Here is a 56,125-nt window from a genome sequence, read left to right on the forward strand (position 1 = left end):
CTTTTAGCGCCCCGTAAAAGAGTTGATAGCTGTTGATCAGCGCCTCATCTTCAGGCGGGTTGAGCGCCAGCCACGCTCGCCAGGCTTTTTGCGAGGTCTCCAGCGCTTTATGGGTTTCATCCATCAGGCTGTGCCAGCTCCCTTCTGAACCGGTCTCTTTATCCTGCATAAAGTAGACGCCCGCCCGGTTGAGCAGATCGCTTGCCGTCAGGAGCGCAATGCGCGCTTCATCGACCTTGACCTGTTGCAGGTGCGCTTGCTGATTGCGTTGTTCATTATGCTGTGCGTTACGTAACGACGCGGAAAGGAGAAACGAGGAGGCGATTTGCAGGGCCGAAAACAAGCCAATAATACAGAAAATCCCGGCGAGCAAACCAAACTGTCGTGGGAGAACACGCCGCAAAATACGGCGGAAAATTTGCTTTAAGTTCATGATATTCTTCTATAACCACAAAGTTGCCGTGAGTCTACAAAAGGATCATGACAGGTCCATGACAGCCAGCCGTGACGCGCCCCGCCGGGGCGCGTTTAGCTTACAGACGATCTTTCCACACCGTCTGGATATTGCAAAATTCATGCAGACCGAAGTGTGAAAGCTCGCGGCCAAAACCACTCTTTTTCACGCCACCAAAGGCCACGCGGGCATCGCTGGCGCTGTAACCGTTGATAAACACGCCACCGCACTCAAGCTGTTCGGCAAAATGTTGCGCCTGCGCAGGATCGGCGGTAAAGACGGTAGCCGACAAACCGAAATCACTGTTGTTCGCCATCGCCAGCGCATGCTGTGTATCACGTGCAGTCGCGATAGCCGCGACCGGGCCAAACAGCTCCTGGCGAAACGCGGTCATCTCTGGTGTCACACCACTCAGTACGGTGGCCGGGTAGTAATTCCCCTCGCCCGTGAGTTTCTCACCGCCAAGCAGCAACGTTGCCCCCTCGTTGATGCTGGCTTCGACCTGCGCATGCAGTTCGTCACGCAGATCAAAGCGCGCCATCGGCCCGAGATAATTCTCTTCTTCGTCCGGCGCGCCCTGTTTTAACGCGGCGGCGGCAGCCACAAATTTCTCGGTAAAAGCCTCGGCAATGCCCGCTTCAACGATAAAGCGTTTCGCGGCGGCGCAGACTTGTCCGGTATTCTGGTAACGCCCTGCGACTGCAGCTTTCACCGCCAGATCAAGATCCGCATCGTTGAGCACAATAAAGGGATCGGAACCACCCAGCTCAAGGACGCATTTTTTCAGCGCCGCCCCGGCCTGTGCGCCGATTGCCGCCCCCGCGCGAACACTGCCGGTGACGGTAATGGCGGCGATGCGCGGATCGTTAATCGCCTGGCTCACGCCGTCATTGGTGGCGTTCACCCAACCAAAAACGCCTTGCGGGACGCCAGCGTCAGCGAAGATCTCGCCCATTAACGCCGCGCAACCGAGCACGTTTGGCGCATGTTTTAGCAGATAACTATTGCCCGCCAGCAGGATCGGCACCGCACCGCGCAGCACCTGCCAGAGCGGGAAGTTCCATGGCATCACCGCCAGAATCGGCCCCAGCGGGCGGTACTCAATGGTGGCACGCTGCTGCTCAACCTGTGTCGGTTCGCTTGCCAGCATCGCCGGACCATGATCCGCGTACCAGTCACACAGCGCGGCAGATTTATTCACTTCCGCGCGCGCCTGCAAAATCGGTTTGCCCATCTCCTGGCAAATCATCTGCGCCATCGCTTCCCCGCGTTTGCGCAGTGCATCGCCAAGGCGACGTAACGTTTGTGCGCGTTCGTTGACGGCCAACAGCCTCCACTGGCGGTAACCGCTGGCGGCCAGTTCAATTGCCGTATCAACCTCTTCACGGCTGGCCCACGGGGTTGCGCGCAGGGTTTCACCGGTGGCCGGGTTGATGGAAAGCGCGTGCGTCGTTGAGGAAACAGGCATAAATACTCCGCTAAATGTGTTCAGGACTTGCGCAAGGATGGCGCAATTTGCTATTTCTTAAAACTGAATAATATTAACCACTCTGTTCACAAAGAGAGAATGGCATGGACTTAACCCAGCTTGAGATGTTTAACGCCGTGGCGCAGACCGGCAGCATTACCCAGGCGGCGCAAAAAGTGCACCGCGTGCCGTCAAACCTGACGACGCGCATTCGCCAGCTGGAGTCCGATCTCGGCGTGGATCTGTTTATCCGCGAAAACCAGCGCCTGCGCCTCTCTCCCGCCGGACACAGTTTTTTGCGCTACAGCCAGCAAATCCTCGCCCTGGTCGATGAAGCGCGCATGGTGGTCGCCGGTGACGAACCGCAAGGGCTGTTCTCGCTCGGCGCGCTGGAAAGTACCGCCGCGGTGCGTATTCCGGCGACGCTGGCACAGTACAACCAGCGCTATCCGCGTATTCAGTTCGATCTCGCCACCGGCCCTTCCGGCACCATGATCGATGGCGTGCTGGAGGGGCGGCTAAGCGCGGCGTTTGTTGACGGCCCGATTATGCACCCCGGTCTGGAAGGCATTCCGGTTTACCGCGAAGAGATGATGATCGTCGCGCCTGTCGGTCATGAGGTGATTACCCATGCGGCGCAGGTGAATGGCGCCAGCATTTACGCGTTCCGTGCCAATTGTTCCTACCGCCGCCATTTTGAAAGCTGGTTTCACGCCGATCGCGCCACACCCGGTAAAATTCACGAGATGGAGTCTTATCACGGCATGCTGGCCTGCGTGATTGCCGGGGCGGGTCTGGCGCTGATGCCACGCAGCATGCTGGAAAGCATGCCCGGTCATCACCAGGTGCAAGCCTGGCCGCTGGCGGAGAACTGGCGCTGGCTCACCACCTGGCTGGTATGGCGGCGCGGCGCGAAAACCCGCCATCTGGAGGCGTTTATTGCTCTGCTGAATACCGATCCACAACCAGCGCCTTGTGCATAAAAATACTCAGCGGATCGGCGCTGTACGGTGCGAAAGCCTCACAAATTTGATACCCGCAGCGCTGATACAGTTTCACCGCGGCATGCTGTTCAATGCCGGTTTCCAGCCGCAAGGTATGACACGATTTCCGGGCGGCCGCCTGCTCCAGCGCCGCCAGCAATTTTTCCCCCAGCCGCTGGCCGCGATGGCGGGGATCGATAAACACCCGCTTCATCTCGCCGCTGCCGTCGCGATTGAGCACCACCGCGCCGCAACCGACGGCCTCATCGTGATGCACAATTTTGCGCAAAATCAGCGTTTCGGCGGGTAATGCCGCGAGATCAAGCAGATGGTTACTCTCTGCCGGGTAAAGTGCGCTCTGGTAGGCGTCCAGGGCGGCAATTAACGCAATCAGATCCGGTTGCGTAGCCGTGGCATCAACAATGCGGTACATAGCGGGCTCCTTGTTATTAGCCTGTTAAAAATAAACAAGAATTTGCTACCTATGTCATATGAATAACCTATAGCTACGCCTGCTGAGATTGCGCTCCTGAGAACAGAGGTTGTACCTTACGCAACATACGATGCAGAAAATGGAATATTCATGAACACCAAAGCCCGGAAAGTGATGATTATCGGCACAGGCAATGTCGGCGCATCTGCTGCTTATGCCCTGCTGAACCAGAACATTTGTGAAGAGTTAATTCTGGTGGATTTAGACCAGCAACGGGTGGAAGGCCACGCCCAGGATCTGGCGGATGCCGCCGCGTATATGCCCGGTATGATGGTCATTTCCACCCGCCCGGTAGAAGATTGCGCAGATGTGGATATTGCGGTGATCACCGTTTCCGGCGGCGCGTTAAAACCGGGACAAACACGTCTGGATGAGCTGACCAACACCGCGCGTATCGTTAAAAACATTGTGCCGTCCATGATGGCAAACGGTTTTAACGGCATTTTCCTGGTGGCGACCAACCCGTGTGACATCATCACCTGGCAGGTGTGGAAACTTTCCGGACTTCCGCGCAATCAGGTGATTGGCACTGGCGTCTGGCTGGATACCACCCGCTTGCGTCGCGCGCTGGCACAGACGCTGGATATTGGCGCGCAGAGTATCGATGCGTTTATCCTTGGCGAGCATGGCGACACCCAGTTTCCGGTGTGGTCGCACTCGTCCGTGTACGGTTCGCCGATTGCTGATGTTTACCGGCGCAAAACCGGTCAGCGGCTGGATGTCGACGCGCTGGCGGACAAAGTGCGCCGCCACGGTTTTGAGATTTACGCCCGTAAAGGTTGTACGGAGTACGGCATTGCCGGCACCATCGCCGAGATCTGCCGCAATATCTTTACCGGTAGCCACCGCGCGCTGGCGATCTCCTGCATTCTTGACGGGGAATATGGCGTCAGCGATGTGGCGATTGGCGTACCGGCCGTGCTGGCGCAAAACGGTGTACAACAGATTATTGAACTGCAACTGGAAGGTGACGAAGTGGCGAAATTCAACCACTCCGCAGACGTTATCAAAGCGAATATTGCCCGCTTGCCCTGACTGACACCGTTAACCGGCAAAGGTTAACCGGCCAGGTAATGTTGTAAGCTGCTGGCGGATCCCGGGGCTACGCTGCGTATCGGTAATGATATCGGTCAGCGAATCGGGATCCGCCACGTTAAATAGCGACCGCGCCCCCTATTTCCCGCTGTTCGCCAGCACCACCCGGCGTCTGGCGTTCACGATCAAATCGTGTTTCAGCGCCGCTTTCTCCTCGGTCGGCGCGGTGATGCCGCGCTGTAAATCCCAACCGTTACAGCTGACAAATGCCAGATCCGGCCAGATATTTTCCAGCAGTTTACGCCCTGCAGGACTGGCGGGGATCATCAATGCGCTCGCCGATTGGCCGTTTAATTACGCCACAGGAAGTGGCGGCGCGGGTGAATTTTGTCTTCTCGCCGGAGGCCGCCGCTATCACCGGGCAGGGGCTGGTGATACGCGGCGGTGCGTCGCTGAAGTGATGTCTGCGCTATGCAGGAAGAAACCCACCCGGCGTTACAGGCCTGGCGGCTTTTAACGTAAGAACACTTTGCCCAGCAAATAGAGCGTTGCCTGGCCGCCAATCAGAACGCGATCGCCGCGCCATTCACAGCGTAAATCCCCGCCGCGCGCGGAAACCTGCCGCGCCTGCAGGCTGTTTTTACCCAGTTTTTCGCCCCAGTACGGAATCAACATGCTGTGCGCCGAACCGGTCACCGGATCTTCCGCCACCGCTTCGCCAGGGCAGAAGAAGCGGCTGACAAAATCGACATTCTCGCCGGGCGCGGTTACGCAGACCATCTTGCCAAGCGGTTTCATTGCCGCGATATCCGGCGTTAAGGCTTCTACCTGCGCCTGGTTTTCCAGCACCACCAGATAATCCCGCGCCACGCGCACTTCTTTCGCGCGTTCAATACCCAGCGTTTTCATCAGCAGCGCCGGAACCTGGCTTACCGTTTCCGTCGCCCAGGCCGGGAAATCCAGCGTCAGCCAGTCGCCGTTGCGACTCACTCTGAGATCACCCACAAAGCGGGTGGTGAAGAGGATTTCGGTATCCGGGTAATCGAGATATTCAAAGATCACATGCGCGGCGGCGAGCGTCGCGTGGCCGCAGAGATTGATCTCAGCTTGCGTGGTGAACCAGCGCAGCTCAAAACCGCTGTCGTTACGCACGAAGAAGGCGGTTTCGGACTGGTTATGCTGCTGTGCCATGCGAAGCAAGACATCATCCGCTAACCATTCGGTCAAGGGGCAGACGGCGGCGGCATTACCGCCAAACGTGCGGTCGCTGAAGGCGTCGACCATATAGAAATCGATGGTTTGCATAGCATTTCCTCTTTTTTGTCTTACGTTTTTGAGCGCTATTCGGAAACGTTGCAACTGGTATTTTTCACACGAATAGAAAATGAGATCTACATCACAAAATGTTTGTATTTTCGCCAGCAAAGGCAGTAAGATCGTGACCTCTTCTTTTCGCCAACCAACCCCAAAATACCCTTATGACTACGAATACCGTTTCACGAAAAGTCGCGTGGCTGCGGGTAGTGACACTTGCTGTCGCCGCCTTTATTTTCAATACCACCGAATTCGTGCCTGTGGGTTTGCTGTCGGATATCGCGCAGAGCTTCGACATGGAAACCGCGCAGGTGGGGATCATGCTGACCATTTATGCCTGGGTTGTGGCGCTAATGTCACTGCCCTTTATGTTGCTGACCAGCCAGATTGAGCGCCGTAAGTTATTGATTGCGCTCTTTGTGCTGTTTATCGCCAGCCATGTGTTGTCGTTTCTCGCCTGGAGTTTTGAGGTGCTGGTCATCAGCCGCATCGGCATTGCCTTCGCCCACGCGATTTTCTGGTCGATTACCGCCTCGCTGGCTATTCGCCTGGCACCTGCCGGGAAACGTGCGCAGGCATTGAGTCTGATCGCCACCGGCACCGCACTGGCGATGGTGCTCGGGCTGCCGATCGGTCGTATTGTCGGACAATATTTCGGCTGGCGTACCACCTTTTTCACCATCGGTATGGGCGCGCTGGTCACGCTGGTGTGCCTGGTGAAATTGCTGCCGGCGCTGCCGAGCGAACATTCAGGTTCGCTGAAAAGCCTGCCGGTGCTGTTCCGTCGCCCGGCGCTGATGTGCATCTATTTGCTCACCGTGGTAGTGGTTACCGCGCATTACACGGCTTACAGCTACATTGAGCCGTTCGTGCAAAATGTGGCGGGCTTTAGCGCCAATTTCGCCACCCTGCTGCTGTTAGTGCTTGGCGGGGCCGGGATTATCGGCAGTGTGCTGTTTGGCAAGCTGGGGAATCAGCACGCCTCTGGCCTGGTGTGCAGCGCAATTGGTCTGCTGGTGATTTCGCTGGTGATGATGCTGCCCGCTTCCGGAAGCGAAATGCATCTGACGGTGCTGAGCGTGGTATGGGGCATCGCGATTATGATTATCGGCCTGGGCATGCAGGTCAAAGTGCTGGCGCTGGCCCCGGATGCTACCGATGTGGCGATGTCGCTGTTTTCCGGCATTTTTAACATTGGTATCGGCGCGGGTGCGCTGGTCGGCAACCAGATAAGCCTGCACTGGTCAATGAACGTCATCGGTTACGCCGGAGCGATCCCGGCGATTGCCGCACTGGTGTGGGCGGTGGTGATTTTCCGCCGCTGGCCGGTGAAACTGGAAGAGCAAACTCACGCCAGCCACGTTTAAACGTGGTTATTGCGCGTCAGAGATAACCTCATCCATCACCGTGGTTTGCCAGTCAAACCACGGATTCCACGTCAGGCGAGCATGAATTTTGTTCGCCTCGACCAGCCCCCAGTCTGAATACCACACCTCTTCCCCGGCCAGACAGCGTTTTGCCGCCTCTTCAGATTGCCCATTCGCACAAAGCAACACGCTGCCTTTGCGTCCGTACAGCGGATTACGGGGCGAAAAGAGCACCGACATATGGGAAAACTGGCTGATGCGATCCTGCGGCAGATAATCCGTTTTCACCCGTAAGCGGGGCATTTTTGCCGCTTCCGGCGGTGGAGTGCCGTACCAAATCACGCGGCTGGCCGGGTGGGTGAAGCGGCAATCGAATTGATCAAGGATCCAGCGCGTGTTGAGCACCGAATCGTGCGAGGTTAATACCAGTAGCGCCGGTTTGGTCCACGGTTTACGCGCCAGCAGCCGCTGCGCACTGGCGCTGGTGCGCCAGAACTGGGCGAAACCGTTGGTCGGTACACGTAAGTAACGAGTGGCGATTTGCTGCGGGAAAACGGCGCTCGGCGGGCGCAACCAGTCGCGAAACAGTGCTACCGTCGGGGCGAGAAAATCGTAACCGGTGCTGGATTTGAACGCCGGAGAAAACAGCAACAGCCCTTGCACGTTGTCATGCGCCATCGCATATTCCAGCGCCAGATTCCCGCCAGTCGAAAAACCGCCGAGCCACAGGGAATCAACGTCTTTAGCCAGAATATCAGCCTGCTCGCGCACCACTTGCCGCCACTGAGAAACATCGACATCCAGCAGATCCGCTGGCCGCGTGCCGTGACCGGGTAACAAAACGGTGCGCACCAGAAAGCCCTGATTTGCCAGTTCGGGGGCAATATCCACAAACGATCCTGGCCCGTCGCCCAGGCCGTGGATCAGCAAAATGCCTTTGCGCGCGTGCTGCGCCGGGCGCCACTCCTGCGGCGTGTTGAGCCGCAACTCGCTCGCTTTATCCAGCGTCTGAAACGCCCGGTGCGCGGCAACAAAATCACGCGTTTGCTGTTGATATTCAGCAAAGCTTTTTTGTGCCAGCGGCGGTTGTTCGCCGGGGCGTTGCTGACAGCCGGTTAGCGCCACCATCACTACGACCAGGCAGGAGAAAAATTTGCGCATCAGGCTCCGGCATGAAAAGTGGTGATAATTTCCAGCACGCCATTGATGATAAATTGCACGCCCATACAGACCAGCAGAAAGCCCATCAGCCGCGAAATGGCTTCTATACCGCCCTTGCCCACCAGCCGCATGATTGCCCCGGAGCTGCGCAGGCTTACCCATAATATCAGCGCTACAATGGCGAAAATCAGCGTTGGTGCAACGGTGATGACCCACTCGGGAAACTCGGCCCCGTGGCGAATGGTCGAGGCGGAACTGATGATCATGGCGATGGTGCCTGGCCCGGCGGTACTCGGCATGGCCAGCGGCACAAAGGCGATATTGGCGCCGGGCTCCTCTTCCAGCTCTTCTGACTTGGTTTTCACTTCTGGCGCCTGATGCGGTTTTTGCGCCGGGAACAGCATGCGAAAACCAATAAAAGCCACGATCAACCCACCGGCAATGCGCAACCCAGGAATGGAGATACCGAAGGTGTTCATCACCACCTGACCGGCATAGTACGCCACCATCATAATAATGAAGACGTAGATCGAGGCCATCCGCGCCTGCTGGTTACGCTGGGCGCTATTCATATTCCCCGCCAGCCCTAAAAACAGCGCCACGGTGGTTAGCGGGTTTGCCAGCGGTAGCAACACCACCAGCCCAAGGCCAATGGCTTTAAAAAGTTCCAGCATCTGATGGTCACTCCTTGCAAGGTCAAAACCCCGCCAGTATAGCCATAACGCGGCGGCAATGGCATGCCCGCCCGCAGCCCGCGTCCTGATTAAATGATTACTTTCAGTGCGTTACGAATGGATTTTTTTCCTGACATGAAACGTTTTAGCAAATAGTGGCATCGTGGATTCATTCGGTTGACTTATATTTGCCTGAGCAATAATATCTGCCGTGACTAATCTACTTGCCGGGGCAACCATTGTGAAAAGCACGAATGATCTATTTAACGACATCATTCCTTTAGGCCGCTTGATCCACATGGTTAACCAGAAAAAAGATCGTTTACTCAACGACTACCTGTCGCCGCTGGATATCACTGCCACCCAGTTTAAGGTGCTCTGCTCTATCCGCTGCGAAGTGTGTATCACCCCGGTAGAACTGAAAAAAGTGCTTTCAGTCGATCTCGGCGCCCTGACCCGCATGCTGGACAGACTGGTGTGCAAAGGCTGGATCGAACGTAACCCGAATCCGAATGACAAGCGCGGCGTGCTGGTGCGGTTAACCGCCGAAGGCGCGGCGCTGTGTGAGCAATGTCATCAATTAGTAGGGCATAACCTGCACCAGGAATTAACCAAAAACTTAACGACAGAAGAAGTGGCAACCCTTGAGTATTTACTCAAGAAAATTTTGCCGTAAAAAAACAAAGAGGTATGACGATGTCCAGACGCAATACTGACGCTATCACTATTCATAGCATTTTGGACTGGATCGAGGACAACCTGGAATCGCCGCTGTCGCTGGAAAAAGTGTCAGAGCGTTCTGGTTACTCCAAGTGGCACCTGCAACGGATGTTTAAAAAAGAGACTGGTCATTCGCTGGGCCAGTACATTCGCAGCCGCAAGCTGACGGAAATTGCGCAAAAGCTCAAGGGAAGTAATGAGCCGATCCTGTATCTGGCAGAGCGTTACGGGTTTGAATCGCAACAAACCTTAACGCGCACGTTTAAGAACTATTTCGACGTGCCGCCGCATAAATTCCGCGTGACGGATATTCCGGCAGAGTCCCGGTATCTGTTCCCGCTGAATCACGCTTGTTAATTTAATCGCCTGCAGTAAAAAGACGTATCGAGGAAAGTATGAAACGTATCGCCTGTGCCGCTGTCACCCTGATGGTGCTGTTATCCGGCCAGAGTTATGCGGAGCAAGTTAATCATCCCGCACAGCAGAACAACCGTGACGTGATGATTTTACCCACCGCCCAGCAAACATCGCCTTTTGATTTTAACCATATGGGCGTGGGTAGCGACAAATCCGACGCGTTAGGTGTGCCGTATTACCATCAGCGCAGCTAAACGTCTTGCCCCGCATCCTGCGGGGCTTTTTTATGCTTATGCCCGCGCCAGGCGGCGCAGACGAAAACCAAACACATTGATATACAGCCCCGCCATCACCAGCACGGCTCCGACCAGTTGTAACGCGGAGAGCGTCTCACCCAGCAGTAACGCGGCACTCGCCATGCCGACCACCGGCACCAACAGCGACAGCGGCGCCACACGCCAGGTTTCGTAACGACCCAGCAGCGTGCCCCAGATGCCATATCCCAGAATGGTGGCGATAAACGCCAGATAGACCAGCGACAGCAGCGTGGTTAAATCAATACTGACTACGCTTTGCAGCATCAGCGCCGGGCCATCGAAAACCAGCGAGGCGACCATAAACGGCACAATCGGGATCAGCGCGCTCCATACCACCAGCGACATGATCGCCGGGCGCGAGCTGTGCTGCATGATTTTTTTATTGAAGATATTGCCGCAGGCCCAGCTAAACGCGCCCGCCAGCGTCAACAGGAACCCCAGCAGCGGAACATGCTGGCCGTTCAGGCTGGACTCGATCAGCACCAGCACGCCCAGCACCGCAAGCGTGATGCCAACCAGTTGTTTTATCTGTAAACGTTCGCCAAACACGCCGGCGCCGAGAATAATGGTGAAAAACGCCTGCGCCTGTAACACCAGCGACGCCAGCCCTGCGGGCATGCCAAACTTGATTGCGCAAAACAGAAAAGCGAACTGCCCGAAACTGATCGTCAGGCCGTAACCCAACAACAAACGCAGCGGCACTTTGGGGCGAGCAACGAACAGAATGGCCGGAAAAGCCACCAGCACAAAGCGTAACCCGGCCAGCATCAATGGCGGCATATTGTGCAGACCCACTTTAATCACCACAAAATTCAGCCCCCACGCTACAACTACCAGCATCGCCAGCAGGACATCTTTACGCGTCATTCTTCGCCCTTTCTTTTTTAAACTTTTGTAAAAAATTTACGTTAACGCAAAAAATTGTACAGCGACAGATCATTAATTCAGGTAGGTCAGTTTGGGCATTTCCCGACAAAACTGCGGTTGTACATCACACTTTATGCATGTTAAAGCTGTATACATCACAAAAAAATATAACAACAGCATGTCGGGAAGGAACATGACCACCAGGCAAACACGCTCCACCGCCGCTTTACTGGCGTCTTCACTTTTATTAACCATTGGACGCGGCGCCACGCTGCCGTTTATGACCATCTACCTGAATCGCCAGTACGGGATGGCGGTCGATCAGGTCGGTTACGCCATGTCTATTGCGCTCACGATTGGCGTGGTGTTCAGCCTCGGCTTCGGCATGCTGGCGGATAAGTTCGATAAAAAGCGCTATATGCTGCTGGCGATTGTCGCCTTTATTGCCGGTTTTGCCGCCATTCCGCTATCGCATCATGCCGGGCTGGTAGTGCTGTTTTTTGCCCTGATTAACTGCGCTTATTCAGTGTTTTCCACCGTGCTGAAGGCTTACTTTGCCGACACACTCGCGCCGACGGCGAAAGCGAAAATTTTCTCCCTTAACTACACCGTACTGAATGTCGGCTGGACCGTCGGCCCGCCGCTCGGCACGCTGCTGGTCATGCAGAGCATTAACTTGCCGTTCTGGCTGGCGGCAATCTGTGCGGCCTTTCCGCTGGTATTTATTCAGCTGTTTGTTCGCCGCGTCGCGGTTAGCGAAAGTTCCGACAGCCCTGTGGCGTGGGATCCTTCCGTGTTGCTGAAAGATAAAGCGCTCGGCTGGTTTACCTTATCGAACTTTCTCGCGTCGTTTGTCGCCGGCTCTTTTGCTTCCTGCCTCTCACAATATGTGATGACGGTGACCAGCAGTGATTTTGCAGAGCGCGTGGTGGCCGTGGTGCTGCCGGTCAACGCCGCGATTGTGGTCACCTTGCAGTATGCGGTTGGCCGTAAACTCACCGCCTCCAACCTGCGCCCGGCAATGGCAATTGGCACCTTCAGTTTCGTTATCGGCCTTATCGGTTTTATGTTATCCGGCGATAACTTGTGGTTTTGGGGGCTTTCCGCTGCGGTGTTTACGCTGGGAGAAGTGATCTACGCCCCTGGTGAATATATGTTGATCGATAACATCGCCCCGCCGGGAATGAAAGCGACTTACTTCTCCGCGCAGGCGCTGGGCTGGCTGGGCGCGGCCATGAACCCGTTACTCACCGGGGTTATCCTGACCACGCTGCCTGCGGCGTCGCTGTTTGTCATCCTGATGGTGACCATCATTGTGGCCTGGCTGATGATGCTCAAAGGCATGCAGGCCCGCCCCATGGGCAGCTTGCAGGCGCAATAGTAAAAACCGGTTGCTGAACACCTCCAAAGGAGGGGGTGTTCATTCAGGGATAAAAGCGGCGCACCAGGCGCCGTTTTTTCTTTACCATACCTGGTCGGCGATTTTCGTTACCAGCCGCACTTTGTCCCACTGCTGGTCCGCCGTGAGCGTGTTGCCCTCTTCGGTGGAAGCAAAACCGCACTGCGGACTGAGGCAAATCTGGTTGATATCGACAAACTTTGCCGCTTCCTGAATACGCGCTTTTACCCCTTCCGGGTTTTCCAGCTCGCCATTTTTGGTGGTGATAAGCCCCAGCACCACCTGCTGTTTGCCCGGACGGACAAAACGCAGCGGAGCGAAATCGCCGGAACGATCGTTGTCATATTCAAGGAAGAACGCGTCAACATTCACGCTACCGAACAGCACTTCTGCCACCGGTTCGTAACCGCCTTCGGCGATCCAGGTGGAGCGGAAATTACCGCGGCAGACATGCAGACCAATGGTTAAATCGTCCGGTTTACCTTCCAGCGCCTTATTAATCACGCGGGCATAAATGCGCGCCAGTTCATCGGGATCGTCGCCACGTTCGCGGATTTGTCGGCGCTGGTCGTCAGAGCAGAGATAGGCCCAAACCGTATCATCCAGTTGCAGATAGCGGCAGCCTGCGTCGTAGAACGCATGGATCGCATCGCGCCAGGTAGTCGCCAGATCGTCAAAATAGGCGTCAAGCTGCGGATAAACCGTGGCGTCAATGTCTTTGCGCCCGCCGCGAAAGTGCAGCACGCTTGGGCTGGGAATGGTCATCTTCGGTTGCGCGGTGCCGCTGATGCTTTTCAGATAGCGGAAATCTTCCAGCATCGGGTGATTGCCAAAGCGTAATTTACCGGTGACGCGCACGCCGTGGGCTTTAGTTTGCACACCGTTAAACTGAATGCCTTTATCAGAATCGTAGCGCTCCACACCGTCGAGACCGTCGAAGAAGTCAAAATGCCACCATGCGCGGCGAAACTCGCCGTCGGTAACGACATGCAGACCGCAGGCACATTGCTGCTCGACCACCTGGCGAATCGCGTCATCTTCCACACTGCGCAACTGCTGAGCGCTAATTTCACCCTGCGCAAACTGCAAACGCGCCTGCTTGATGGCGTCCGGGCGCAAGAAACTGCCAACTACGTCTGCACGGAATGGGGCCTGATGTCGCTGCATATTACTCTCCTCTGCGCCGGGGAATGATTTCCCGACGTGATAATTCATTATTTGAACTTTAGACTTCTGGATGTCTAAATGTCCAAACAAAATGTCACAGCGCAGGAAAAGCGGCAACCGAGAAAATTTCACGGCACATGAAGAAATTTCAACATGCGCCGTGAAGGAGAAAGGATACTTAGTGAGGTGTTTCAGTGGTGTTGCTGGCGAAGGTATATCCTTCATCTTCCCAGCCGGTGATGCCGCCAATCATGATTTTCACCGCCAGCCCCAGGCGCGCCAGCTTCAGCGCGGCGCGATCGGCACCATTGCAGTGTGGCCCGGCGCAATAGACGACAAACAGCGTATCCGCCGGCCAGCGGGCCATGTATTCAGCGGTCATCATGCTATGCGGCAAATGCAATGCCCCCGGCAGGTGACGGCGGGCAAAAGCCTGCGGGCTGCCCACCACATGCAACAGGACAAAATCCTGTTCATTATTGGTGATCGCGTGATGGACATCGGCGCAGTCGGTTTCGACGCTCAGACGGTGCTGGAAATGGCTCGCGGCCTCTTCCGGCGATGCGGCGGGGATATCAGTTACATAGCTCATCGTCTTTTCTCCTTGTTTGTGTTAACACTAATCTAACTAACACCGGACAACCTCACTGCCCCCTTCTATGCCAGATAACACCAGGATAATGACAACTTCACGACACGCCCCTGCCCGCCACCGTGTGGTCGCGCTTGCCTATGATGGGCTGTGCACCTTTGAATTTGGCGTCGCCACGGAAATTTTCGGTTTGCCGCGCCCGGAGCTTGGCGATAACTGGTACACCTTTACCGTTGCCGCCGTGGATGAGGGGGAATTACGGGCCACGGGCGGTATTCGCGTGATGGCGGAAGGCGGGCTGGCGCTACTCGAAGACGCGGACACCATTGTGGTTCCCGGCTGGCGCGGCGCGCAGACTCCCGTACCGGCCGCATTATGCAGCGCGCTGTATCAAGCCTGGCAGCGCGGCTGCCGCGTCATTTCTATTTGTTCGGGGGTATTTGTCCTGGCGGCAGCCGGGTTGCTTAATGGCCGTAAAGCCACCACGCACTGGCGCTATACAGATATGCTGCGGGAAGCCTATCCGGCGATTATCGTGCTGGATGACGCCCTCTATTACGATGAAGGAAACGTGATGACCTCGGCGGGCAGCGCGGCGGGGATCGATTTGTGCCTGCACGTCGTGCGCGAAGATTTTGGTATTGACGTCGCGAATAATGTCGCCCGACGGCTGGTGGTGCAGCCGCACCGGGATGGCTCACAAACCCAGCAGCTTCAACGCCCGGTAGCGCGCACGCGTGAAAGCCGCCAGTTAGGACAGTTATTCGATTATCTCCATCAACACTTAGCAGGCAGCCACACAGTAGCCTCGCTGGCGAAACAAACGGGTATGAGCCCGCGTACGTTTTTGCGCCGTTTCGAAGAATCGACCGGAACCACCCCCGCACGCTGGATTTTGCAGGAACGATTACGGCGGGCTGAAGATTTACTGATTCATTCACGAATGAGCATTGAGTTGATTGCCGGGCACAGCGGATTCGCGACGGCGGCTTCACTGCGCCACCATTTTCAGCAGCAGCGTGGAATATCTCCGGCGGCATTCCGCAAAAAATTTACCGCTGCGACGAAATAATTCACGCTATTCATCTTTTATTGAGGTTTACCTGGCTACTCTTTCTCCATCGCGGCAACCAATTAAGGTAAGAGAGGCACGTTGGTTAATTAAATGGAGAATTGACACCATGGCAAATATGCATGTTTTTATCGCAGTACTGGGCGTGATTGTTTTTTCCGGGTTCCTTGCTGCTTATTTCAGCCATAAATGGGATGACTGATGAACGCTGATAATCCCCCGCCGATATGGCCCCTTGCGAAAAAACGTAAGGGGCCTTTTTTTGTTCGTCCCGCACGACAGGCAAAAAAAAACCGCCCTTTAAAGGCGGCCAATGCTTGCATGGATAGATTGATCTTGTTCTACGCGCTAACTCAAACTGCGGGTTAACGGACTGCCAACCAATCTAGCATTGCTTTCCTCAATAAAAGCTAAACAAGCGGAACACGCGGCCCGATCGCGTCGCGGTTGAAACGGGTTTCATCGAAACGTTTTTCTGTCGAGAGTTCTCTTTTGCCCTTGAAATTACAGAAGATATATCTTTCGGCGTATAAAGTTTGTGATAACGTCAGATCTCCATTTCACAGGCCGGAGGGGTTATCCCCAATATCAAATTTAAATGCCCGGTTTGCAGCAGCCAGAAGTTTTTATTTACTACATTCTGCCCGGGCCAACGTATGCCTCATGGGGCCATTTGCTCGGTTTGTGGCGCAAGACTTACAGCAAAATCCTGTATACCCGCACTCCGAAGAAGACGGTGGCCAAAGCAAGTGTTATAGGAAGGGCCTCACAGGAGGCCCTTTTAATTTCCTTTATTCAGGCGTTTTTCGCTTTCCCTAAAGAAAAGCCGCTCACTTTCGCAATATGCACGCGCAATATTGTTCCTTTTACGCTCGTCCAGCCGCCATTTCCCGTCATCCACGACGGATCTTTAATATGCAAATAATTAAGCGGAATATCGTGCCCCTCTTCCACGCGATAATCATTAGCCAGCTCATCAAAGAAAAGCGCGATGGAATTTTTCAGCGACGCGTCATCCCCCTGAATAGATCGAATAGATTTCGCGGTATATAGCGCATATTCTTGCCCGGAGACGAGTTCACCCGCCACGACCTGGCCGCCGACAACCAGCGTCACTACCATACCCGCACCGAGGTTGGCACAGGAAACCAGATGCGATAAGGCGCTATCCTGGGTGCTCACCGTGGGAGCGGCCGTTTCTGAGACTTCACGTTCATTTGCCATTTATACCTCCGCGTACCACATGAAAAAACCGCCCGCAGGCGGTTGTTGATCAGTAAAATTTTCGGATGGCTTGTTCAGTTTCCTGCTGGCTGACCAGGTCAGAAAATCGGGCAACGAGGAAGGTTTCTCCGTCAAGTTCCCAGGATTCAATTGGGATTTCCAGAAAAGAGCTTTGCTCATTTTTAAACGTGACCGATTTTGCATTATCTTCCACGGTCACGTTTTCAACCTTACCACCGGCGCGTATTACCACTACATTTTTGGTCATGTCGGTTACCTCAGTTGCTTAAATAGCACTCGACATTAGCACAGCCACTTTCTCAATGCCTGTGTAATGCCACAGAATGTTAAGCCGTAAAATCAGGTTCTTTAATTTGGCTTAATGAAAGGGATAACGCTACGCCAGGAAGTGTGAACCAGCCCGCAATTTAATAAATGAAATGGGTAAAAACAGGGATTTGAAGCGCGGTGATTTAAGAAAAACGCCAGAGGCCTTTAAGAAAAAAAGCCTCTGGCGATACAGATTTCGGTGATGCCGGGTGCCTCCCGGTGAGTCTGCTCCAGCCCGCAGAACTCGCTTTCACCCCAAAAAGGTATGACTGGTAGCCCCTCCGCGCAGGGGGATTCATCACCACGTCCACGTTATTTGCCGGGCATATTCAGGTCAATGCTCTGGCGGGTTATGTAAGTTTTTAAAGCAATTTTCTCGCGCTATTCGCTCAATCCCCGATTTTTCAGCATCGGTTCGATCTCAGGATCGTGACCACGCCACTGGCGGTAAAGCGCGGCCAGATCTTCACTGTTGCCACGGGATAAAATCGCCTCGCGGAATTTCTGCCCGTTTTCTCGCGTTAACCCGCCCTGCTCCATAAACCACTGGTAACCATCGTCTGCCAGCATTTGTGTCCACAGATAAGCGTAATAGCCGGCCGCATAACCGCCGCCGAAAATATGGGCAAAATAACTGCTGCGATAACGTGGCGGAACCGCCGCCAGGTCAAGATGCTCTTTGCGTAGCGCTTGCGCCTCGAAGCTCTCCACATCGCTTACGTTCTCGCCGTCCGCCAGGCCATGCCAGTTCATATCCAGCAGCGCGGCGCTCAACAGTTCGGTCATGTCGTAACCTTTATTAAACTGCGTGGCGCGTAACATTTTTTCGCGCAGTGCCTCCGGCATCGGCTCGCCGCTTTGGTAATGGCGGGCATAGCGCGTAAACACCTGCGGCTGGCTGGCCCAATGCTCATTGATTTGCGACGGGAACTCGACAAAATCACGCGGCGTATTGGTGCCGGAGAGGCTGGCGTAGCGCTGGCTAGCGAACAGCCCATGCAGAGTGTGGCCAAATTCATGGAACAGCGTGATGACGTCATCCCACGAAAGTAACGCCGTTTGCCCGGCTGCGGGTTTCTGGTAATTGCAGACGTTGTAAATCACCGGTTGTGTGCCGTTGAGTGTTGACTGCTCGACGAAATTGCCCATCCACGCGCCACCGCTTTTTGAGTCGCGGGCAAAAAAATCACCATAGAACAGCGCTAATCCGGCACCATCAGCATCGAAAATTTCCCATACGCGAACATCCGGGTGATAGACAGGAATATCAAAGCGTTCAGTAAAGCGAAGGCCAAACAGCTCGCTCGCGGCCCAGAAAACCCCCTCGGTAAGCACGGTATTGAGCGCAAAGTACGGTTTGATTTGTGATTCATCCAGTGAATACTTCGCCAGACGCACCTGCTCGGCATAAAACGCCCAATCCCAGGCTTGCGCGGTAAAACCGCCCTGCTGCGTATCGATGACCTGCTGGATATCAGCCAGTTCTCGCTCGGCACGGGCACGTGCGGCAGGCGCGATATGGCGCATGAAATCCAGCGCCGCCTGTGGCGTTGCCGCCATCTGATCGGCAATCTTCCAGCTGGCGAAATCGGCAAAGCCGAGGAGTTTCGCTTGCTTAGCACGTAACTGAACGAGGCGTAACACAATTGCGCGGGTGTCGTTGGCATCCCCTTTTTGCGTGCGCAACCAGCCCGCGTTAAACAGATTTTCACGCGTCTGGCGATCGCGTAAAGCCGCCAGCGCTGGTTGTTGCGTGGTATTCAACAACGTCAACAACCAGCGGTTTTCCAGCCCTTTGGCTTTTGCTGCCTCGGCGGCAATCGCTATCTCTTCTGCACTCAAACCATCAAGCTGATGGGCATAATCCACCACCAGCCCACCGGCTTTATCCGCCGCCAGCAGACGCTGGTTAAACTGGCTCGTCAAGGTGGCTGATTCGGTGTTCAGCGCTTTCAGCGTCGCTTTGTCCTGCGCACTCAGGGTTGCGCCCGCCAGCATAAAGCGCTGATAGGTAGTTTCTACCAGACGCAAGGATTCAGCGTCCAGAGAGAGCGCCTCGCGCTGTTTCCATACCGCTTCCACGCGGGCAAACAGGGCATCGTCGAGATAAATATCGTTCGCCAGCTCAGCAAGCTCGGCAGAAAACGCCTCATCCAGCTGTTGTAAAAAGTCATTGGTATGGGCCGATGTCATGGCGAAAAAGACGCTGGTGACATACGTCAGTAGCGCGCCGCTGCGCTCCAGGGCCAAAAAGGTATTGTCAAAATCCGCTGGCGCGGGATTCTGTGTGATAGCGGCGATTTCAGCGCGTTTTTGCCGTACTCCTTCATCAAACGCCGGGCGGTAATGTTCCTGATTAATGGCATCAAAAGGCGGCGCCTGGTAAGGCAGTGTGCTGGCAGAAAAGAAAGGATTAGTGACCGACATATTTCGCTCCTGAATGCGATGGTTCAGATCAGAGTAGGCATGCGCCGCGCGCATCGCAATCATTTCTCTGCTTTCGCGCATGAGCCGGCGTTTTTTGCCACACTGTATGCGGGATAAGTTGTGTTACCGCTATAAAGCGGTGCATGCTATGTCGCGACACCACAAAAAGCGTTGAGGAACAGTGAGATGATTATTCTGGTTACCGGGTCTACAGCGGGTTTTGGCGAAGGTATCACACGCCGTTTTATTCAGAACGGCCATAAAGTGATTGCCACAGGCCGCCGTCAGGAACGTTTGCAGGAACTGAAGGACGAACTGGGCGACAATCTTTATACCGCGCAACTGGACGTGCGTAACCGCGCGGCGATTGAAGAGTTTATCTCTGCGCTGCCTGCCGCGTGGCGCGAGATTGATGTGCTGGTTAACAATGCGGGTCTGGCATTGGGCCTGGAGCCGGCACATAAAGCAAATGTCGACGACTGGGAAACCATGATCGACACCAACAATAAAGGTCTGGTGTATATGACGCGCGCGGTGCTGCCGGGCATGGTTGAGCGTAATCGCGGGCATGTGATTAATATCGGTTCCACCGCCGGTAGCTGGCCCTATGCAGGCGGCAACGTTTATGGTGCGAGCAAAGCCTTTGTGCGGCAATTTAGCCTGAACTTACGTACCGATCTCAGCGGTACCGGCGTGCGCGTGACCAATATTGAGCCGGGCCTGGTGGGCGGCACCGAATTTTCGAATGTGCGCTTTAAAGGCGATGACGCGAAAGCCGGGAAAACCTACGAGAACACCACTGCGCTGACGCCGGAAGACGTTACCGAAGCGGTTTGGTGGGTCGCTACGTTGCCGAAGCATGTCAATATCAATACCCTCGAAATGATGCCCGTCAGCCAGACATATGCGGGTCTTAGCGTCCACCGCGAAGGGTAATTTCCGCGCCCGGCCTGCGGGCCGGGTATGGGATGTCCGTTAAATTAATGGTATGGTAGACAGGTTAACCCCTTAAAAAGTAAGAGCGAATGGCCGCTGAAACGCAACTCAACCCTACACAGCCCGTCAATCAACAAATTTACCGCATTTTACGGCGGGACATAGTCCATTGCCTGATCCCACCGGGCACGCCGTTGTCGGAAAAAGAGGTGTCGGTGCGTTTTGATGTGTCACGCCAGCCTGTACGCGAAGCCTTTATTAAACTCGCGGAAAACGGCCTGATCCAAATCCGCCCGCAGCGCGGCAGCTATGTCAATAAAATCTCCATGACGCAGGTACGTAACGGCTGTTTTGTTCGCCAGGCTATTGAATGCGCCGTCGCCCGCCGCGCCGCGACGATGATTGATGACAGCGCCTGTTACCAGCTGGAGCAAAACCTTAATCAGCAACGTACCGCGATTGAGCGTAAGCAACTGAATGACTTTTTCGAGCTGGACGATAATTTCCACCAGAAGCTGGCGCTCATCGCCGACTGCCAGTTAGCGTGGGACACTATCGAAAATATTAAAGCGACCATCGACCGGGTGCGCTATATGAGCCTTGATCATGTTTCGCCGCCGGAGATGCTGTTGCGCCAGCATATGGATATTTTCGCCGCGCTGGAAAAACGCGATGCTGACGCCGTTGATCGCGCCATGACGCTGCATTTGCAGGAAATCAGCGAGTCAGTAAAAACTATTCGCCAGGAAAACCGCGACTGGTTCAGCGAAGAGTAATCTTTCCCCCCTTCTTATCTCCGCCGGGTCACATTTTTTTCACGCAAAAAAGTGTGACTTTGATCAAAAACAAAAACTCATGAGCTCAGGGGCGTATTTATAAGGCGTCCATTTCGGGGACATCTTCTGCCCCGTTTCGTTTTGCGGATTTCAATAAGGAGAAACCACCATGATGACGTATGATCGTAACCGTAACGCTATCACCACCGGCACGCGCGTGATGATTAATGGCACTGGCCGCACCGGCAAAATCGTCGCCATTCACGCCGAGGGGTTAACCCCCGCACAGCTGCGCCGCAGCAAAACGGTGGAAGTGGAAGGCTGTGAAGGTAAATTCGAACCGGTTGAACTGATTCGTCTTGGTTTGCACTAAGCAGTTAGAAAGAGTGTGGTGAAAAAGAATGCCGCCGTGGCGGCATTCACTGTTTCTATTACGTTTAAGATTTGTAGTTAACGTGCTGCGGCGTACTGCGCCACCGTGGCTTTCGCGCCTTTCTCCAGCAACGTCAGATAGGCTTTTTTCACCTGAGCCACAAAGGTCGCATCTTCCGGCAATTCATTGCCAAAAATCGCCTCAATTCCAAGCAATGCCTGCACACGGGCTTCACCTTGCGCGCTGCTGTTAACCGCGTTCTGAATCACTACCAGCAACGGATCGCACACTTCAATCGCTTGTCCCTGCTCGTCGACGCCGCCGACATAGCGCATCCAGCCGGCAATGCCCAGCGCCAGCAGGGAGAAATCGCTTTGATGCACTAAATGCCAGCGCACGGAATCCAGCATACGTTGTGGCAGCTTCTGACTACCGTCCATCGCGATCTGCCAGGTGCGGTGACGCAACGCGGTATTGCTGTAACGCGCAATCAGCAGATTGGCGTAATGCGCCAGATCCACGCCCTGCACTTTCAGCGTTGGCGCCTGCTCTTTCAACATCAACGCGTGCGCGGCGCGACGGTAATTCTCGTCTTCCATGCACTCATTAATATGCTGATAACCCGCCAGATAACCCAGATACGCCAGGAAGGAGTGGCTGCCGTTCAACATGCGCAGTTTCATCTCTTCAAACGGCACAACATCAGCTACCAGCTCGGCGCCAGCTTTTTCCCACGCCGGACGACCCGCCACAAAATTGTCTTCAATCACCCACTGGCGGAACGGCTCACAGGCCACACCCGCAGGGTCGCGCACACCGGTCAGTTGCTCGATTTTATCCAGCGTTTCGGCGGTCACCGCCGGAACAATTCTGTCTACCATGGTTGACGGGAACGTCACATTGGCTTCAATCCAGTCACCCAATTCTGCGCTCACCGCCCGCGCGTAAGCGCAGACCACATTGCGGGTGACATGGCCATTTTCCGGCATGTTGTCGCAGGACATCACACTGAACGCCGGTAATCCGGCGGCTTTACGGCGCGCTAACGCTTCGACAATCACACCTGCCGCTGATTTCGGCTGATGGGGATTTTGCAGGTCGCCAACAATTAATGGGTGATCGAGCATCAGTTTGCCGGTTGCCGGAGAGTGGCAATAGCCTTTCTCGGTGATGGTCAGCGAAACAATGGCAACCTGCGGTTCGCACATAGCGGCGAGTACGGTTTCCAGGCCATCCACCTGTGCGTGCAGTGCGCGTTTCGCGACGCCAACCACACGCGCAGTCCACGCGTCGGCTGACATTTCCGCCACGGTATAGAGATTATCCTGCAACTTGAGATCGGCAATTTGCTGCTCACCGCCAATCAAATTGACCTCGCAATAGCCCCAGTCACTGCCATGCTCTGCGGCAAGAATATCGGCATAAACTGACTGATGCGCGCGATGAAACGCGCCAAAACCGAGATGCACAATGCGCGCAACCAGTTTGTTACGGTCATAAGTGGGTAACGTGGCTTTCGCCGTTAACAGCCTGTTTTCCATGGTGAGACTCATCTTATTAAGTGAAACAGTGGTTCAATAGATTACGGACTGCGGTAAACCAGACTATGATTTGCGACAGGATTTGCGGACTACACTAACTAGAATGGTAACTAAATGTGTCAAAATCGACATGCTTAATTTTGCGGTTAGACAAAGAGTGCATTCAGCGTGAATGGGATGAGTTGACGTGATGGCGCAGGCTGCGCGGCAACGTTGGGGAAATGTTTAAAAAGTGATACCAACGCGCATGCAAGTAATGCGTATTAATGTGCAAAGAGGAAATATTAATCCGTTAGCAGGCAGCGGGCATCATCTTAAAAGACCTACTGAATCGACGATATTGGAGAAATTCCCGCCGGGTCAAAACTTGCCACCGCCCCCCACGTTCTTCAGAAGCGCCATGCGCCTGAGGCAGTTTCGCGAGCGCGATATTGATCAAACCGGAAATCATCGCCAGAAACAAAAACGGCTAAGAACAGTGAATCAGTCACACTTTGTGCCGAAAACGACGCACACTACGCGCGTCCCCAGCCAGCAACAATGATCAACATCCCGCACAGAGCGATGAGCGCCCCGAGCCAGTCGTAAACGCTGAGTTTTACGCCATCGACCACACGTAGCCAAATCAATGCGGTGCACACATATACGCCACCGTAAGCCGCGTAAACGCGCCCGCTGGCCGCCGGGTGCAGCGTTAGCAGCCACACGAACATTGCCAGCGCAAGCGCAGCGGGAATAAGCAACAGTGGTGTAGCGCCGCGTTTTAGCCACAGCCAGGGTAAAAAACAACCGACGATTTCACACAGCGCAGTGGCAAAGAACAGGAGTGTTGTTTTCAGCATCAGCGGCACGTTGATTCAAACTTGGTTGAACTATCATACCGGATAATGCTCTGAGAGTGAGCCCCGGCTGGCTATCCCGTGTGGCTGAGATCGCATAGAATAGAGTGATACGGGCATCTTGTTTCTCCCTCAAATTAAGGAAATCGCAATGACTAAAACACTTAGCAAACGCCTGTGCCTCACCGCAATGCTGACGCTGGGTGCCATCGTGTACACCACCTCCGCACTGGCTGAAACCAACCGTCTGGTGATTGAATCCGGCGATAACGCGCAAAGCCGCCAATCCGCAGCGATGGAAAAAGAGCAATGGAATGACACTCGCAGCCTGCGCAACAAAGTGAACAAGCGCGTGGAAAAAGAGTGGGATAAAACCGATGTCGCGTTTGATGCGCAGGACAAATGCCAGAAAAGCAGCAATCTCAACGCCTACTGGGAACCCAACACCCTGCGTTGCCTGGATCGCCGCACCGGACAGCAAATTCGCTAACCGCCCTCGGGCGCTTGTGCGCCCGATTTCCGCTTAAGTAAAAGGACTTTTCATGAGTGACGCTTACACCGTCCGCCTGCGCCCGCTCGAACGAGAGGATTTGCGCTTCGTTCACCAACTGGATAATAACGCCAGCGTCATGCGTTACTGGTTTGAAGAACCCTACGAAGCCTTCGTTGAACTTTCTGACCTGTATGACAAGCATATTCACGATCAAAGCGAACGCCGTTTCGTCGTCGAGTGCGATGGCGAAAAAGCCGGATTAGTCGAGCTGGTCGAAATCAACCACGTTCACCGCCGCGCAGAGTTTCAGATAATCATCTCTCCGGAATATCAGGGCAAAGGGCTGGCATCAAAAGCCGCGAAGCTGGCGATGGATTACGGCTTTACAGTGCTGAACCTGTACAAGCTCTATCTGATTGTTGATAAAGAGAATGAAAAAGCGATTCACATTTACCGCAAGCTGGGGTTTATGGTCGAAGGTGAATTAATCCATGAGTTCTTTATTAACGGTGAGTACCGCAACACCATTCGCATGTGTATTTTTCAGCAGCAGTACCTTGAAAACCACAAAACAAGCGGCCCGACGCTACTGAAACCCACCGCGCAATAAAGCGCGGTGGTCAGCGGCATCAATAATACTCGATGGTGTTTTTGATGCTGTATTTATGCGTCACCTGTGGCGTAACACTTTCATCCACAATCTCCAGGCTGCAACTCACCGGGTTATCATGGCTGTCGTATTCACAGGCCTGTTTCACATTGCCCAGCGGCTTATCATTCAGCGTGCTGACAGAAGTGTAATCGAGCTTTTTGCGCTTATCTTTCGAAGGCGTAGATATGACAGATAACGTCGCATCTTTCGATGTCGTGGTTTTTCCCAGCGGATACCCTTCATCGTCATAGCGGTATTTGACCTCTATCTCCTTGCCGGTTGCGCGAACCACAAATCCATTATCGTCGGTATCCCAGGTCACGCCCGCTGCCGGGAACTCTGCCAGTTGGCATTTGCCCTGCAAACGCAGACGTTTTTCCTTCGATTCCGCCTCGACATAGTAGTTGGCATCCAGCACCAGCGACACGCCACTGTTGTTTTCCAGATCGTGCAGTTCAAGCGTATCGAAACATCCCTCTTTCGACATCGTTCCGCTAACGCGTTTGGTGACTTCACCTTTATCGTTAAGCAACGTCTGGCTGAAATCTTTAACCGGGCCACGTAACGGATCAAAATCGAATTCATTCGAGAAGCTAGCCATTTCCGGCGTGAATGAAACGGGTCCCTTCGGCTTATCACATCCGGCAAGCGCCACCGCCAGAGAGATAAGTAACAGCTGTTTTTTCAATGGGTTCACCACATTCTTCTTTTGTAATGCGCTTATATTAGCAAAAGCTTTATAACTTAGGGCAATGACTTCTTTGTGGCTATGCCTGGTGACTGAGGAGTAACAACAACGAATAACCTGCGCCGCTCACGCCTGTTAGCAATAAAATCAACGATGAGAAGGCAGCGAAACGACCACTTTGCCTTGTCGGCAACCAGCGTTTGACGGCCAGGATATAGAGCGTTAAGACACTACAATCCAGCACCGCCCAGATGGCAGTAAGCAACATGATGCTGGCGGAGAAATCGCCGGTAATGCCGGTAAACTGTGGGAAAAAAGCGATAAAAAACAGAATATCCTTGGGATTAGCGATAGCCGTCATAAAGCCCGCAACAAACCCGCCTTGCCCGCCATTTCGGGACATCTCGTTGCTTTTTTCTTGCCGCAAGACGCGTAATGCCTGTACCGCGCTAATCGCAATAAAGAGCGAACCCGCCAGCCCTACCAGATTTAGTAGCCAGGCCGAGATCGTCACAACGCCCGCCAGCGTTAACCCCGCCAGCGCAATTAATACCAGTGATGCCAGATTCGTGCCTGCCAGTGTTAAAAACGCGCGCGCGTGGTTGCCCCGCGCTGCCGCCGCGCACACCAGCGCCACCACAGGCCCGGGCGTTGCCAGCAACGTCAGTACCACACCGGTGTAGGTTCCCAGCAGCACCACATTCATTGATCCCATCCTCAATTATTTAATGACGGAGTATCGCCAGAAAGCGCGGGCCTGAAAAACGAGTTAAACTGCCGTTCGCTATGCAAAAAACTCACAATGGATAACGAACGGATGAACCAAAACCTGCCGCCACTGTATGCATTACGGGCATTTACCGTTGCCGCGCAAATGGCATCCTTTAGCCAGGCGGCCCTTTTTCTCAACGTCACACCTGGTGCGGTAAGCCGCCATATTCGCACTCTTGAAGAGTGGTTTGGGTGCCGTTTGTTTCAACGCCATGGCCCGAAAATTACACTGACTGAAGCAGGAAGCCAGTTGGCTGTTCGTTTACAGGATGGTTTTTTGCAGCTGGAAAATGCCTGCCAGACACTGCGCAGCCACCAGCATCAATTGCGGCTCAAAGCCCCGTCAACGCTGACAATGCGCTGGTTGTTAGAGGTGTTAGCCGCCTTTCGCCAGCAGCACAGCACGCCGCAGGTGGAGATCAGCAGTGTGTGGATGGATATCGACACCGTCGATTTCCGCGCAGAACCCTTCGATTGCGCCATCCTGCTCGGCAACGGCCATTTTGGTGAGTACACGCAAAGCCTGCGCTTATTTGATGAGTGGTTGATCCCGCTTTGTGCCCCGGCGCTTAAAGCGCTGGCGCAACGCGATCTGAGCAGTTGCACCTTAATTCACCCGTCGCGCGATCGCCGCGACTGGCGGCGCTGGCAGGCCGGGAGTGGTTTATTTCCCGCGCTCGCCCTTGGCGGCGGCGCGGTTTTTGACACCCTGGAACAAGCCTACCAGGCAGCAATCGGTGGTCATGGCGTGGCGGTCGGCGATCTGCTGCTTAGCCTGCCCGCGCTGGCGCAACATCTGCTAACGCTGCCCTTCCCGCAAGCAATAAGCACTGGCGACAGTTACTGGCTGGTGTGGCCAAAAGATTCGCCGCGCAAAAAGAATATCGACCGTCTTGGCGAATTCCTTTGCGGCCTCGTACCGGTCGATTTCCCGCCACAGGTGGAATTATTAAAACAGCGATAGCGGCTTATTCAGATGATTCAGATATTTACCTTTTGCGGCCATCTCAGGTGCTAAGCTTACAGCGGGCAAAACAGAAGGAGACGAGGATGCACTATTCACGTTGGCTTTGCGCATTACTGCTGGTGGGTTCGGTACCGGCGTTCGCCGCACCGGATTCCTGCGAGCGGGTAAAAACCGATATTCAGCAACGTATTATCAATAATGGCGTGCCGGAAACGGGATTCACGCTAACCGTCGTGCCAAATGATCAGGCTGACCGGGCGGGTTCGCAGGTCGTCGGTCATTGCGCCAATGACAGCTATAAAATTCTCTACACCCGCAACAGCGGTGCTGCTCAGCAGAGCGAAGAAAGCGCCGGCACGCAGTAACTAAAATCCCCCTTAATTTCAGGGGGATTTCCCTCAACTTGATCACGCTTAAGATTCTTCTACTCCCTAATGATTAACATGATCACTTCATTAGCCTGCTTTTAATACGCCAGGTAATTTCTTTTTATTATAAATAATAATGGAGTGAGCTATGTCCGATACTGAACACCCGGGAGGGATCAGCCGACGAACGTTGGTGAAATCCACCGCTTTAGGATCGCTTGCGCTGGCCGCCGGCAGTTTTTCCCTGCCCTTTGGCCTGCGTTCTGCCGCCGCTGCCGTGCAACAGGCAATGCAACCCGCGCCAGACAAAGTGGTGTGGGGAGCCTGCTCGGTCAACTGCGGTAGCCGCTGCGCACTGCGTTTGCATGTCCGGGACGATGAAGTCTACTGGGTCGAAACCGATAATACCGGCGAGGATATCTACGGAAATCACCAGGTGAGAGCCTGCCTGCGCGGGCGTTCTATTCGCCGCCGCATTAACCATCCGGATCGCCTGAATTACCCCATGAAACGCGTCGGCAAACGCGGCGAAGGCAAGTTTGAACGCATCACTTGGGATGAAGCGCTGGATACGATTGCCAACAGCTTGAAAAGCGTGGTGCAAAAATACGGTAACGAAGCGGTTTACATTAATTACTCCTCCGGCATTGTCGGCGGCAACATTACCCGCTCTTCCCCTTCGGCGTCGATTATTGCCCGCCTGATGGCGATGTATGGCGGGTTTCTTAACCAGTACGGCACCTACAGCACCGCGCAAATCTCCTGTGCGATGCCCTACACCTACGGATCGAATGAGGGTAACAGCACCTCGGATATCGAAAACACCAAACTGGTGGTGATGTTCGGCAACAACCCGGCGGAAACCCGCATGAGTGGCGGCGGCATTACCTATTTCCTCGAGCAGGCGCGTGAACGCTCAAATGCACGCATGATCGTTATCGATCCGCGTTATACCGATACGGCCGCCGGGCGTGAAGATGAGTGGGTGCCGATTCGTCCGGGCACCGATGCCGCGCTGGTTGCCGGTATGGCGTGGGTGCTGATTAACGAAAACCTCGTCGATCAAGCGTTTCTGGATAAATATTGCGTCGGTTACGACGAAAAAACGCTGCCTGCCGATGCGCCCGCCAACAGCCATTACAAAGCCTATATTCTCGGCCAGGGCGAAGACGGTATCGCCAAAACACCGCAGTGGGCATCGCACATCACCGGTATTCCCGCCGATAAAATCATCAAACTGGCGCGGGAAATTGGCAGCGCCAAACCCGCGTATATCTGCCAGGGCTGGGGACCACAGCGCCAGGCCAACGGCGAGCTGACGTCGCGCGCCATTGCCATGCTGCCGATACTCACGGGTAACGTCGGCATTAACGGCGGCAACAGCGGCGCGCGCGAATCCACCTACACCATCACCATTGAACGGATGCCGATGCCGGAAAACCCGGTGAAAACGTCGATTTCGTGCTTTACCTGGACCGATGCCATCGAACGCGGCCCGGAGATGACCGCCAAACGCGACGGTGTGCGCGGAAAAGATAAGCTTGATGTGCCGATTAAATTTATCTGGAACTACGCCGGTAACACCATTACCAACCAGCACGGCGATATCAACCGCACGCACGATATTCTGCAGGATGACAGCAAGTGCGAAATGATTGTGGTCATCGAGAACTTTATGACCTCATCCGCCATGTATGCCGATATTCTGCTGCCGGACCTGATGACCGTTGAGCAGGAAGACATCATCCCCAATGATTATGCCGGGAACATGGGCTACCTGATTTTCCTCCAGCCCGTCACCGCGCCGAAGTTCGAACGTAAACCGATTTACTGGATAACCAGCGAAATCGCGCGCCGCCTGGGGCCGGACATCTACCAGAAATTTACCGAAGGCCGTACGCAGGAAGAGTGGCTGAAATACCTGTACGCCAAAATGGTCGCCAAAGATCCGCAACTGCCCTCCTATGAAGCCCTGAAAGCGATGGGTATTTATAAGCGCAAAGATCCGAACGGCCACTTCGTGGCTTATAAAAAATTCCGCGACGACCCGGTCGCCAACCCGTTGAAAACCCCCTCCGGCAAAATTGAAATCTACTCCAGCAAGCTGGCGGAAATTGCCAGCAGTTGGGAACTGGATAAAGACGAGGTGATTAGCCCGTTGCCGGTTTACGCCGCAACCGCAGAAGGCTGGGACGATCCGGCACGAGAAAAATTCCCGCTGCAATTATTCGGTTTTCACTACAAAGCCCGTACGCACTCCAGCTACGGCAACATTGATGTGCTCCAGGAAGCGTGTCGCCAGGAAGTGTGGATCAACCCGATCGACGCCGAACGGCGCGGGATCAAACAGGGCGACATGGTGCGCGTCTTCAACGAACGCGGAGAAGTACGTATCGCCGCGAAAGTGACGCCGCGCATCATGCCGGGCGTCAGCGCCATGGGCCAGGGCGCCTGGCATCAGGCCAGGATGGACGGCGATCGCGTTGACCACGGTGGCTGCGTGAACACGCTGACCACGCACCGCCCTTCGCCGCTGGCGAAAGGCAACCCACAGCACACCAATCTGGTCGACATTCAAAAGGTTTAAGGAGTAGCCGATGACAACCCAGTATGGATTTTTTATCGATTCTGCCCGGTGCACCGGTTGTAAAACCTGCGAACTGGCCTGTAAAGATTATAAAAACTTAACCCCCGATGTCAGTTTCCGCCGCGTGTATGAATACGCTGGCGGTAACTGGCAGGAAGATAACGGTGTCTGGCAGCAAAACGTATTTGCCTATTACCTGTCGATTTCCTGTAACCATTGTGAAGATCCGGCATGCACCAAAGTCTGCCCGAGCGGTGCAATGCATAAGCGGGAAGACGGGTTTGTGGTGGTGGACGAAGATGTCTGCATCGGCTGTCGCTACTGCCATATGGCCTGCCCGTACGGTGCGCCGCAATACAACGCGGCAAAAGGTCATATGACCAAATGTGACGGCTGTTATGACCGCGTCGCCGGGGGTAAAAAGCCCATCTGCGTGGAATCCTGCCCGCTGCGCGCGCTCGATTTCGGCCCGATTGAGGAACTGCGTAAGCAGCATGGCGAACTGGCCGCGATCGCCCCCCTTCCGGCATCGCACTTCACGAAGCCCAATATTGTCATCAAACCAAACGCCAACAGCCGCCCGACAGGTGATACCACCGGCTATCTGGCAAACCCGCAGGAGGTGTGAGATGGGAAACGGATGGCATGAATGGCCACTGGTTCTGTTTACGGTGCTCGGCCAGTGCGTGGCGGGCGGATTGATCGTGACCGGCTTCGTCTGGATGAACGCCAGAGATGACAATACCGGCCAGGTGCGGATTGTCCGCAGCCAGTTTTTACTCTGGATATTGATGGGCATCGGTTTTATCGCCTCAATGACGCACCTCGGTTCACCGCTGCGCGCGTTTAACTCGCTAAACCGCATTGGCGCATCGTCACTGAGTAATGAAATCGCCGCCGGATCGCTGTTTTTCGCCGTCGGCGGTTTCTGGTGGCTGCTGGCCTGGCTTGGCAAACTGCCCGCCACACTGGGGCGCGGCTGGCTGATTATCAGCATGGTGCTGGGGGTGCTGTTTGTCTGGGCGATGACGCGGGTGTATCAGATTGATACCGTGCCGACCTGGCATAACGGCTACACCACCGCCGCATTTTTCCTCACCATGTTGACGGGTGGTCCGCTGCTGGCGGCGTTGCTGCTGCGCCTGGCAGGCATGCGCTTTCCGGCTCCGCGTTTTGCCGCCATCAGCGTTGCGGCACTTATCGCAAGCGTTGCAGTGGTCATGTTGCAGAGCATACAACTTGGCGAAACGCACAGTTCGGTACAACAAGCGGTCGCGCTGGTGCCGGATTACGGCCTGTTGCAGGTGGTACGTCTATTGCTGGTCGCCCTCGGTCTCGGTTGCTGGATCTGTCCGCTGGTGATGCGTAGACAGCCGAAAGTCAGCAGTTTGCTGACCGGGGTTGTGCTGGTGGTCGCTGGTGAAATCATTGGCCGTGGTCTGTTTTACGGCCTGCATATGACCGTTGGCGTTGCCGTCGCGGGTTAATAACAGTGCGCGGGGAGACCCGCGCTTTTCGGGAGACACCATGACTGCCGTTACCCGCGAGTCCTTTATTTTTACCGCCCGCGTGTTGGGCGCGCTGTTTTACTATCCGCCGCAGAGCGAACCCTCCGCGCCGCTCGTCGCCGCGCTACGCAGTCGCCAGTGGCTGGAACAATGGCCGTTACAGGGAGATGAACTTATTCCGCTGGCGGAGGCGTTCGCGCAGCCTTGCGATGAGCCGCTGGATGAAGCCTGGCAGCGGCTCTTCATCGGTCCGTGGGCGCTACCCGCGCCACCGTGGGGTTCAGTATGGCTGGATAAAGAGAGCGTACTGTTTGGCGACTCGACGCTGGCGCTACGCCAGTGGATGCGTGATAACAATATCGCGTTCAATACCGGGCAAAACGAGCCGGAAGATCACTTTGGTACCTTGTTGCTGATGGCGGCATGGCTGGCGGAACAAGGCAATTACCCAGCCTGTGATCAATTACTGGCCTGGCATCTCCTGCCGTGGAGTGGGCGATTTCTCGCCGAGTTTTGTGACAACGCGCAGCACCCTTTTTTCGCCGCGCTGGGCCAGCTCGCACAGCTTACGCTCGCTGCGTGGCAATCGCAGTTGCTTATCCCGGTAGCGCAAAAACCGCTGTTTCGCTAACGCATCTATTTCAGATGCGCTGAGGAAAATCTAAAATCAGAAAAGATCATATACATTGGGTACTAACAGTAAAAGCCAGGCTGCTGCGTATTTTCCGCAGAGCGCCTCTTTCGTGTGTAATGCCTGAAACGTAAAAACAAGTATGCCTCCCTGAATTATTGATTAACTCCGGGAGGCTATCAGAGTAGTGCAAAATTCAATCGGCATTATAAATTTTATTAACAGGATATTTTTTTCTCACCACATGTCTTATTTCAGAAAAGGTGATAGGATCAAAAGCTTCGTTTTTCCTTCTTTTTTCAAGATTGGCCCAGGGTCTTTTATTATAATCTTCAGCTTCAACACGGCTGCCTTCAAAGAACATCAAAAAATCCACTTCTTTAATCGGCGAACTACCGCTATATACCCAATCCAACCCTAATTTTGAGAGTTTCCTGAAAACAGCATTCTTCAGCGAATACACTACCATTTGTTGATTAGACCTGGTGTCTTTCATGCTGTCGACTCTCTCCATTTTTTTATAGCCGGTTTTATCTCCTTTCTTAAAATCCTTCGTAAAATCCTCCATTGCTTCTTTAAACGGCCCTTGTACGACACCTATTCGAGTAAATAAGCTCCCTTCGTTGTCCCTGTAATTTTTCGCTAACGACTGCAGCAGCGTACCTTTTTTACTCTTCGTTTTTACATACTCTGACAAAGACAAATATTTATAATTTTTCTTTAAAAAAGCAGACCAACTGCTTAACAGTTGCCTGGCGTAATCATCCGGTAGCGCAGGATTATGCTGCTGTAAGATTTTTATATTCTCAGCCCCTACTGGAAGCCCTTTTTTAATTCTCGGGGTGGTTTCATGCAAGGTTTTGAAGTCAATATTAAATGCAGCATTAAGCGAATCTATTCTTAAATGCTCACTCTCACCTTTTATATTAAGGTATTCTTCCCTTGAAGATTCCGTACCATAAATTAAATTGACACTGAAACTAGTATCACCACCATCGTCTATATAACTGCCCGGATTATTATGAACCATTCTGAACAGGTTCAGCCCGTCCACCGTACCAGCCGGGTCAGCTGAGAGCCACCGCCCCGCCCACGGCTGATAATAGCGGTAGCCGTAGTAATAGAGCCCGGTTGCGTCCTGCTCTTTACCCGAATAACGAATGATCTTGTAATCCGCCTCCAGCTGGCTGCGCGCGGCAAACAGTGCCGTGCCGCCAAACGGGTAATACTCCTCCTGGCTGATTAACTCGCCGCTGCTGTCCACTTCGAGGCTGCTGCTGCCGGTGAGGTTGTCGTAGCTGTAACGAATCGGGTCATTGCTGATGCCGTCAGGTTGCCCGCTTTCCCAGTGCAGTACCCGCACCTGCGCGCGGCCGGCTTCGCCAACCGTTATCACCTGTAATTCTTCGGTTGCGCTGCTGCGCAGCTCCAGACCCGGCAGATAAATCACCCGTTTTGTCTGCGTGCTGCCGCCGGTCAGTTGTGAGGTGATTTTGACGATGCGCTGGCTGCTGGCGTCGTAACGGTAACTTTCTTTGTCATCAGCTGCGTCGTCACGGGTGACGGGAGTGACTTTTTGCAATTCCTGCCGTGCCGTCCATACCAGCGACTGACCGGGCAGCAACTGTTTCTGCTGACCACCGGCAGTAAACAGCGCCTCCACATCCGCCGGGTTTTCCGTAAACGTGCTGAGCACCGCGCGGTTGCTGCGGTCGCTGACGGTAATTGATGTCGTGTAGTTATTGCCGGATGCGGGCGCGCTGTGCTGAATTTTCGTCAGGTTTCCGGCGTTGTCGTAGGTGTACGTGCGGGAATAATTCGTGTAGGTAGCGTCGTCGAAAGAGGAGAAATCAGGCCGGCTGCTGTTCTGCTGTACCGCGTTCGCCATTTCGCGACCGGTCGCGCTGATAAGCTGGTACAGGCTGTCGTAAGTGTAGGTGTTTTCGGGAACCACTTCCTGATTGCGCCAGAAACGCGTCTCCTCGGCGTCGTTGGTTATCACCAGCACATTACCCACCGGGTCGTACTCGTAGCGCAAATCCTGCAGCACTTTCGCGGCTGTAATGCGCTCGGTTTTAATCCCCACCAGCCGCTGGGTTTCGGCTTCATAGGAATACGTGGTGACCACACCGTTGCCGTGCTCCTCGCGCAGCTTCTGCCCGGCGGCAGAGTAGCTCAGGGATTTGACAATTATCTGTTCAGAGCCACCGCTGACCGTCAGCCAGCTTCCCTTCAGCAGCCCCGCCACATCATACGCCACGCGCTGGACATTGCCTTTCGCGTCGGTGGTGGTCAGTACATTTCCGGCGGAATCCACCGTGCTGGTTGTAGTGTAAGTTTCGCCTGCCAGCAGGTCATTCCACGCGGAAGCATCCGAACCCTGCCAGTCTGCTTCGGCATCATCCGGCAGCAACTGGCGGGTAACAGAAAGCGGCACGCCGCTCAGGGAAATGCTGCTGGTCGACAGCAGGCCCGCCGGGTCATAGTGGCTGACCAGCTGACCGGCGAGGTTGTGGCTCTGCTCATCGGCCGAATTACCGGCCCAGACGAAGCGTTCGCTGATTTTTCCCTGCCCGGTCACGCTCAGCGGGCGTCCCGGCAGGCTGGCATCTTCATACTGAAAGGTACGGGTCACGGCGGCGCTGCGGTCATTACCCGCGCCAATATTGCTGACCTGCAAGAAAGCTCGCCCTGACGCGTCATTCAGGGCAACGGAAGTGCCCGCATCGGCGCTCTGCGTGCGCAGCGCCGTGCCGTTCAGATCGCAGAGGTAACTGAAGTTCGCCAGCCCGGCGGCGTACAGGCGCGGGTCAGCGCTTTGGGACGGTAAACCGCGCGCATCGAACTGATGGCGCGTAATGCGCTCATCGGTAGCGTCCGGAGTGTCTGGATGGCGGTGATAAACGATATCGCGTACCACCAGAGCACGGTTATTAAGCACCGTTACCTGGGGCGTTTTACTGTAAAGGGATGTACTCATAAGATTCTCCGCTTAAATTGTCTACTTTTGCATCAAATGCAATAAAGAGTATAAGCGGAGAAACAGGAAATGTAGGCTATGTGCGAATGGCCCGCGTCAGGCCAGAATACGGTCGGCCACTAACATACCGGTCGCCATTTGCAGATTGATATATTGCGCCAAATCACGCTGCCCCGGACGCGGCAGATACGGTAATTCCCCGACCAGCGGCGCGGGCAGTTTTTTGCTCAGCACGTTGATAATTTCGGCGTAGTGCGCCAGCCCCGGATTGATGCGGTTCGCCACCCAGCCAATCAGCGGCAAGCCGTCGCTGGCGATGGCCTGCGCGGTCAGCAAGGCGTGATTGAGACACCCTTCCTGAATCCCCACCACCATCACCACCGCCATCTGCTCCTGCACCACCCACTCTGAAAGCGGGCGTAAGTCATTCATTAAGCTACGCCAGCCGCCGGTGCCTTCCACAACCACGTGATCGACGCGATCGCAGAGATCAGCCAGGCCATTTGACAACAGTGTGTAATTGATGGGGCAACTGTGTGCGACGCTGCTCTCTTCTTCGCTTAATGCGATGGGGTTGACCGCCTGGTAAGGTAGCTCCAGTGACGAAACGCTTTGCAGTACCAGCGCGTCTTTATTGCGCAACCCTTCCGGCGTCTCTTTGCTCCCTTTGGCAACAGGCTTGTAACCCGCCACCGTTTTACCACTGGCTGCCAGCGCCTGGAGTAGCGCGCGGGACGCCACTGTCTTCCCGACAGAAGTGTCTGTACCCGTTACAAAGAAACGCTTAAGCATCACTCATCCCACCGTTGTTCTACGAAAATATAAACCAGGAAAATAATTCAGTGGGGAAAGTCTAAGGTAACTGCCAGGGGGCAAGATTGAGGTAGCGCAATTTTTATGGCAACAGTGTAAAAATGTTACCCCTGCAACAAACGGATAAGTAAGGATCCGTTATACATCGCGTCTTTTACCAGCGCCGCACCGGCCATGGTGCCCTGGTTGGTAAATTGCGTGCTTTCCACGCTAATGTGCTGGCTGTACGCGGGCAACGCCTGCTGGCGAATGCATGCGGCAATGGCGGGAAAAAGGACGTCTGCCGCTTTGCTGAGCGGCGAGCCAATCAGTATTTTTTGTGGATTGAACAAATTCACCATAATGGCAAGAATGCGGCCAATGTTCGCCCCCACGCCGCTAATGATATCTTTCGCTAATAAATCGCCCTGCTGCGCAGCCTGGCAGAGCCACTCCACGGTGAGCGGTTTTTGATGCAGCATCGAACTCATTGACTGGCTCATGCGCAACTGCGCCAGTTCCAGCACGCTCTCGACGCTGGCAATGGTTTCAAGGCAACCGTGGTTGCCGCAATAACAGCGCTTTCCGTAGGGATCGACCTGGGTGTGGCCAATCTCCACCAGGCTGCTGCTTCCCGCATGCAATAAGCGCCCGTCAGTTATCACGCCGGCACCAACGTTGTGATCGATAACCACCTGAATCACATCCCTTGCCCCGCGCGACGCGCCAAACAGGGCTTCGGCCATCGTCCATGCGCTGATGTCATGCTGGACATACACCGGCACCCCGGTGTGCTTTTCCAGCGCTTCACCCAGCGGCATATCTTTCACATCGTCATAAAAAGGCATGCGATGAACGATACCGTTTTCGGTATCAATAATGCCCGGTAGCGTAATCGCGATGGCGGTCAAACGTTCCAGTTTGTTCTGATGGCGGGTAAAAAAGCGGTCAATATGCAGAATAATGCGCTCCAGCAGAGGCAGTTCATCCACCAGCGGTAACTCGAGGCGATCTTCCACGACCAGCTTGCTGCTAAGGTCACGCAACGAAAGAAAGATCTCTTCCCGGCTGATGCGCAAAGAAAGGTAGTGCCAGGCTTCGGTCTCGACAACCAGCCCGACCGCCGGACGCCCGCGACTGCCGGGCTCCTGGATTTCCGTCTCCTGCACCAGATGGGCTTCGAGCATTTCGCGCACAATTTTTGTAATACTGGCCGGAGCGAGTTGCGCCAGGCGTGAGAGATCGATGCGCGACACCGGGCCAAGCTGATCAATCAGGCGGTATACCGCCCCCGCGTTGGTCTGCTTTATTTGATCAATATGCCCAGGCTGACTATCAGCAACCACCTCTGACTCCCTTATTTTCACGCTTCGAAATAAACGTTCGGCTATGGTGAAACACTTCACTGGTCGCCGTCAAATATTTACCCCGGCGTGTGATTTACAGCACATTTTGCAATGACTTATGCACAAAATTTATCCGTCAGCGGCGGTGAGTAACTGCTGCTTAAAGCGTGCGGCAGCACTGCCCTGCTCATGATGTTTTGACCAGACTAACCACATTTCCGATACCGCATCCGCTTCAATAATCGGCACCCAGCGCATTTCCGTTAGCTGCACGCGACGAAATGACGCCGGTAAAATCGACACCCCTAACCCGGCAGCCACCAGGCCGATAATGGTCATCGCTTCGCCCACTTCCTGCGTAATGGTCGGCGTCAGCTGATAACGGCGCATCAGGCCAAGGATCTCGTCATACAGACCGGTACCCACGTGCGGGTCGAAAAAGACAAACGGCTCCTGTGCCAGTTCTACTAACGACACCGCCGAACGCGCCGCTAAAGGATGATCTTTGTGGATCATCGCCAGCAACGGCTCGCGCAGGATCACCTCCCAGGCCAGCGTCTCCGGCAACGGCGTGTTACGCATCAGCCCCAAATCCAGCAACCCTTCATTGAGCGGTGAGATCTGTTCGCGGGTGTTAATTTCACGCGTCTGGATATGCACATCCGGATACCGCTGGCGAAACGAAGAGAGCGTGTCAGAGACAGCTTTAATGAACGGTGCGGAGGAAGTAAAACCAATGCGCAACTCGCCGGTTTCCCCCAGGTGCAGCCGCATGGCGCGTGCGGCGGCTTCATCGACCTGGCTTAAGATTTGCCGGCTGTCGGCCAAAAACTGCCGCCCGGCAGGCGTGAGCGACACGCTGCGGTTGGTGCGGGCAAGCAAGCGCGCACCAACTTGTTGTTCCAGTATCTGGATTTGCTGGCTTAACGGCGGCTGCGAAATATTCAGCCGTGCCGCCGCATGTCCAAAATGCAGCTCCTCGGCAACGGCAATAAAGTAACGTAAATGACGCAGTTCAATATTCATACGTAAAACATATTATTTGAGATTATTAATATATTAGACAGAATATTGCCGCTTTCATACCCTTAGCGACGTGGTAAGCCCGTCACCAAAATCACGGGTATAAACGTTAAGGATCTCCAGTGAGTCGTACAACAACCGTTGACACCGGGCCGGCAAGCGTCGTCGACGAAAAACCAGTCTCTTTGCCGGGACAATTTATTAAACGTGGTACTCCCCAATTTATGCGCGTCACGCTGGCGCTCTTTTCCGCCGGGTTAGCGACATTTGCCCTGCTGTACTGTGTCCAACCCATTTTACCGGTGCTGTCACAGGAGTTTGGCGTCTCTCCGGCCAGCAGCAGTATCTCCCTCTCGATATCTACCGCGATGCTGGCGATTGGTCTGCTGTTCACCGGCCCGCTTTCCGACGCCATCGGGCGGAAAAAAGTGATGGTCACCGCACTACTGCTGGCGTCGTGCTGCACATTATTGTCAACAATGATGACCAGCTGGCACGGTATCCTGGTGATGCGCGCGTTGATTGGCTTATCGCTCAGCGGCGTTGCGGCCGTTGGCATGACCTATTTAAGCGAAGAGATCCACCCCAGTTTTGTTGCTTTCTCAATGGGGCTGTATATCAGCGGCAACTCCATTGGCGGGATGAGCGGACGTCTGCTGAGCGGCGTCTTTACCGACTTTTTTAACTGGCGTATCGCGCTGGCGGTGATTGGCTGTTTTGCGCTGGCTTCTGCGCTGATGTTCTGGCGGATTTTGCCCGAATCGCGCCACTTCCGCCCGACATCGCTGCGCCCGAAAACGCTGTTTATCAATTTCCGTCTGCACTGGCGCGACCAGGGACTGCCGCTGTTGTTTCTGGAAGGCTTTTTGCTGATGGGCTCGTTCGTCACCCTGTTTAACTATATCGGTTACCGCCTGATGCAATCACCATGGACGCTGAGCCAGGCGGTAGTGGGTCTGCTGTCCGTTGCCTATCTGACGGGCACCTGGAGTTCGCCGAAAGCCGGGGTGATGACCACTAAATACGGGCGCGGGCCGGTGATGGTCGGCGCTACCGCTATCATGTTGCTGGGGCTGTTGCTCACACTGTTCTCAACGCTGGGGCTGATTTTCATCGGTATGCTGCTGTTTACCGCGGGCTTCTTTGCCGCCCATTCCGTCGCCAGCAGCTGGATTGGCCCGCGCGCGCGCCGCGCCAAAGGCCAGGCCTCGTCACTTTACTTATTTAGCTACTATCTCGGTTCCAGCGTGGCGGGGACATTAGGCGGTGTGTTCTGGCACAGCTATGGCTGGAACGGCGTGGGTGGTTTTATCGCTGCCATGCTGGTGATTGCCATTCTGGTGGGAAGCAGGCTCCACTCTCGCCTGCATTAATGCCGCGATAGTCAACGGCCCTGCGCATGCAGGCCTTTTTTTTACGCTGTGCTCGTGTGTGTCAAAACAGACTCAAAATCGACGCCGTGCCCATTAATTCCCGCACCGCATCAAGTGCCAGTAGAGCAAATATTACCCAGACAAATGGATTCATAATGGTGCTGCGTTACGCGTTGGCATTGGTTAAATAAACAGATTATTCCTATTATGGTACAGTTCAGGAAATGTATTGAATAACTACTACTTTTAGGTGGTTACACGATCACACGCGAAAACTCAGAGGCATAATGGACAAGCACAACTATAACCAGCTCACCCGCACTTTCCTGCGCCTGTCGCGCTTTTCACACCTCGCTTCGATTGCCAGTTGGGATATGTTTGCCATGATGCCGCCAGGCGGTAGTGCCGCACGCGGCGAAGCACTGGCTGAGTTAAGCGTCCTGCGCCATCAGATCCTGACCGATAAACAGGTGGGCGAGTGGATCACCAACGCACGGCAAGAAGATCTGGACGATATTGAGCAGGCCAACCTGCGCGAAATTGAGCGGCATTATCAGGAAGCCGCATTGCTGCCGGAATCGCTGGTTGAAGCGCAGTCGCTGGCGGGCAGCAAATGTGAGCACGCCTGGCGCACGCAGCGCCCCGCCAATGACTGGGCTGGTTTCTCCGCCAATCTGAAAGAGGTGGTTAAACTGGCGCGTGAAGAGGCCAAACTGCGGGCCGCCGCGAAAGGGTGTTCACCGTACGATGCGCTGCTGGATAAATTCGAACCGGATATGACCAGCGCCCGCCTTGATGAACTGTTTGGCGAGGTAAAATCCTGGCTGCCGGATCTGCTGAAAAAATCGGTGGCAAAACAGGAGCAGCAAGCGCTGATTGCGCCGCAGGGGCCATTCCCGATTGCCGATCAGCGCGAACTGGGTTTGCAGGCGATGAAGCAACTCGGTTTCGACTTTAACGGCGGTCGGCTCGATGTTAGCGCCCATCCTTTTTGCGGCGGCGTACCGGAAGATGTGCGTATTACCACGCGTTACGATGAAAATGAGTTGCTGAGCGCGCTGTTCGGCGTGGTACATGAAACCGGCCACGCGCGTTATGAACAAAATCTGCCGCGCAGCTGGCCGGGCCAGCCTATTGCCCTGGCGCGTTCCACGGCGATTCATGAATCACAAAGCCTGTTCTTTGAAATGCAGTTAGGCCGCAGCGAAGCTTTCCTGCGCCGTCTGCAACCGGCCATTATTGAACATTTCGGTATGCAACCGGCGTTTGAAGCGCGCAACTTTATCGCCTGGAACCAGCGCGTAAAACCGGGTTATATCCGTGTCGATGCGGACGAAGTGAGCTACCCGGCGCATGTGATTCTGCGTTATGAGATTGAACGCGCGCTGATCGACGGCGAGATTGAGGTTGATGACATTCCGGGGTTATGGAATGAAAAAATGCAGGCCTGGCTGGGGCTTTCCACCGAAGGCAACTACCGCAACGGCTGTATGCAGGATATTCACTGGACCGATGGCGGCTTTGGTTATTTCCCGTCGTATACGCTTGGTGCCATGTATGCCGCGCAACTGTTCCACGCCGCGCGAACCGCGCTGCCAGGGCTGGACGAGGCGATTGCCGCCGGCGATCTTACGCCGCTCTTTGACTGGCTGCGACAAAATATCTGGCAGCACGGCAGCCGCTTCAGTACCGCGCAACTTATTCAGAATGCCACGGGCGAAGCACTGAACGCCGACTATTTCCACCAGCATCTTCTCCGCCGTTACCTCTGATAAATCCGCGCCGGAGCGGCAGTTTCGGCGCGGTTCCTCTCCCCTGTACATTACGTTACACGCCGAAACCAATCACTCACGGAAGGCGTTTAATTACAGGGATATAGTTCTTTCAACGGCCCCGCAGTGGGGTTGAATGAAGAAACCAATTCGAGGATATCGGAATGAAAAAAGTATTAGCTCTGGTTGTTGCCGCTGCTCTGGGTCTGTCTTCTGCTGCTTTCGCTGCTGACACCGCTACTTCCACCCAGGCTCCGGCTGCTGCTCCAGCAGCAACGACCGCTGCACCGGCTGCTACCACTAAAGCTGCACCGGCTAAAAAAATGCATAAAAAACACAAAAAAGCCGTTGAGCAGAAAGCTCAGGCTGCAAAAGTGAAAAAACACCACAAAAAAGCGGCTAAACCGGCTGTAGAGCAGAAAGCTCAGGCTGCGAAAAAACACCACAAAAAACACGTTAAACACACTGCGACCAAACCGGCTGCACAACCGGCTGCATAAGTAAACGTGTCTGATACCGGCGTTCGTAGCAGAACGCTGTGACAAGTCGGCGCTGAACCCTTCGGGTGAAGCGCCGTTTTTCTCTGGAGGGCCTGTGATGCTGCGACGTTATCGTTTTGAAGTGATTCTGGCGATGTTGATCGTCTGCGCACTGATTGCCGTCCGCTTTTATCTTTATTGATGTAGCACGCTGATTTTACTCCCACTTTCTTTTCGTCCCGTCTATATTTGTTTATCTGGGTTTACGTTAATAATCATAATTACCCCACCAGAGTGTGATATGCGAAAAACCGTTGTGCTGTTGCTGGGACCGCTGTTTTTGTTTTCCGCTGTTGGACATGCTGACGATAGCGGCGATGACGCGATAAGCGCCCGTGATGTGAAAACGCTCTTTTTTGGTCATGATGACAGGGTTCCTGTTACTACCCCTACCAAAGCGCCATGGGATGCGATTGGCCAGTTGGAAACCGCCAGCGGCAATCTGTGCACGGCAACGCTTATCTCCCCGCACCTGGCATTAACCGCCGGGCACTGCCTGTTAACGCCGCCGCGCGGCAAAGCGGATAAAGCCGTCGCGCTGCGCTTTGTTTCGCAACGAGGCAGCTGGCGGTATGAAATTCACGGTATTGAAGGTCGTGTCGATCCGTCGCTTGGCCACCGCCTGAAAGCCGATGGCGATGGCTGGATTGTCCCCTCTGCCGCCGCACCCTGGGATTTCGGGCTGATCGTGTTACGTTATCCCCCTTCCGGCATTACGCCGCTGCCGATCTTTGTCGGCGACAAAGATGAACTCACCGCCGCGCTAAAAGCGACCGACCGTAAAGTGACGCAGGCGGGCTACCCGGAAGATCACCTTGATAGCCTGTTCAGCCACCAGGACTGCGTGGTCACCGGCTGGGCGCAAAATAGCGTTTTGTCGCACCAGTGCGACACGCTACCGGGCGACAGTGGTTCGCCATTGATGCTGAAAACCGATGCAGGCTGGCAGTTGATTGCCGTGCAAAGCTCGGCGCCAGCGGCGAAAGATCGCTGGCGCGCCGACAACCGCGCCATTTCGGTTACCGGTTTTCGTGACAAGCTGGAAGCGCTGGCAAAAGAGGCCGACGAGTAATTCAGCCTTTTGGCCGCAAACGTAACTGCAAAATATCATTAAGCGGCATCGGTTCGCTGAAATAGTAACCCTGCAGCTGGTCGCAGCCGGCCAGCCGCAGCAGTTTCATCTGCTTTTCGTTTTCCACACCTTCCGCCACCACCTGCATGCCCAGCGCGCTGGCAATACGGATCGTGCCGCTCACCAGCGCCGAGGCTTGTTCATCGTCATCCACCAGCCCGGCCAGCGATTTATCAATTTTTATGGTGTCGAAATTAAAGCGCCGCAGGTAGCCAATACTCGAATAACCCGTGCCGAAATCATCCAGCGCAACCGCCGTGCCCAGCGCTTTCAGGTTGGCGATGGCCGAACGGGCGCGCTCCGGGTTTTCCAGCACGTAGGTTTCCGTCACCTCCAGTTGTAAACGGTGCGCCGGAAACAGACAGGTTTCCAGCACCCGCGCCACTTTGTCTTCAAATTCCGGGTCGCGAAATTGCGCGGGCGAGATATTGACCGACAACTTCAGGTGATTAAGCTGCTGCAAATCGCTACAGGCGCGGCGCAGCACAAACTGCCCGAGCGCGTAGATAAGCCCGCTGGTTTCGGCGACCGGGATAAAGTCATCCGGCTTGAGTTCGCCATCCGGACGGCGCGGCCAGCGCGCCAACGCTTCAACGCCAATCATCGTCTGGCTTTTCGCATCGACAATCGGCTGATACCAGACATCAAACTCATCGCGCTCCAGCCCGTCACGGATGTCATTTTCAATCATTAATTGCCGTTCACGCGCGCTGTTCAGCGCCGCGTCATAATGGGTCATCCGTGCTTTGCCGGTAATTTTTGAGTGATACATGGCGATATCCGCGCGGCGAAACAGCTCTGAACTGGAACACTCCAGCAGCGTACCGCTGGCAACACCGATGCTGGCACCAATATGGATAGTCCGTTTGCCAATGCGTACAGGTGTCTCAAGGTAGCGCAACACGTTATGCGCAAAATCATCAGCCTTTTCCAGTGACCACGGACCGCTCAGCGTCATGGCGAACTCATCGCCGCCCATCCGCGCCAGCACGCCGCCGGTCGGCACTTTTTGCCTTAGCGTGTCGGCTATCGTCACAATCAGCCGATCGCCGACATCGTGGCCGTAAATGTCATTCACGTCTTTAAAGCCGTCGAGATCGATAAACACTACGCTTATCATATCGGGATCGCCCATTGCGCTCAGGTTGTCGAGGTGTTCAATCAGCGCGCGGCGGTTAGGTAAACGGCTTAACCAGTCCGTCAGCGCGATTTTGCGCGCCAGCTTTTCCCCACGCGCCAGTTTGTAAAGCCCGGCGCTGCTGAGCGCGATAAACAGCAGGATCAACCCTGCCGCCAGCGCAGCTATCCGGCGGATATTGCCCGCAGCCACCTGCGCGGCCTCCGCGCCGGGCAAATGTGGCGTCCAGCTTAGATACCCCAGCGTTTCTCCTGCCGAGCCGCGCAGCGGTATGCTGGCGACGGTGGAAGCTCGCGCCTGCAAGCGCAAATCCTCAATCTGAAAGGTATTTCCCAGATCGCTGAGGAGCTTCTCGTTGAGATGGCGGGTGATCACCAGGTAGCGGCGCGTCTCGTCATCAATATCAAGCTGCCCGCTCGCCGGACGGATAAGCCCGATACTGACAAATGCCACCCCTTCGCGCGTGCGGGTGATGCCCGCGAAAACCTCCTTCCCTTCACGCAGCGGCTCGTTGTGGTCGCGAATCAGCGCGGCCAGCCCGTCGCCAAAAAAGGCGAGATTAGGCTCGGTAAAAGGTTGGTTGCGAAACGCCCCCCATAGCACGGCGAACTTCTCATCCAGCACAAAGGTGCCGTCGTACAGGTTATTGATTTTAAACCCCGCCCCCCAGGTGCTGTATAGCCATGCGCTATCCAGTTGAGGACGATACGCTTCCTGAACCGCCTGATCCCAGACGGCGTTATCAATGACCAGCGACCGGGTACGGTTTACCGCCGTCTGAATCGCGCCCTGCACAGAAAGCGCGGTGCGATGTTCATCAATTTCATTGGCCTTAGCACTAATGAGGTGCAGCGAAAGATAGAGCAGCGCGACAACGGAAACAATGAGTCCGATGCCGGCCATAAAGAGCATGACAAACAGCGTCCTTGCCGTGGGGATATTGCGCCAGCTTAACGGGTTAAACATTGGCCGACCCTTACTGGTGTCCGGGGAAACAGAGATGTGAAGAGATAATATCCTAAGCCTGATACATGCCGCGAATTTCATTGCCCACAAACGTGGGCAACTTAACATTAGGCGAGTTTTATCAGCGTCATACCGACAATCAGCAGCGCCAGGCCAAGCCAGCCTTTATAATTCAGGCGCTGCCCAAAGAGCACCCAGCCTGCGGCGAGTGTAGCGACGATGCCAAACCCGCCCCAGAGTGCATACGCCACCGCGAGATCGATACCTTTTACCGCCTGCGATAAGGCGCTAAATGCCGCTAACACGGCAAAAAGTGAAGCGAAACCATACAACTTTCGGCGAAAACCGTCCGAGAGTTTTAAAAAGATGTTTGCCGCAATCTCCAGCACAATCGCCATTGCCAGCCACAGGCCGTGAATCCACTCAAACTGCAGCATGGTTACGCTCCTGACGCACGACTTTACGCGTCCCGGATTTGATCAGCACAATGCCCAGTACCAGCGTGGCCAGACCGGCGGCTTTCAGCGGTGATAATGGTTCATCAAAAAGAAAGACGCTACAAAGCGTAATAATGAATATGCCCACGCCTTCCCATAATGCATACGCCACACCGAGGGCTATTTTTTTAACCGCGAATGACAGAAAAATATACGACAGCGCAATCATCACCAGCATTAAAATAAAACCGGTATGACTATCGCTAATACTTGCCCATTTCATCGACAACGTGCCGGTTATTTCAGCAATAATTGCGAGGGCTAATAGAATCCAGTAAATCATTTTTTTCTCCTGCTTGAGAACATACTTTCCTGCGGCTTACCGAACGACGGAAAACCGGAAAAACAACGATGTCAGCCGGGCACAATGTGCCAGCTCAGGCAGCGAGAAAACTACAGCGCAGAGCGCCAGTACTGGTCATCTGCCAACAGGCAGCAGAAAGAAGACGGGAGGGAAAAGACAGGTTTTAAAGCACTGAACAGAATGTCCATATAATTACAATTATCCGCGAATTGCTTCTCATCGTGGCGGAAATAAATTGTCCTCGGTAGTTAAACACTGCCCTTTTTTATCACAGGCTAAGATTTTACTCAAAGTCTTTGCATTTCTTTACGACAAAGAAAAAACGCCGTCATAATATTGCGGACGGCGTTTTTAAATATTATTACGCTTGTTTATCGGTATTCGCCCGCGACTGCGCCAGCAAATTCCATGAGGTAATAAACAGCGCGGCAATCATCGGCCCCAGCACAAAACCGTTAATGCCAAAGAATTGTAGCCCGCCGAGTGTTGTGAGCAGGATCAGATAATCCGGCATACGGGTATCTTTACCCACCAGCAGCGGGCGCAAAATATTGTCAGCCAGCCCTACCACAATCACGAAGTAGAGCGTCAGGACGGTCGCCGTGATCAACTCGCCGGTGGAGTAGAGAAAGATCACCGCCGGGATCCAGACAATCGCCGTCCCCACTGCCGGGATCAGCGACAAAAACGCCATTAACGTCGCCCACAGCAAGCTACCGTTAAAACCGGCGAACCAGAAACCGATACCGCCCAGCGCCCCCTGCACAATGGCCACGACCAGCGTGCCTTTGACCGTGGCGCGCGCCACACCGGCGAATTTCAGGAACAGGCGGCGTTTGATGGTCGCCGACAGCGGCATCACAGCGTAAATTTTACGCACCAGTTCTGCGCCATCTTTCAGTAAAAAGAACAGCAAATAGACCATCAAACAGAAGCCGACGGTAATTCCCAGCGTGCCTTTGCCGATCAGTACTGCGCTGCCCGCCAGATAGCGTCCGACGCTCAGCGCCACGCCGGAAAGTTTTTCACGAATCGAGGCGACCGAATCGAAATCATTTTCACGCAGCGAATTTTTTGCCCACTCCGGCAGATGCGCGATCCCGTTGCTTAACAACTGCGGCAAATCGGTACCGTTATTCTGCAACCGCTGGTACAGGCTATTGACCTCCACGGCGATCGAAGAGAGCACCATCATCAACGGAATAAAAACAATCACGCAGATCAGCAACACGGTGATAAGCGATGCCACACCGTTGCGCCCACCGAGCAGCGCCGATAAACGCATGCGCAGCGGGTAAAAAATCAGCGCCAGGATCACCGCCCAGATAATGGCGGAGTAGTAAGGTTGGATCAGGCTGAAAAACGCCAGACTGACCAGTAATAACAGAATGATAAAGAAGAAATTATTACTTTTAAGTGTTGTCATCCGGGACATCCAATGGGGAAACTGCCCACCAGTGTAGAGCGTTACCAATTGATTGTAAAAACAGAGCCGCCTCAGGCGGCAGAGCCGTTTCGCCGTCAGGATGTCATCACGGCGGCGTCGTTATCAGCGCCCTGAACGGCGCATTCACCTGTTTGTTTTACCTGTGCCAGAAGATTTTCTATCTCAGAAAAAGCTAATGCTTTGGAAAAATACCAGCCCTGTGCGCAGGATTCCGGTAAATTGCCTTGCAAAAAGAGATGCTGAGCTTCATTTTCAACGCCTTCGAAAACAATAATGCGTGGCATATCTTTAAACATCGCGATAAGACCAGGCAGAATATGACGGTTAATGGATTGCGTACCGATAGAATCGGTTATTGATTTATCAATTTTTATTTCATCAACATCCAGCATGGACAGCCATTTTAAATTTGAATAACCGGTGCCGAAATCATCCAACGCAAATAATACGCCATGCTCTTTATATAACTGTATTGATTGCATAATATCTTCGATGCGGCCACTCTGCCTTTCGGTGATTTCCAGCATGATATGTTTCCCTGCCACGCCTTCATGTTGCAGGGTATCAACAAGCCGCTGATAGAATGTCTTTGAGCAGATATCTGAACAACTAACATTTATACTTAGGGTGATATCTTTTTCTCTCAGTGCCGCACCACACTCTTTGATAGCGTGCTCAACCACATAAAGACTTATTTTATTAATTAAGCCATTCTCTTCTGCCAGCGGAATGAAAATATCCGGACCAATATTTCCCATCTGTTTATCATTCCAGCGCAACAGCACTTCCACCCCGATGATACTTTTATCTTTTACCCGGTAAAGCGGTTGATAAACAAAATGCAACTCTTTATTAATAATGGCATTTTCTAATCTGGTTAATAGCGACTGATTCTCATGCTGGTTTTTACTGATTAACGCGCCAATAATCAGCCCTACCAGCGAGGCCACACAAAAGAGGAAAACCAGAATATAACCGTTATCGTTAAACACGAAAGAGTGTCTGACACCAGCCACGACGCAGATATCATGCCGCGCATCACATGACTTCTCAGCAATAAAAAAGAGATCATGCACTTTACCATGCTCTATATTTTCGAGTAGCGAGGTATTATTACCGACGCGGAAAAAATGTTGCTTGTGATTAAAGTCGCCGACAACCGCATTCAACCCCCACCGGGTAGATTCTTCGCGAAAGCGGGTAAACGCAAAGGGTGATACAGTGACAGAAAAATTATTATTATAAACAACATCAGCAGTAATATTACTCTCAATCATCGCATCGAAGACCCAGGTATAACTGCCTCTGCTCACTTTATTCTTGAACACATTGAGTGATAACGGGGCAGGATATTTCCCCCACAGCGCAGAACAGATTATTCTGCCATCTTCAACATAGCCAATATCTTTTATCAGCGGATAGGGCCATAAGCGTTTTCTTAAGGCGTGCAGATAGGGATCGCTACAGGGTGTGTAGACAGAAAATTCTTCGCGCAATGCGTTAATTTCGCGGACCTGAAGAATAATATTATCGCTGCGGGCAAGTATCGATTCGGCATAATCTTCTACCTTTTCCTGGATAAAAGCATAGTAGGCGACTTGCGCAACAATATAAAAAAAAGCAAAAGATAAAAATAACGCTGCTATGTATATGGAAACGCTTTTTTTCAGCACCTTTATCATTTTGAATACCTTTATGCAGACCACCTCGCGCTGGCGGTCTGCCTGTCATCAATCCCTTTTGCAGAAAATTATTGGCAACATCCTGGTTACTTTATCGCTTCCGGCGCGGAAAAATCCTGCATGCGCCCCACTCTCCTTATCGGCGCTTTTGACATTTACTTTAAAGACATCTCGGCCAGGCGTGTCATGACCCCTCCCGGCGCTCCAACTAATGACCTCTTTCTTTATCGAGCAGCAGGCTGAACGCCGCCGGTAGCACGGTAAGCGTCACCAGCGTGGCGACAACCAGCCCGCCGATAATCGCATACGCCATCGGCCCCCAGAACACCTGATGTGAAATCGGGATCATACCCAGAATAGCGGCACATGCCGTTAGCATAATTGGTCGGGCGCGGTGTTCGGCGGCAGCCACAATCGCCGCGTTCGCGGCCATCCCCTGCGCCAGATTACTGTCCACTTCGCTTATCAAAATGACGGCGTTGCGAATAATCATTCCCGCCAGCGCAATCACGCCAAGCAAGGCGACAAACCCCATCGGTGTGCCGGTCGGTAGCATCGCCAGTACAATGCCCGGCAAACCGAAAGGTGCCATCAACAGCGCCAGCAACATGCGCGAAAAACGCTGCAACTGGAGCATTAACAACACCAGCATCACGATAAGCGTCACCGGCAGCACCGCGTAAACCGAGCCGTTCCCTTTTGCCGATTCCGCGGCCGTGCCGCCTTCTTCGATCTGATATCCTGCAGGCAATTGCGCACGCAGTTTGTCCACCGCCGGGCGCAGACCAGCCGACAGATTTTCAGCACTCACCCCAGGCGCCAGATCGGTTTGAACCGTAATAAACGGCAGCCGCTGGCGACGCCAGATAACCGGATCGCCCACACCCCAGCCGACGGTTGCCACTTCGTTCAGCGGAATTTTCGTGCCGTTAGCGCCAGGCAACATCAGTGTCGATAACGTGCCGGGATCCAACCGTTCACGATCGTTGCCGCGAAGTACCACATCCACCAGCCGATCGTTATCGCGCACCGTGGTCACCGTACGCCCGGACCAGACCGTATTCAGCATTTGCGCAATGCTTTGCGACGAAACACCGGCCGCCCGTGCCGCAGTCTGGTTCACCTGCAACATGATGGTTCTTTCCGGTTCACCGGCGGTTAAATTCACTTCGCGGGCAAGCGACGATGTGCCGATTTCTGTCGCCAGCCGGCGCGCGATCTGTTGCACCTGCGCATAATCCGGCCCGCTCACCCGGTATTTCACCGGCCACCCCACCGGCGGCCCTAACTCCAGCGGCGAAACGCGCGTGGTAAAGCTGGCGAACTGGCTGGCCAGCACGCTGTCCAGTTGCTGGCGCAGGCGATCGCGCGCCGCCAGATCTTTTGCCACCACCACCAGTTGCGCCGTGTTTTCGTTATCCCGCAGGACATCCATCGGCAGATAAAAACGGATCGCGCCGGAGCCGACATAGGTCGTGTAGTGATCCACATTCTTGTTACCGTTGAGCACGTTTTCCAGCCGCCCGGCTTGCCTTTCCGTTTCCCGCTGCGCGGCACTGGCGGGCAGCGACAGGCTGACCAGCAATTCGGGGCGATCCGAGGCCGGGAAAAACTCCCCGTTCATTCTGGTGGCGCCCACGCATGCCAGCGCCAGCGCCGCCACCGCGATGCCAATGGTCAATAAACGGTGGCGCAGCGCGCGTGCCAGTAGTGTCTGGTAGGCACGCGCCAGCCGTCCGCTGCCTTTGCTGTGGCCTTTTATCCTGGCGGGAAGCAACCAGGCACCGGTCAACGGCGAGAAGAGGATCGCCACGCCCCACGAGCAGAGCAGCGCTATCAGCACCACGGCAAATAACGAAAAGCAGTACTCCCCGGCGCTGGACGCGGCAAACCCGACGGGAATAAAACCGGCGATCATCACCAGCGTCCCGGTAAGCATAGGAAACGCGGTAGTTTTAAAGGCGTAAGTGGCGGCGCTTTTGCGCGATTCACCGGCTTCCAGCCTGGCTACCATGGTTTCGACAGTGATCATGGCGTCATCCACCAGCAGACCAAGTGCAATGATCAGCGCACCCAGTGAAATCCGTTGCAAACCAATTCCGGCCAGCATCATTCCAGCGAAGGTCATCGCCAGCACCAGCGGTATGGCGGCGGCAACCACCAGCCCTGCCCGCATCCCCAGCGAGACAAAGGAAACCGCCAGCACAATCATCACCGCTTCAACAAGCACCCGCACAAAGCCGCTAACCGCATCGCTCACCACCGCCGACTGATCGGCGACTTTTGTCATCTCAATGCCATGGGGCAACTGACTTTTTATCTCCGCCATCCTGGCGTTGAGCGCCTGACCGAAACGCAGCATATTGCCGGTAGAGGCCATGGAAATGGCCAGCCCTATCGCGGGCTGACCGTTGACACGCAACACGGGTGCTGGCGGTTCGGCAAGCTGGCGGCTCACGGTGGCGATATCGGTCAGGGGAATATAGCGATCGTTAATATGCAGGGTAACCGCCCGCAGGCTCTCTTCGGTGGTCAGCGCGCCGCTAACCCGCAGCGCAACATTATCCTGCCCGGTACGAATAATACCGGCGGGCTCGACGGCATTTTGCGCGTTGAGCGCATCGCTCACCTGCTGGATATCCAGCCCCATTCCGGCCAGTTGCCGGGGAGAAAACGCAATGACTATCTGCTCCTGCTGTTCACCAAGCAGGGTGATTCTGCCGATATCCTGCACTGACATCAGGTTGCGGCGAATATCTTCCACCCGATCGCGCAGTTCACGCGCCGTATAGCCATCCGCCGTGAAGCCATAAATCGTGCCGAATGTATCATCAAATTCATCATTCACCGCCGGTCCCTGCACGCCCTGCGGCAGCGAAGGCGCAATGTCCTGCATCTTTTTACGCACCTGATACCAGATGTCCGGCACTCGCTGTGGCGGAGTGTCATCGCGCAGATTCACATAGATAACGGCACGGCCTGCCCGGCTTTCACTTTCGATGTAATCCAGCCAGGGGATCTCCTGTAATTTTTTTTCCAGTACATCGGTGACCAGCCGCGTGGTGTCGGCAACCGTCGCACCAGGCCACTGCGCGGAGACCACCGCTGTTTTGATGGTAAACGCCGGATCTTCATTGCGCGGCAGTTTTTCATAACAGAAGATACCGGTGGCGATCACCAGCATCATAAAAAAGCTCACCAGTTGCTGATGTTCAAGCGCCCAGGCAGAAAGATTAAAGCGCGGTTTGGTTTCAACTGGACTCATGGCTGCTGCTCTCCTGGGATCACTTTTTCACCGGCGCGCAGTTTGCTTACGCCTGCGGTGATAACCCGATCCCCCGCACTGATGCCACTTGCAATCACTGCAGACGAGGCGGTGTAGCCCACAAGCGTGACCGTACGAAGCTGCGCCTGCGACTGTTTGTCGATAACAAAGACCGCCGGCTGGTCGCCGACGCGGCTCAACGCCGAGGCCGGCACCACAAAACCAGGCGATGTTGACACCGGAATATAGATAGTGGCGCTGGCGCCCAGCGCCATCGCCGCAGGTGGGGACTGAAGCGTTAGCCTGACCTGCCATGTGCGCGTTTGCGGATCGGCCTGTGGGCTGATATCACGCAATATGCCGGTGGTTTTCTGCGTGGGATCGGCCAGCAGTGCGACCGGAAACTGGGGCGTTTTTGCTGCCTGTGCGGGCAGTAATTGCGGATCGGCGAGAGCAAAAACCACATCGCGCGCGTCGCTGGTCGCCAGTGTGAAGATACTTTCCCCGGCGCTGACCACTTGCCCCACCGAGGCGCTAACGCGGGTGATAACGCCATCGGCAGGCGCGGTCAGTTGTGTCCAGGCCAGGTTATCCCGGGCATTGCGCAGCGCGGCAGCACTGCTTTTAAGGCGGGATGCGGCAGACAGCCAGTCGGCGCGGGCGCTATCGAGCTGCGTGCGGGCAATCGCGCCGGAGGGCATCAGTTTCTGCATCCGGTTCAGGTTCAGCACGGCCAGTTGTTCGGCGGCGCGGGCGCTTTCCATATCAGCAGTGGCGCTGGCCAGTTGGTTCTTACCAGTCTCACTCTCCAGCGTGGAGAGCACCTGCCCGGCATGTACGCGCGCGCCGATATCCACCAGCCGGCTGACCATGCGGCCATCCAGCCGAAAAGCCAGCACCGTCTCATCATGGGCGCGGATCTCGCCGGTTCGTACCGTCCCGGGATGTGCGGAAGCCGCCGCGACAACCAGATAACGCACAGGCCTTGGCGGCGCGGCGTGGTCTGTTTTTTTCTCTCCACACCCCGTCAACAGCGCAATGAGCGCCGTCAGCACCAGTAACGGGAGCAGAGAAAGTAATGATAATGAGCGAGCCGCATTTAAAAGATGGTGCAGGCCCGGACGAAAATAATCGGTGAATTGTTCTGACATAACGCCACTCCGGATCGGTAATGGCGCCATTTAACGTGGCGTGCGTCGAGAATCACTCCACGTTTCGTCAAGAATTCATCAAGAGTGCACTTTTTTTTCGCCGTGACCGCTCACAGGGAGCGTGATGCTGATCCGCAACCCGCCTTTTTCGGGAAGCGCCGCGCTGATACTGCCGCCGTGGGCCACACATATCGCCCGCGCGATAGAAAGCCCCAGCCCGCTACCGCCGGAATGCCTGGCGCGGGAGGTTTCCGCGCGGGTAAAGCGATCAAACATGATCGGCAGAAAATCACTCTCCACCCCCGGCCCGTCATCCTCAAAATCGATCCGCCACGCGTTACCCGGCTTACTGAGTTGGATCGCAAGCTGGCCGCCCCGGCGACCATAGCGCAGCGCATTTTCCATCAGCACGATAAAGACCTGCCCCAGCCGGAACGCATCGCCGGTAAACAGCGAAGAGGAACGGGAGGTCAGCGACATAGCAATGCCTGCGGCATCAGCCTGTGGTTTCAGCCAGGCGAGCTGCTCAGCTAACAGATCTTCAAGCGACAGCGGCTGAAGATGAAGCGTCAGTTGACCGGCATCGGCCAGCGAGAGCAGATGCAGCTCATCCGTGAGGCGGCTCAGGTGCTGCAGTTGTTTCATCACCATACCCAGTTGTTGCTGGCTGGGCTCGAAGACGCCATCAAGCATCCCTTGCAGGCGACCAATGGCGGCCGTTAGCGGTGAGCGCAGTTCGTGGGCCATCGCAACGTGCGACGCGCGCAACTCCCGGTCGTAGCGCGCCAGCTGGCGGGTCATGTCGTTAAAATCGCTGACAAAACGCACCACTTCGGCGGGCGCATCCTTTACCAGATCCGCCTGGCGACCAAATTCGCCCTGGGTGACTTCATCGGCCGCTTCACGCAGGTGGCTGAACTGTAAAGAGAGTGGCCGGGCGTAACGTAGCCCCATAATCACAATAAAGGGGATCATCACCAGCACCAGTACGCCAACCATGATCCAGTCGGCCGAGGCAATGGACGGCTTCGAATAGCTTATCCCCCACCATGTATCGACAATCTCATGGAAACGCACCGGGTTCGCCTGCGGGTTCTCCAGCAGGGCGAGGAACTCAGCCTTCACCGCAGACGGCATATCATGCAAAACCCAGTAGTTTTGCACGGCATAACGCAGCCACATACACAGGGCAATGACGATAACCGTACCGACAGCCAGCGCGATGATGCGGGCGCAAATCCAGCGCCACAGCGATTGATGAGCCGGATTTTTCATGGCTGGCGGAACCTGTATCCAATACCGCGCACATTCGCTAAAACGCCGGTAACGCCCGCGTTTTCCAGCTTTTTGCGCAAGTTGTAGACATGCGTATCGACCACGCGCTCCAGCGCTTCGCTCTCCGGCAAACAGTGTTCCAGCAAGTGCTGGCGGGAAAACGGCAATGTCGGGTGGCGCATCAGCGTTATCAGAATCGAAAACTCCGTTGGCGTCAGTTCCAGGCTGCGCACACTGTTCTCAGCCTGCGTTACCGTTGCGGTGATGGCGACGGCATCCACCTCCAGCGTTTGCCAGCGAAACACCTCGTCTTGCACGGCCGTGCGTTTACTGCGCCGCAGCACCGCCTGCACGCGCGCCACCACTTCGCCTGGGTGATACGGTTTCACCACATAATCATCGGCCCCGTATCGCAATGCCCCTATGCGCTCAGAGGTATCGCCCATAGCAGTGACCATGATCACCGGGACATCGCTAATGCGTCGCAGCGCCGCCAGCACCTCGGTGCCATTCATGCCCGGCAACATGATATCCAGTAAGATCAGATCGGGCTTCCAGCGCTGCGCCATTTCCAGCCCTGTCAGCCCATCGCCGGCCAGCGAAACCTCATAGTTTTCACGTCGCAGATAGGCTTCCAGTACGCCGGCCGCGTCCGCATCATCTTCAATCACAAGCACTCTACGGGATATCATTTGCTTACCTTGACCATTTCTTAATAATTCCCTGACCGTTTATTGATATGACCTGTCTATATTCCCCGTCAGGACATGGCGAACCTTCGCCGCAGCATACTATCCCACCCAGCGAGACGTGATGATGATAATGAGAAAAACCGTGTTGTATAGCGCCGGTCCACTGCTGGCCCTGTTTGCCGCCACGGCCAGGGCCGACG

General features: G+C 54.7%; 57 protein-coding genes and 1 pseudogene (2 of these 58 running past the window's edge). 27 read left to right on the plus strand and 31 right to left on the minus strand.

The window, feature by feature from the left end:
• Window positions 1-433, minus strand: partial view of a methyl-accepting chemotaxis protein gene (locus BN2591_RS03865; protein ID WP_086869185.1) — the 5' end (the start) only. Its footprint begins 1,157 nt before the window's first position; 433 of the gene's 1,590 nt are visible here — the first part of the coding sequence; its start codon is at window positions 431-433; the stop codon falls past the left edge of the window.
• Between the two features lie 100 nt (window positions 434-533).
• Window positions 534-1,922, minus strand: coding sequence for a succinate-semialdehyde dehydrogenase (sad, locus tag BN2591_RS03870; RefSeq protein ID WP_086869187.1), 1,389 nt, complete (start codon window positions 1,920-1,922; stop codon window positions 534-536).
• Window positions 1,923-2,026: 104 nt separating this feature from the next.
• Here sad and ptrR point away from each other — a divergent pair, with 104 nt between their 5' ends.
• A complete protein-coding gene (gene ptrR, locus BN2591_RS03875; RefSeq protein ID WP_086869189.1) occupies window positions 2,027-2,905 on the plus strand; it encodes a putrescine utilization regulator PtrR in 879 nt (292 codons plus the stop codon).
• Here ptrR and BN2591_RS03880 read toward each other — a convergent pair.
• Window positions 2,859-3,338 carry a GNAT family N-acetyltransferase gene (locus BN2591_RS03880; protein ID WP_086869191.1) on the minus strand — a complete coding sequence of 160 codons (480 nt, stop codon included), beginning with the start codon at window positions 3,336-3,338 and terminating at the stop codon, window positions 2,859-2,861. The two genes, ptrR and BN2591_RS03880, sit on opposite strands and share 47 nt — an antisense overlap.
• Before the next feature lie 150 nt (window positions 3,339-3,488).
• Between BN2591_RS03880 and BN2591_RS03885 the strand changes: the two genes are divergently transcribed.
• A complete protein-coding gene (locus BN2591_RS03885; protein ID WP_086869193.1) occupies window positions 3,489-4,433 on the plus strand; it encodes an L-lactate dehydrogenase in 945 nt (314 codons plus the stop codon).
• A gap of 9 nt (window positions 4,434-4,442) precedes the next feature.
• On the opposite strand, the pseudogene BN2591_RS03890 reads toward BN2591_RS03885, so the two are convergent.
• Window positions 4,443-4,776, minus strand: a pseudogene (locus tag BN2591_RS03890) (DeoR/GlpR family DNA-binding transcription regulator); the annotation flags it as partial.
• Between BN2591_RS03890 and BN2591_RS03895 the strand changes: the two are divergent.
• Window positions 4,763-4,894: an SDR family oxidoreductase gene (locus BN2591_RS03895; RefSeq protein ID WP_425268941.1), complete on the plus strand. Its 132-nt coding sequence runs from the start codon at window positions 4,763-4,765 to the stop codon at window positions 4,892-4,894. The pseudogene BN2591_RS03890 and the gene BN2591_RS03895 overlap by 14 nt on opposite strands.
• Window positions 4,895-4,946: 52 nt before the next feature.
• On the opposite strand, the gene BN2591_RS03900 is transcribed toward BN2591_RS03895, so the two are convergent.
• A complete protein-coding gene (locus BN2591_RS03900) occupies window positions 4,947-5,738 on the minus strand; it encodes a PhzF family phenazine biosynthesis protein (RefSeq protein ID WP_086869195.1) in 792 nt (263 codons plus the stop codon).
• 173 nt (window positions 5,739-5,911) lie between these two features.
• Between BN2591_RS03900 and BN2591_RS03905 the strand changes: the two genes are divergently transcribed.
• Entirely contained in the window at window positions 5,912-7,114 is a 1,203-nt protein-coding gene (locus BN2591_RS03905; RefSeq protein WP_086869197.1) for a sugar transporter, read from the plus strand.
• 6 nt (window positions 7,115-7,120) lie between these two features.
• Here the strand turns inward: BN2591_RS03905 and BN2591_RS03910 are convergent, their stop codons facing one another.
• Both BN2591_RS03910 and BN2591_RS03915 read right to left on the minus strand, forming a co-directional pair.
• The gene (locus BN2591_RS03910) at window positions 7,121-8,275 is read right to left on the minus strand and encodes an alpha/beta hydrolase (protein ID WP_086869199.1); all 1,155 of its coding nucleotides are present in this window, start codon (window positions 8,273-8,275) and stop codon (window positions 7,121-7,123) included.
• On the minus strand, window positions 8,275-8,949 hold the full coding sequence (locus BN2591_RS03915) for a MarC family NAAT transporter (protein ID WP_086869202.1): 675 nt from the start codon (window positions 8,947-8,949) through the stop codon (window positions 8,275-8,277). The genes BN2591_RS03910 and BN2591_RS03915 overlap by 1 nt, the downstream gene beginning before the upstream one ends.
• A gap of 241 nt (window positions 8,950-9,190) precedes the next feature.
• Between BN2591_RS03915 and marR the strand changes: the two genes are divergently transcribed.
• The 3 genes from marR to marB are packed head-to-tail and all read left to right on the plus strand — an operon-like array spanning window position 9,191 to window position 10,280.
• A complete protein-coding gene (gene marR / locus BN2591_RS03920; protein WP_016496172.1) occupies window positions 9,191-9,625 on the plus strand; it encodes a multiple antibiotic resistance transcriptional regulator MarR in 435 nt (144 codons plus the stop codon).
• Between the two features lie 20 nt (window positions 9,626-9,645).
• On the plus strand, window positions 9,646-10,026 hold the full coding sequence (gene marA / locus BN2591_RS03925) for an MDR efflux pump AcrAB transcriptional activator MarA (protein ID WP_016496173.1): 381 nt from the start codon (window positions 9,646-9,648) through the stop codon (window positions 10,024-10,026).
• 38 nt (window positions 10,027-10,064) lie between these two features.
• The gene (gene marB / locus BN2591_RS03930; protein ID WP_086869204.1) at window positions 10,065-10,280 is read left to right on the plus strand and encodes a multiple antibiotic resistance protein MarB; all 216 of its coding nucleotides are present in this window, start codon (window positions 10,065-10,067) and stop codon (window positions 10,278-10,280) included.
• Window positions 10,281-10,316: 36 nt separating this feature from the next.
• Here the strand turns inward: marB and eamA are convergent, their stop codons facing one another.
• Complete coding sequence (eamA, locus tag BN2591_RS03935) at window positions 10,317-11,210, minus strand: O-acetylserine/cysteine exporter (protein ID WP_086869206.1); 894 nt, start codon at window positions 11,208-11,210, stop codon at window positions 10,317-10,319.
• 193 nt (window positions 11,211-11,403) lie between these two features.
• Here eamA and ydeE point away from each other — a divergent pair, with 193 nt between their 5' ends.
• Complete coding sequence (gene ydeE / locus BN2591_RS03940; protein ID WP_086869208.1) at window positions 11,404-12,591, plus strand: efflux MFS transporter YdeE; 1,188 nt, start codon at window positions 11,404-11,406, stop codon at window positions 12,589-12,591.
• Window positions 12,592-12,672: 81 nt separating this feature from the next.
• Here ydeE and BN2591_RS03945 read toward each other — a convergent pair whose 3' ends face one another.
• The gene (locus BN2591_RS03945; RefSeq protein WP_086869210.1) at window positions 12,673-13,776 is read right to left on the minus strand and encodes a cobalamin-independent methionine synthase II family protein; all 1,104 of its coding nucleotides are present in this window, start codon (window positions 13,774-13,776) and stop codon (window positions 12,673-12,675) included.
• Between the two features lie 178 nt (window positions 13,777-13,954).
• The gene (locus BN2591_RS03950) at window positions 13,955-14,368 is read right to left on the minus strand and encodes a rhodanese-like domain-containing protein (protein WP_086869212.1); all 414 of its coding nucleotides are present in this window, start codon (window positions 14,366-14,368) and stop codon (window positions 13,955-13,957) included.
• 67 nt (window positions 14,369-14,435) lie between these two features.
• Here BN2591_RS03950 and ftrA point away from each other — a divergent pair, with 67 nt between their 5' ends.
• Window positions 14,436-15,440: a transcriptional regulator FtrA gene (gene ftrA / locus BN2591_RS03955; protein WP_086869214.1), complete on the plus strand. Its 1,005-nt coding sequence runs from the start codon at window positions 14,436-14,438 to the stop codon at window positions 15,438-15,440.
• 109 nt (window positions 15,441-15,549) lie between these two features.
• Window positions 15,550-15,642, plus strand: a complete 93-nt coding sequence (gene mgtS, locus BN2591_RS03960) for a protein MgtS (protein WP_086869216.1) — start codon at window positions 15,550-15,552, stop codon at window positions 15,640-15,642.
• Window positions 15,643-16,235: 593 nt separating this feature from the next.
• Here the strand turns inward: mgtS and BN2591_RS03965 are convergent.
• From BN2591_RS03965 to dcp, 3 genes are all read right to left on the minus strand, one after another.
• The gene (locus BN2591_RS03965; protein WP_086869217.1) at window positions 16,236-16,664 is read right to left on the minus strand and encodes a hypothetical protein; all 429 of its coding nucleotides are present in this window, start codon (window positions 16,662-16,664) and stop codon (window positions 16,236-16,238) included.
• Between the two features lie 49 nt (window positions 16,665-16,713).
• The gene (locus tag BN2591_RS03970) at window positions 16,714-16,932 is read right to left on the minus strand and encodes a hypothetical protein (protein WP_086869219.1); all 219 of its coding nucleotides are present in this window, start codon (window positions 16,930-16,932) and stop codon (window positions 16,714-16,716) included.
• Window positions 16,933-17,375: 443 nt separating this feature from the next.
• Window positions 17,376-19,421 (minus strand): peptidyl-dipeptidase Dcp, encoded by a 2,046-nt coding sequence (dcp, locus tag BN2591_RS03975; protein WP_086869936.1) that lies wholly within the window; start codon window positions 19,419-19,421, stop codon window positions 17,376-17,378.
• Window positions 19,422-19,607: 186 nt separating this feature from the next.
• Between dcp and ydfG the strand changes: the two genes are divergently transcribed.
• The 3 genes from ydfG to ydfZ all read left to right on the plus strand — a co-directional run bounded on the left by ydfG (window position 19,608) and on the right by ydfZ (window position 21,506).
• On the plus strand, window positions 19,608-20,357 hold the full coding sequence (gene ydfG, locus BN2591_RS03980; RefSeq protein ID WP_086869221.1) for a bifunctional NADP-dependent 3-hydroxy acid dehydrogenase/3-hydroxypropionate dehydrogenase YdfG: 750 nt from the start codon (window positions 19,608-19,610) through the stop codon (window positions 20,355-20,357).
• Window positions 20,358-20,446: 89 nt separating this feature from the next.
• A complete protein-coding gene (locus BN2591_RS03985) occupies window positions 20,447-21,133 on the plus strand; it encodes a GntR family transcriptional regulator (protein WP_086869223.1) in 687 nt (228 codons plus the stop codon).
• A gap of 169 nt (window positions 21,134-21,302) precedes the next feature.
• Entirely contained in the window at window positions 21,303-21,506 is a 204-nt protein-coding gene (gene ydfZ, locus BN2591_RS03990; RefSeq protein ID WP_086869225.1) for a putative selenium delivery protein YdfZ, read from the plus strand.
• A gap of 77 nt (window positions 21,507-21,583) precedes the next feature.
• Here the strand turns inward: ydfZ and BN2591_RS03995 are convergent, their stop codons facing one another.
• Together BN2591_RS03995 and BN2591_RS04000 are read right to left on the minus strand one after the other, a co-directional pair.
• Entirely contained in the window at window positions 21,584-23,047 is a 1,464-nt protein-coding gene (locus BN2591_RS03995; RefSeq protein WP_086869227.1) for a mannitol dehydrogenase family protein, read from the minus strand.
• A gap of 515 nt (window positions 23,048-23,562) precedes the next feature.
• On the minus strand, window positions 23,563-23,889 hold the full coding sequence (locus BN2591_RS04000) for a YnfA family protein (RefSeq protein ID WP_086869938.1): 327 nt from the start codon (window positions 23,887-23,889) through the stop codon (window positions 23,563-23,565).
• A 148-nt stretch (window positions 23,890-24,037) separates the two neighbouring features.
• Between BN2591_RS04000 and BN2591_RS04005 the strand changes: the two genes are divergently transcribed.
• Both BN2591_RS04005 and speG read left to right on the plus strand, forming a co-directional pair.
• Window positions 24,038-24,376 (plus strand): DUF1283 family protein, encoded by a 339-nt coding sequence (locus BN2591_RS04005; RefSeq protein WP_016496191.1) that lies wholly within the window; start codon window positions 24,038-24,040, stop codon window positions 24,374-24,376.
• A gap of 52 nt (window positions 24,377-24,428) precedes the next feature.
• Window positions 24,429-24,989 carry a spermidine N1-acetyltransferase gene (gene speG, locus BN2591_RS04010; protein WP_017456683.1) on the plus strand — a complete coding sequence of 187 codons (561 nt, stop codon included), beginning with the start codon at window positions 24,429-24,431 and terminating at the stop codon, window positions 24,987-24,989.
• 19 nt (window positions 24,990-25,008) lie between these two features.
• Here speG and BN2591_RS04015 read toward each other — a convergent pair whose 3' ends face one another.
• Together BN2591_RS04015 and BN2591_RS04020 are read right to left on the minus strand one after the other, a co-directional pair.
• Complete coding sequence (locus BN2591_RS04015; RefSeq protein ID WP_208616133.1) at window positions 25,009-25,719, minus strand: YnfC family lipoprotein; 711 nt, start codon at window positions 25,717-25,719, stop codon at window positions 25,009-25,011.
• Between the two features lie 79 nt (window positions 25,720-25,798).
• Window positions 25,799-26,425, minus strand: coding sequence for a LysE family translocator (locus tag BN2591_RS04020; protein WP_162842152.1), 627 nt, complete (start codon window positions 26,423-26,425; stop codon window positions 25,799-25,801).
• Window positions 26,426-26,536: 111 nt separating this feature from the next.
• Between BN2591_RS04020 and BN2591_RS04025 the strand changes: the two genes are divergently transcribed.
• The 6 genes from BN2591_RS04025 (at window position 26,537) to dmsD (ending at window position 32,551) form a co-directional block, all read left to right on the plus strand.
• Entirely contained in the window at window positions 26,537-27,454 is a 918-nt protein-coding gene (locus tag BN2591_RS04025) for a LysR substrate-binding domain-containing protein (RefSeq protein ID WP_086869234.1), read from the plus strand.
• Window positions 27,455-27,540: 86 nt separating this feature from the next.
• Window positions 27,541-27,822, plus strand: a complete 282-nt coding sequence (locus tag BN2591_RS04030; protein WP_086869236.1) for a DUF1161 domain-containing protein — start codon at window positions 27,541-27,543, stop codon at window positions 27,820-27,822.
• Window positions 27,823-27,973: 151 nt separating this feature from the next.
• The gene (gene ynfE / locus BN2591_RS04035) at window positions 27,974-30,412 is read left to right on the plus strand and encodes a selenate/tellurate reductase subunit YnfE (protein WP_086869238.1); all 2,439 of its coding nucleotides are present in this window, start codon (window positions 27,974-27,976) and stop codon (window positions 30,410-30,412) included.
• A 10-nt stretch (window positions 30,413-30,422) separates the two neighbouring features.
• The gene (locus tag BN2591_RS04040; protein WP_017456677.1) at window positions 30,423-31,040 is read left to right on the plus strand and encodes a DMSO/selenate family reductase complex B subunit; all 618 of its coding nucleotides are present in this window, start codon (window positions 30,423-30,425) and stop codon (window positions 31,038-31,040) included.
• A gap of 1 nt (window position 31,041) precedes the next feature.
• Window positions 31,042-31,899 carry a dimethyl sulfoxide reductase anchor subunit family protein gene (locus BN2591_RS04045; protein ID WP_086869240.1) on the plus strand — a complete coding sequence of 286 codons (858 nt, stop codon included), beginning with the start codon at window positions 31,042-31,044 and terminating at the stop codon, window positions 31,897-31,899.
• Between the two features lie 40 nt (window positions 31,900-31,939).
• Window positions 31,940-32,551 carry a Tat proofreading chaperone DmsD gene (gene dmsD / locus BN2591_RS04050; protein WP_086869242.1) on the plus strand — a complete coding sequence of 204 codons (612 nt, stop codon included), beginning with the start codon at window positions 31,940-31,942 and terminating at the stop codon, window positions 32,549-32,551.
• A 196-nt stretch (window positions 32,552-32,747) separates the two neighbouring features.
• Here the strand turns inward: dmsD and BN2591_RS04055 are convergent, their stop codons facing one another.
• The 4 genes from BN2591_RS04055 to BN2591_RS04070 all read right to left on the minus strand — a co-directional run bounded on the left by BN2591_RS04055 (window position 32,748) and on the right by BN2591_RS04070 (window position 38,695).
• A complete protein-coding gene (locus tag BN2591_RS04055) occupies window positions 32,748-35,531 on the minus strand; it encodes an RHS repeat protein (RefSeq protein WP_086869245.1) in 2,784 nt (927 codons plus the stop codon).
• 96 nt (window positions 35,532-35,627) lie between these two features.
• Window positions 35,628-36,323 carry a dethiobiotin synthase gene (gene bioD, locus BN2591_RS04060; RefSeq protein WP_086869247.1) on the minus strand — a complete coding sequence of 232 codons (696 nt, stop codon included), beginning with the start codon at window positions 36,321-36,323 and terminating at the stop codon, window positions 35,628-35,630.
• Window positions 36,324-36,448: 125 nt separating this feature from the next.
• Window positions 36,449-37,669: a sugar metabolism global transcriptional regulator Mlc gene (gene mlc / locus BN2591_RS04065; protein ID WP_086869249.1), complete on the minus strand. Its 1,221-nt coding sequence runs from the start codon at window positions 37,667-37,669 to the stop codon at window positions 36,449-36,451.
• Between the two features lie 129 nt (window positions 37,670-37,798).
• On the minus strand, window positions 37,799-38,695 hold the full coding sequence (locus tag BN2591_RS04070) for a LysR family transcriptional regulator (RefSeq protein WP_086869251.1): 897 nt from the start codon (window positions 38,693-38,695) through the stop codon (window positions 37,799-37,801).
• Window positions 38,696-38,814: 119 nt separating this feature from the next.
• Here BN2591_RS04070 and BN2591_RS04075 point away from each other — a divergent pair, with 119 nt between their 5' ends.
• Entirely contained in the window at window positions 38,815-40,065 is a 1,251-nt protein-coding gene (locus BN2591_RS04075; RefSeq protein WP_086869253.1) for an MFS transporter, read from the plus strand.
• A gap of 61 nt (window positions 40,066-40,126) precedes the next feature.
• On the opposite strand, the gene BN2591_RS24675 is transcribed toward BN2591_RS04075, so the two are convergent.
• Window positions 40,127-40,219, minus strand: a complete 93-nt coding sequence (locus tag BN2591_RS24675) for a KPN_01571 family protein (RefSeq protein WP_211772900.1) — start codon at window positions 40,217-40,219, stop codon at window positions 40,127-40,129.
• A 133-nt stretch (window positions 40,220-40,352) separates the two neighbouring features.
• Here BN2591_RS24675 and BN2591_RS04080 point away from each other — a divergent pair, with 133 nt between their 5' ends.
• From BN2591_RS04080 to BN2591_RS04095, 4 genes are all read left to right on the plus strand, one after another.
• On the plus strand, window positions 40,353-41,837 hold the full coding sequence (locus tag BN2591_RS04080) for a carboxypeptidase M32 (protein WP_086869255.1): 1,485 nt from the start codon (window positions 40,353-40,355) through the stop codon (window positions 41,835-41,837).
• Between the two features lie 164 nt (window positions 41,838-42,001).
• On the plus strand, window positions 42,002-42,337 hold the full coding sequence (gene asr / locus BN2591_RS04085) for an acid resistance repetitive basic protein Asr (RefSeq protein ID WP_086869257.1): 336 nt from the start codon (window positions 42,002-42,004) through the stop codon (window positions 42,335-42,337).
• Window positions 42,338-42,434: 97 nt separating this feature from the next.
• Window positions 42,435-42,518: a small membrane protein YdgU gene (ydgU, locus tag BN2591_RS25050; protein ID WP_086869259.1), complete on the plus strand. Its 84-nt coding sequence runs from the start codon at window positions 42,435-42,437 to the stop codon at window positions 42,516-42,518.
• A gap of 99 nt (window positions 42,519-42,617) precedes the next feature.
• Entirely contained in the window at window positions 42,618-43,448 is an 831-nt protein-coding gene (locus tag BN2591_RS04095) for a trypsin-like serine peptidase (protein ID WP_086869262.1), read from the plus strand.
• Between the two features lies 1 nt (window position 43,449).
• On the opposite strand, the gene BN2591_RS04100 is transcribed toward BN2591_RS04095, so the two are convergent.
• From BN2591_RS04100 to BN2591_RS04140, 9 genes are all read right to left on the minus strand, one after another.
• Complete coding sequence (locus tag BN2591_RS04100; RefSeq protein WP_086869265.1) at window positions 43,450-45,612, minus strand: putative bifunctional diguanylate cyclase/phosphodiesterase; 2,163 nt, start codon at window positions 45,610-45,612, stop codon at window positions 43,450-43,452.
• A gap of 107 nt (window positions 45,613-45,719) precedes the next feature.
• On the minus strand, window positions 45,720-46,049 hold the full coding sequence (mdtI, locus tag BN2591_RS04105; RefSeq protein WP_086869267.1) for a multidrug/spermidine efflux SMR transporter subunit MdtI: 330 nt from the start codon (window positions 46,047-46,049) through the stop codon (window positions 45,720-45,722).
• Entirely contained in the window at window positions 46,036-46,392 is a 357-nt protein-coding gene (gene mdtJ / locus BN2591_RS04110) for a multidrug/spermidine efflux SMR transporter subunit MdtJ (protein WP_086869269.1), read from the minus strand. The genes mdtI and mdtJ overlap by 14 nt, the downstream gene beginning before the upstream one ends.
• A 382-nt stretch (window positions 46,393-46,774) precedes the next feature.
• Window positions 46,775-47,839, minus strand: coding sequence for an AI-2E family transporter (locus BN2591_RS04115; RefSeq protein WP_086869271.1), 1,065 nt, complete (start codon window positions 47,837-47,839; stop codon window positions 46,775-46,777).
• A 95-nt stretch (window positions 47,840-47,934) separates the two neighbouring features.
• Window positions 47,935-49,542 carry an EAL domain-containing protein gene (locus tag BN2591_RS04120; protein WP_086869273.1) on the minus strand — a complete coding sequence of 536 codons (1,608 nt, stop codon included), beginning with the start codon at window positions 49,540-49,542 and terminating at the stop codon, window positions 47,935-47,937.
• A gap of 208 nt (window positions 49,543-49,750) precedes the next feature.
• Window positions 49,751-52,807, minus strand: a complete 3,057-nt coding sequence (locus tag BN2591_RS04125) for an efflux RND transporter permease subunit (RefSeq protein WP_086869276.1) — start codon at window positions 52,805-52,807, stop codon at window positions 49,751-49,753.
• Entirely contained in the window at window positions 52,804-53,958 is a 1,155-nt protein-coding gene (locus BN2591_RS04130; RefSeq protein WP_086869279.1) for an efflux RND transporter periplasmic adaptor subunit, read from the minus strand. The genes BN2591_RS04125 and BN2591_RS04130 overlap by 4 nt, the downstream gene beginning before the upstream one ends.
• A 78-nt stretch (window positions 53,959-54,036) precedes the next feature.
• Window positions 54,037-55,233 (minus strand): sensor histidine kinase, encoded by a 1,197-nt coding sequence (locus tag BN2591_RS04135; RefSeq protein ID WP_086869281.1) that lies wholly within the window; start codon window positions 55,231-55,233, stop codon window positions 54,037-54,039.
• Window positions 55,230-55,925 (minus strand): response regulator, encoded by a 696-nt coding sequence (locus BN2591_RS04140; RefSeq protein ID WP_086869283.1) that lies wholly within the window; start codon window positions 55,923-55,925, stop codon window positions 55,230-55,232. The genes BN2591_RS04135 and BN2591_RS04140 overlap by 4 nt, the downstream gene beginning before the upstream one ends.
• Before the next feature lie 124 nt (window positions 55,926-56,049).
• Between BN2591_RS04140 and BN2591_RS04145 the strand changes: the two genes are divergently transcribed.
• Window positions 56,050-56,125 carry the 5' end (the start) of a MipA/OmpV family protein gene (locus tag BN2591_RS04145; protein WP_162842156.1) on the plus strand. 713 nt of this gene lie beyond the right edge of the window, so 76 of the gene's 789 nt are visible here — the first part of the coding sequence; the start codon lies at window positions 56,050-56,052; its stop codon lies beyond the right edge, outside the window.

This window comes from Kosakonia pseudosacchari, from assembly GCF_900184035.1.
GTDB lineage: Bacteria > Pseudomonadota > Gammaproteobacteria > Enterobacterales > Enterobacteriaceae > Kosakonia > Kosakonia pseudosacchari.

Bases quoted from the DNA above. Each gene is read 5' to 3' on its own strand.
- sad (WP_086869187.1), bottom strand. From the start codon at position 1,922: ATGCCTGTTTCCTCAACGACGCACGCGCTTTCCATCAACCCGGCCACC.
- ptrR (WP_086869189.1), top strand. From the start codon at position 2,027: ATGGACTTAACCCAGCTTGAGATGTTTAACGCCGTGGCGCAGACCGGC.
- BN2591_RS03880 (WP_086869191.1), bottom strand. From the start codon at position 3,338: ATGTACCGCATTGTTGATGCCACGGCTACGCAACCGGATCTGATTGCG.
- BN2591_RS03885 (WP_086869193.1), top strand. From the start codon at position 3,489: ATGAACACCAAAGCCCGGAAAGTGATGATTATCGGCACAGGCAATGTC.
- BN2591_RS03895 (WP_425268941.1), top strand. From the start codon at position 4,763: ATGCGCTCGCCGATTGGCCGTTTAATTACGCCACAGGAAGTGGCGGCG.
- BN2591_RS03900 (WP_086869195.1), bottom strand. From the start codon at position 5,738: ATGCAAACCATCGATTTCTATATGGTCGACGCCTTCAGCGACCGCACG.
- BN2591_RS03905 (WP_086869197.1), top strand. From the start codon at position 5,912: ATGACTACGAATACCGTTTCACGAAAAGTCGCGTGGCTGCGGGTAGTG.
- BN2591_RS03910 (WP_086869199.1), bottom strand. From the start codon at position 8,275: ATGCGCAAATTTTTCTCCTGCCTGGTCGTAGTGATGGTGGCGCTAACC.
- BN2591_RS03915 (WP_086869202.1), bottom strand. From the start codon at position 8,949: ATGCTGGAACTTTTTAAAGCCATTGGCCTTGGGCTGGTGGTGTTGCTA.
- marA (WP_016496173.1), top strand. From the start codon at position 9,646: ATGTCCAGACGCAATACTGACGCTATCACTATTCATAGCATTTTGGAC.
- marB (WP_086869204.1), top strand. From the start codon at position 10,065: ATGAAACGTATCGCCTGTGCCGCTGTCACCCTGATGGTGCTGTTATCC.
- eamA (WP_086869206.1), bottom strand. From the start codon at position 11,210: ATGACGCGTAAAGATGTCCTGCTGGCGATGCTGGTAGTTGTAGCGTGG.
- ydeE (WP_086869208.1), top strand. From the start codon at position 11,404: ATGACCACCAGGCAAACACGCTCCACCGCCGCTTTACTGGCGTCTTCA.
- BN2591_RS03945 (WP_086869210.1), bottom strand. From the start codon at position 13,776: ATGCAGCGACATCAGGCCCCATTCCGTGCAGACGTAGTTGGCAGTTTC.
- BN2591_RS03950 (WP_086869212.1), bottom strand. From the start codon at position 14,368: ATGAGCTATGTAACTGATATCCCCGCCGCATCGCCGGAAGAGGCCGCG.
- ftrA (WP_086869214.1), top strand. From the start codon at position 14,436: ATGCCAGATAACACCAGGATAATGACAACTTCACGACACGCCCCTGCC.
- mgtS (WP_086869216.1), top strand. From the start codon at position 15,550: ATGGCAAATATGCATGTTTTTATCGCAGTACTGGGCGTGATTGTTTTT.
- BN2591_RS03965 (WP_086869217.1), bottom strand. From the start codon at position 16,664: ATGGCAAATGAACGTGAAGTCTCAGAAACGGCCGCTCCCACGGTGAGC.
- BN2591_RS03970 (WP_086869219.1), bottom strand. From the start codon at position 16,932: ATGACCAAAAATGTAGTGGTAATACGCGCCGGTGGTAAGGTTGAAAAC.
- dcp (WP_086869936.1), bottom strand. From the start codon at position 19,421: ATGTCGGTCACTAATCCTTTCTTTTCTGCCAGCACACTGCCTTACCAG.
- ydfG (WP_086869221.1), top strand. From the start codon at position 19,608: ATGATTATTCTGGTTACCGGGTCTACAGCGGGTTTTGGCGAAGGTATC.
- BN2591_RS03985 (WP_086869223.1), top strand. From the start codon at position 20,447: ATGGCCGCTGAAACGCAACTCAACCCTACACAGCCCGTCAATCAACAA.
- ydfZ (WP_086869225.1), top strand. From the start codon at position 21,303: ATGATGACGTATGATCGTAACCGTAACGCTATCACCACCGGCACGCGC.
- BN2591_RS03995 (WP_086869227.1), bottom strand. From the start codon at position 23,047: ATGGAAAACAGGCTGTTAACGGCGAAAGCCACGTTACCCACTTATGAC.
- BN2591_RS04000 (WP_086869938.1), bottom strand. From the start codon at position 23,889: ATGCTGAAAACAACACTCCTGTTCTTTGCCACTGCGCTGTGTGAAATC.
- BN2591_RS04005 (WP_016496191.1), top strand. From the start codon at position 24,038: ATGACTAAAACACTTAGCAAACGCCTGTGCCTCACCGCAATGCTGACG.
- speG (WP_017456683.1), top strand. From the start codon at position 24,429: ATGAGTGACGCTTACACCGTCCGCCTGCGCCCGCTCGAACGAGAGGAT.
- BN2591_RS04020 (WP_162842152.1), bottom strand. From the start codon at position 26,425: ATGAATGTGGTGCTGCTGGGAACCTACACCGGTGTGGTACTGACGTTG.
- BN2591_RS04025 (WP_086869234.1), top strand. From the start codon at position 26,537: ATGAACCAAAACCTGCCGCCACTGTATGCATTACGGGCATTTACCGTT.
- BN2591_RS04030 (WP_086869236.1), top strand. From the start codon at position 27,541: ATGCACTATTCACGTTGGCTTTGCGCATTACTGCTGGTGGGTTCGGTA.
- ynfE (WP_086869238.1), top strand. From the start codon at position 27,974: ATGTCCGATACTGAACACCCGGGAGGGATCAGCCGACGAACGTTGGTG.
- BN2591_RS04040 (WP_017456677.1), top strand. From the start codon at position 30,423: ATGACAACCCAGTATGGATTTTTTATCGATTCTGCCCGGTGCACCGGT.
- BN2591_RS04045 (WP_086869240.1), top strand. From the start codon at position 31,042: ATGGGAAACGGATGGCATGAATGGCCACTGGTTCTGTTTACGGTGCTC.
- dmsD (WP_086869242.1), top strand. From the start codon at position 31,940: ATGACTGCCGTTACCCGCGAGTCCTTTATTTTTACCGCCCGCGTGTTG.
- BN2591_RS04055 (WP_086869245.1), bottom strand. From the start codon at position 35,531: ATGAGTACATCCCTTTACAGTAAAACGCCCCAGGTAACGGTGCTTAAT.
- bioD (WP_086869247.1), bottom strand. From the start codon at position 36,323: ATGCTTAAGCGTTTCTTTGTAACGGGTACAGACACTTCTGTCGGGAAG.
- BN2591_RS04070 (WP_086869251.1), bottom strand. From the start codon at position 38,695: ATGAATATTGAACTGCGTCATTTACGTTACTTTATTGCCGTTGCCGAG.
- BN2591_RS24675 (WP_211772900.1), bottom strand. From the start codon at position 40,219: ATGAATCCATTTGTCTGGGTAATATTTGCTCTACTGGCACTTGATGCG.
- BN2591_RS04080 (WP_086869255.1), top strand. From the start codon at position 40,353: ATGGACAAGCACAACTATAACCAGCTCACCCGCACTTTCCTGCGCCTG.
- asr (WP_086869257.1), top strand. From the start codon at position 42,002: ATGAAAAAAGTATTAGCTCTGGTTGTTGCCGCTGCTCTGGGTCTGTCT.
- ydgU (WP_086869259.1), top strand. From the start codon at position 42,435: ATGCTGCGACGTTATCGTTTTGAAGTGATTCTGGCGATGTTGATCGTC.
- BN2591_RS04095 (WP_086869262.1), top strand. From the start codon at position 42,618: ATGCGAAAAACCGTTGTGCTGTTGCTGGGACCGCTGTTTTTGTTTTCC.
- BN2591_RS04100 (WP_086869265.1), bottom strand. From the start codon at position 45,612: ATGTTTAACCCGTTAAGCTGGCGCAATATCCCCACGGCAAGGACGCTG.
- mdtI (WP_086869267.1), bottom strand. From the start codon at position 46,049: ATGCTGCAGTTTGAGTGGATTCACGGCCTGTGGCTGGCAATGGCGATT.
- mdtJ (WP_086869269.1), bottom strand. From the start codon at position 46,392: ATGATTTACTGGATTCTATTAGCCCTCGCAATTATTGCTGAAATAACC.
- BN2591_RS04115 (WP_086869271.1), bottom strand. From the start codon at position 47,839: ATGACAACACTTAAAAGTAATAATTTCTTCTTTATCATTCTGTTATTA.
- BN2591_RS04120 (WP_086869273.1), bottom strand. From the start codon at position 49,542: ATGATAAAGGTGCTGAAAAAAAGCGTTTCCATATACATAGCAGCGTTA.
- BN2591_RS04125 (WP_086869276.1), bottom strand. From the start codon at position 52,807: ATGAGTCCAGTTGAAACCAAACCGCGCTTTAATCTTTCTGCCTGGGCG.
- BN2591_RS04130 (WP_086869279.1), bottom strand. From the start codon at position 53,958: ATGTCAGAACAATTCACCGATTATTTTCGTCCGGGCCTGCACCATCTT.
- BN2591_RS04135 (WP_086869281.1), bottom strand. From the start codon at position 55,233: ATGAAAAATCCGGCTCATCAATCGCTGTGGCGCTGGATTTGCGCCCGC.
- BN2591_RS04140 (WP_086869283.1), bottom strand. From the start codon at position 55,925: ATGATATCCCGTAGAGTGCTTGTGATTGAAGATGATGCGGACGCGGCC.